Source organism: Paraburkholderia sp. EG304, from assembly GCF_046543485.1.
Lineage (GTDB): Bacteria > Pseudomonadota > Gammaproteobacteria > Burkholderiales > Burkholderiaceae > Paraburkholderia > Paraburkholderia youngii.
Map to the genome: position 1 here is coordinate 1 of NZ_JBKGUA010000014.1, position 57671 is coordinate 57671.

43 protein-coding genes and 2 pseudogenes are annotated in these 57671 nt (G+C 64.8%); 28 read left to right on the forward strand and 17 right to left on the reverse strand.

All coding sequences use genetic code 11. The annotated features are described in order from the left end of the window. The 7 genes from paaC to paaK all read left to right on the forward strand — a co-directional run. The coding region (gene paaC, locus ACLFKU_RS18155) for a 1,2-phenylacetyl-CoA epoxidase subunit PaaC (protein ID WP_410849976.1) at positions 1 to 532 on the forward strand (532 nt) is incomplete at its 5' end. A gap of 7 nt (positions 533 to 539) precedes the next feature. Further along, positions 540 to 1115 carry a 1,2-phenylacetyl-CoA epoxidase subunit PaaD gene (paaD, locus tag ACLFKU_RS18160; protein ID WP_410849977.1) on the forward strand — a complete coding sequence of 192 codons (576 nt, stop codon included), beginning with the start codon at positions 540 to 542 and terminating at the stop codon, positions 1113 to 1115. A 1-nt stretch (position 1116) separates the two neighbouring features. Beyond that, entirely contained in the window at positions 1117 to 2205 is a 1089-nt protein-coding gene (gene paaE, locus ACLFKU_RS18165) for a 1,2-phenylacetyl-CoA epoxidase subunit PaaE (RefSeq protein WP_013094343.1), read from the forward strand. A gap of 44 nt (positions 2206 to 2249) precedes the next feature. Continuing rightward, positions 2250 to 3944, forward strand: a complete 1695-nt coding sequence (paaN, locus tag ACLFKU_RS18170; protein WP_410849978.1) for a phenylacetic acid degradation protein PaaN — start codon at positions 2250 to 2252, stop codon at positions 3942 to 3944. A gap of 66 nt (positions 3945 to 4010) precedes the next feature. Beyond that, positions 4011 to 5213 (forward strand): 3-oxoadipyl-CoA thiolase, encoded by a 1203-nt coding sequence (pcaF, locus tag ACLFKU_RS18175; RefSeq protein WP_368587744.1) that lies wholly within the window; start codon positions 4011 to 4013, stop codon positions 5211 to 5213. A gap of 14 nt (positions 5214 to 5227) precedes the next feature. Then, a complete protein-coding gene (gene paaH / locus ACLFKU_RS18180) occupies positions 5228 to 6787 on the forward strand; it encodes a 3-hydroxyacyl-CoA dehydrogenase PaaH (RefSeq protein WP_410849979.1) in 1560 nt (519 codons plus the stop codon). A 37-nt stretch (positions 6788 to 6824) separates the two neighbouring features. Further along, positions 6825 to 8150: a phenylacetate--CoA ligase PaaK gene (gene paaK / locus ACLFKU_RS18185; protein ID WP_410849980.1), complete on the forward strand. Its 1326-nt coding sequence runs from the start codon at positions 6825 to 6827 to the stop codon at positions 8148 to 8150. A gap of 86 nt (positions 8151 to 8236) precedes the next feature. On the opposite strand, the gene ACLFKU_RS18190 is transcribed toward paaK, so the two are convergent. Then, entirely contained in the window at positions 8237 to 8914 is a 678-nt protein-coding gene (locus ACLFKU_RS18190; RefSeq protein ID WP_410849981.1) for a TetR/AcrR family transcriptional regulator, read from the reverse strand. 326 nt (positions 8915 to 9240) lie between these two features. On the opposite strand from ACLFKU_RS18190, the gene ACLFKU_RS18195 reads away from it, so the two are divergent. The 7 genes from ACLFKU_RS18195 (at position 9241) to ACLFKU_RS18225 (ending at position 16758) form a co-directional block, all read left to right on the forward strand. After that, positions 9241 to 10164 carry a VOC family protein gene (locus ACLFKU_RS18195; RefSeq protein ID WP_410849982.1) on the forward strand — a complete coding sequence of 308 codons (924 nt, stop codon included), beginning with the start codon at positions 9241 to 9243 and terminating at the stop codon, positions 10162 to 10164. A gap of 53 nt (positions 10165 to 10217) precedes the next feature. Continuing rightward, the gene (gene bphD / locus ACLFKU_RS18200) at positions 10218 to 11072 is read left to right on the forward strand and encodes a 2-hydroxy-6-oxo-6-phenylhexa-2,4-dienoate hydrolase (protein ID WP_176111910.1); all 855 of its coding nucleotides are present in this window, start codon (positions 10218 to 10220) and stop codon (positions 11070 to 11072) included. 106 nt (positions 11073 to 11178) lie between these two features. Continuing rightward, the gene (locus tag ACLFKU_RS18205; RefSeq protein WP_410849983.1) at positions 11179 to 12717 is read left to right on the forward strand and encodes a bifunctional 3-(3-hydroxy-phenyl)propionate/3-hydroxycinnamic acid hydroxylase; all 1539 of its coding nucleotides are present in this window, start codon (positions 11179 to 11181) and stop codon (positions 12715 to 12717) included. A 96-nt stretch (positions 12718 to 12813) separates the two neighbouring features. Then, positions 12814 to 13602, forward strand: coding sequence for a 2-keto-4-pentenoate hydratase (gene mhpD, locus ACLFKU_RS18210; RefSeq protein WP_410850095.1), 789 nt, complete (start codon positions 12814 to 12816; stop codon positions 13600 to 13602). A gap of 13 nt (positions 13603 to 13615) precedes the next feature. Next, positions 13616 to 14566, forward strand: a complete 951-nt coding sequence (locus ACLFKU_RS18215) for an acetaldehyde dehydrogenase (acetylating) (RefSeq protein WP_410849984.1) — start codon at positions 13616 to 13618, stop codon at positions 14564 to 14566. A 13-nt stretch (positions 14567 to 14579) separates the two neighbouring features. Continuing rightward, entirely contained in the window at positions 14580 to 15596 is a 1017-nt protein-coding gene (gene dmpG / locus ACLFKU_RS18220; RefSeq protein WP_410849985.1) for a 4-hydroxy-2-oxovalerate aldolase, read from the forward strand. Positions 15597 to 15666: 70 nt separating this feature from the next. Continuing rightward, positions 15667 to 16758: a porin gene (locus ACLFKU_RS18225; RefSeq protein WP_368583820.1), complete on the forward strand. Its 1092-nt coding sequence runs from the start codon at positions 15667 to 15669 to the stop codon at positions 16756 to 16758. Between the two features lie 139 nt (positions 16759 to 16897). Here ACLFKU_RS18225 and ACLFKU_RS18230 read toward each other — a convergent pair. The 5 genes and pseudogenes from ACLFKU_RS18230 to ACLFKU_RS18250 all read right to left on the reverse strand — a co-directional run bounded on the left by ACLFKU_RS18230 (position 16898) and on the right by ACLFKU_RS18250 (position 24241). After that, a pseudogene (locus ACLFKU_RS18230) lies at positions 16898 to 18216 on the reverse strand (MFS transporter). Positions 18217 to 18261: 45 nt separating this feature from the next. Further along, positions 18262 to 19479, reverse strand: a complete 1218-nt coding sequence (tcuB, locus tag ACLFKU_RS18235) for a tricarballylate utilization 4Fe-4S protein TcuB (protein WP_410849986.1) — start codon at positions 19477 to 19479, stop codon at positions 18262 to 18264. Beyond that, positions 19466 to 20875 (reverse strand): FAD-dependent tricarballylate dehydrogenase TcuA, encoded by a 1410-nt coding sequence (tcuA, locus tag ACLFKU_RS18240; RefSeq protein ID WP_410849987.1) that lies wholly within the window; start codon positions 20873 to 20875, stop codon positions 19466 to 19468. Before tcuA ends, tcuB begins: the two co-directional genes overlap by 14 nt. Before the next feature lie 63 nt (positions 20876 to 20938). Beyond that, a pseudogene (locus tag ACLFKU_RS18245) lies at positions 20939 to 21891 on the reverse strand (LysR family transcriptional regulator). A 298-nt stretch (positions 21892 to 22189) separates the two neighbouring features. After that, positions 22190 to 24241, reverse strand: coding sequence for an ATP-binding protein (locus ACLFKU_RS18250; RefSeq protein ID WP_410849988.1), 2052 nt, complete (start codon positions 24239 to 24241; stop codon positions 22190 to 22192). A 300-nt stretch (positions 24242 to 24541) separates the two neighbouring features. Here ACLFKU_RS18250 and ACLFKU_RS18255 point away from each other — a divergent pair, with 300 nt between their 5' ends. Continuing rightward, positions 24542 to 25660 carry a patatin-like phospholipase family protein gene (locus ACLFKU_RS18255; protein WP_410849989.1) on the forward strand — a complete coding sequence of 373 codons (1119 nt, stop codon included), beginning with the start codon at positions 24542 to 24544 and terminating at the stop codon, positions 25658 to 25660. 187 nt (positions 25661 to 25847) lie between these two features. Here ACLFKU_RS18255 and ACLFKU_RS18260 read toward each other — a convergent pair whose 3' ends face one another. From ACLFKU_RS18260 to hppD, 3 genes are all read right to left on the reverse strand, one after another. Then, the gene (locus ACLFKU_RS18260; protein WP_410849990.1) at positions 25848 to 27053 is read right to left on the reverse strand and encodes an amino acid aminotransferase; all 1206 of its coding nucleotides are present in this window, start codon (positions 27051 to 27053) and stop codon (positions 25848 to 25850) included. Between the two features lie 44 nt (positions 27054 to 27097). Continuing rightward, a complete protein-coding gene (locus ACLFKU_RS18265) occupies positions 27098 to 28480 on the reverse strand; it encodes an amino acid permease (protein ID WP_410842522.1) in 1383 nt (460 codons plus the stop codon). A 175-nt stretch (positions 28481 to 28655) separates the two neighbouring features. Then, positions 28656 to 29729, reverse strand: a complete 1074-nt coding sequence (gene hppD / locus ACLFKU_RS18270; protein WP_410849991.1) for a 4-hydroxyphenylpyruvate dioxygenase — start codon at positions 29727 to 29729, stop codon at positions 28656 to 28658. Between the two features lie 287 nt (positions 29730 to 30016). Between hppD and ACLFKU_RS18275 the strand changes: the two genes are divergently transcribed. Continuing rightward, complete coding sequence (locus tag ACLFKU_RS18275) at positions 30017 to 30490, forward strand: Lrp/AsnC family transcriptional regulator (protein ID WP_410849992.1); 474 nt, start codon at positions 30017 to 30019, stop codon at positions 30488 to 30490. Here ACLFKU_RS18275 and ACLFKU_RS18280 read toward each other — a convergent pair. The 6 genes from ACLFKU_RS18280 to ACLFKU_RS18305 all read right to left on the reverse strand — a co-directional run bounded on the left by ACLFKU_RS18280 (position 30487) and on the right by ACLFKU_RS18305 (position 36009). Beyond that, a complete protein-coding gene (locus ACLFKU_RS18280) occupies positions 30487 to 30651 on the reverse strand; it encodes a hypothetical protein (protein WP_410849993.1) in 165 nt (54 codons plus the stop codon). The two genes, ACLFKU_RS18275 and ACLFKU_RS18280, sit on opposite strands and share 4 nt — an antisense overlap. 73 nt (positions 30652 to 30724) lie before the next feature. Next, a complete protein-coding gene (locus ACLFKU_RS18285) occupies positions 30725 to 30922 on the reverse strand; it encodes a hypothetical protein (protein WP_368583949.1) in 198 nt (65 codons plus the stop codon). A 135-nt stretch (positions 30923 to 31057) separates the two neighbouring features. Continuing rightward, a complete protein-coding gene (locus ACLFKU_RS18290) occupies positions 31058 to 31810 on the reverse strand; it encodes a dTMP kinase (protein WP_410849994.1) in 753 nt (250 codons plus the stop codon). A gap of 9 nt (positions 31811 to 31819) precedes the next feature. Continuing rightward, positions 31820 to 33247 carry a tryptophanase gene (locus ACLFKU_RS18295; protein ID WP_368583830.1) on the reverse strand — a complete coding sequence of 476 codons (1428 nt, stop codon included), beginning with the start codon at positions 33245 to 33247 and terminating at the stop codon, positions 31820 to 31822. A 70-nt stretch (positions 33248 to 33317) separates the two neighbouring features. Beyond that, a complete protein-coding gene (locus ACLFKU_RS18300) occupies positions 33318 to 34850 on the reverse strand; it encodes a B12-binding domain-containing radical SAM protein (RefSeq protein ID WP_410849995.1) in 1533 nt (510 codons plus the stop codon). Positions 34851 to 34899: 49 nt separating this feature from the next. Further along, positions 34900 to 36009 (reverse strand): hypothetical protein, encoded by a 1110-nt coding sequence (locus ACLFKU_RS18305; protein ID WP_410849996.1) that lies wholly within the window; start codon positions 36007 to 36009, stop codon positions 34900 to 34902. Between the two features lie 524 nt (positions 36010 to 36533). On the opposite strand from ACLFKU_RS18305, the gene ACLFKU_RS18310 reads away from it, so the two are divergent. Genes ACLFKU_RS18310 through ACLFKU_RS18360 form a run of 11 tightly spaced genes read left to right on the forward strand, consistent with a single transcriptional unit; the run spans position 36534 to position 52799 of the window. Beyond that, positions 36534 to 37304: a Coq4 family protein gene (locus tag ACLFKU_RS18310; protein ID WP_410849997.1), complete on the forward strand. Its 771-nt coding sequence runs from the start codon at positions 36534 to 36536 to the stop codon at positions 37302 to 37304. Positions 37305 to 37321: 17 nt separating this feature from the next. Continuing rightward, a complete protein-coding gene (locus ACLFKU_RS18315; protein ID WP_410849998.1) occupies positions 37322 to 37651 on the forward strand; it encodes an acyl carrier protein in 330 nt (109 codons plus the stop codon). Next, a complete protein-coding gene (locus ACLFKU_RS18320) occupies positions 37648 to 38565 on the forward strand; it encodes a hypothetical protein (protein WP_410849999.1) in 918 nt (305 codons plus the stop codon). Before ACLFKU_RS18315 ends, ACLFKU_RS18320 begins: the two co-directional genes overlap by 4 nt. A 26-nt stretch (positions 38566 to 38591) precedes the next feature. After that, entirely contained in the window at positions 38592 to 39674 is a 1083-nt protein-coding gene (locus ACLFKU_RS18325; protein ID WP_410850000.1) for an SDR family oxidoreductase, read from the forward strand. 18 nt (positions 39675 to 39692) lie between these two features. Further along, positions 39693 to 41354 (forward strand): nucleotidyltransferase domain-containing protein, encoded by a 1662-nt coding sequence (locus ACLFKU_RS18330; RefSeq protein ID WP_410850001.1) that lies wholly within the window; start codon positions 39693 to 39695, stop codon positions 41352 to 41354. Positions 41355 to 41369: 15 nt separating this feature from the next. Beyond that, entirely contained in the window at positions 41370 to 44147 is a 2778-nt protein-coding gene (locus ACLFKU_RS18335; protein WP_410850002.1) for a phosphoenolpyruvate synthase, read from the forward strand. 53 nt (positions 44148 to 44200) lie between these two features. Next, positions 44201 to 45205, forward strand: coding sequence for a fatty acid desaturase (locus ACLFKU_RS18340; RefSeq protein WP_410850003.1), 1005 nt, complete (start codon positions 44201 to 44203; stop codon positions 45203 to 45205). A 16-nt stretch (positions 45206 to 45221) separates the two neighbouring features. Beyond that, positions 45222 to 46892, forward strand: coding sequence for a fatty acyl-AMP ligase (locus ACLFKU_RS18345; protein ID WP_410850004.1), 1671 nt, complete (start codon positions 45222 to 45224; stop codon positions 46890 to 46892). Between the two features lie 2 nt (positions 46893 to 46894). Continuing rightward, positions 46895 to 48001, forward strand: coding sequence for an efflux RND transporter periplasmic adaptor subunit (locus ACLFKU_RS18350; RefSeq protein ID WP_410850096.1), 1107 nt, complete (start codon positions 46895 to 46897; stop codon positions 47999 to 48001). Next, positions 47998 to 51243, forward strand: a complete 3246-nt coding sequence (locus tag ACLFKU_RS18355) for an efflux RND transporter permease subunit (RefSeq protein ID WP_410850005.1) — start codon at positions 47998 to 48000, stop codon at positions 51241 to 51243. The genes ACLFKU_RS18350 and ACLFKU_RS18355 overlap by 4 nt, the downstream gene beginning before the upstream one ends. Positions 51244 to 51245: 2 nt before the next feature. Beyond that, the gene (locus ACLFKU_RS18360; protein WP_410850006.1) at positions 51246 to 52799 is read left to right on the forward strand and encodes an efflux transporter outer membrane subunit; all 1554 of its coding nucleotides are present in this window, start codon (positions 51246 to 51248) and stop codon (positions 52797 to 52799) included. Here ACLFKU_RS18360 and ACLFKU_RS18365 read toward each other — a convergent pair. Continuing rightward, positions 52736 to 53623 (reverse strand): class I SAM-dependent methyltransferase, encoded by an 888-nt coding sequence (locus ACLFKU_RS18365; RefSeq protein ID WP_410850007.1) that lies wholly within the window; start codon positions 53621 to 53623, stop codon positions 52736 to 52738. The two genes, ACLFKU_RS18360 and ACLFKU_RS18365, sit on opposite strands and share 64 nt — an antisense overlap. A 231-nt stretch (positions 53624 to 53854) precedes the next feature. Here ACLFKU_RS18365 and ACLFKU_RS18370 point away from each other — a divergent pair, with 231 nt between their 5' ends. Beyond that, a complete protein-coding gene (locus ACLFKU_RS18370; RefSeq protein WP_410850008.1) occupies positions 53855 to 54211 on the forward strand; it encodes a hypothetical protein in 357 nt (118 codons plus the stop codon). Between the two features lie 20 nt (positions 54212 to 54231). Here the strand turns inward: ACLFKU_RS18370 and ACLFKU_RS18375 are convergent, their stop codons facing one another. Next, positions 54232 to 57525, reverse strand: a complete 3294-nt coding sequence (locus ACLFKU_RS18375) for an adenylate/guanylate cyclase domain-containing protein (RefSeq protein ID WP_410850009.1) — start codon at positions 57523 to 57525, stop codon at positions 54232 to 54234. Between the last annotated feature and the right edge of the window lie 146 nt (positions 57526 to 57671).

Consider the following 57671-nt stretch of genomic DNA (forward strand, 5'->3'; position numbering starts at 1 on the left):
CGAGCTGCCGCACTACGGCCCGCTCGCCGGCACCGCGCAGGCGCAGAAGGACTACGCGGTCACGATCGTGCGCAACTTCCTGTATTCGACGCTGATGAGGCATCTGTGGGGCGCGCTGACGGGCTCCGCCGACGAACAGCTCGCCGCGATCGCCGCGAAGTCGATCAAGGAAACGCAGTACCACGTGCATCACGCGGGCGAGTGGCTGATCCGCTTCGGCGACGGCACCGACGAATCGCACCGCCGCGCGCAGGCCGCGCTCGACTACCTGATGCCGTACACGTACGAGTTCTTCAGCGCGGACGCGGTGGAAGACGCGATCGCCGCGGCGGGCATCGGCCCGCGCACCTCGGCGCTGGAAGCCGCATGGCTCGACGACGTGCGCGCCACGCTCGACGCCGCCACGCTGACGCTGCCCGCGGCGCTGCGGCACGTGAGCACCGGCAAGCACGGCGAGCATTCGGAGCATATGGGCTTCGTGCTCGCCGAGATGCAGAGCCTTGCGCGCCAGCATCCGGGCGCGAGCTGGTGAGCCCGCGATGACGACCTCGACCGCCCCGCAGCCCGTGAACACCCCCGCCACGACCGCCGCCACCGATCCCGCGCTCACCCGCGCGTGGAGCGTGCTCGAAGCGGTACCGGACCCGGAGATCCCGGTGGTCTCGATCCGCGAGCTCGGCATCCTGCGCGACGTGCGACGCGCGGCGGACGGCGCGCTCGAAGTCGTGATCACGCCGACCTACTCGGGCTGCCCGGCGATGTCGCAGATTGCCGGGGACATCGGCCGTGCGCTCGAGGCCGCGCAACTGACGCCGTACCGCGTGGCCACCGTGCTCGCACCGGCGTGGACCACCGACTGGATCACCGCCGAAGCGCGCGAAAAACTGCGCGTCTACGGCATCGCGCCGCCCACCGGCAACTGCGGTTCAGCCGCGACGTCTGCGCCACAGGAAAAAGTGCTGCGCTTCGTGCCACGCGCGCTGCCCGCACCGGCCTGCCCGCGCTGCGGCTCGGCACACACCGAGCGACTCGCGCAGTTCGGCTCGACCGCCTGCAAGGCGCTGTATCGCTGCCTCGACTGCCGCGAACCCTTCGACTACTTCAAACCGTACTGATATGGCCACCCCGCAATTCCATCCGCTGCGTATCCGCGAAGTACGTCCCGAAACCGCCGATGCGGTGTCGGTCGCCTTCGAAGTCCCGCCCGAACTGCGCGACCAGTATCGCTTCACGCAGGGCCAGTTCGTCACGCTGAAGACGCATATCGACGGTGAGGAAACGCGCCGCTCGTATTCGATCTGCGTGGGTGTCACCGACTACGACCGCGACGGCGAGTTGCGCATCGGCATCAAGCGCGTGCGCGGCGGGCGTTTCTCGAACTTCGCGTTCGACACGCTGCAGCCCGGCCACACGATCGACGTGATGACCCCGGACGGGCGCTTCTTCACGCACCTGAACGCCGAACAGGGCCAGCAGTACCTCGCGTTCTCGGGCGGCTCGGGCATCACGCCGGTGCTCGCGATCATCAAGACGACGCTCGAAGTCGAGCCGCGCAGCACGTTCACGCTGGTGTACGGCAACCGCAGCGTCGACCAGATCATGTTCGCCGAGGAGCTCGAGGATCTGAAGAACCGCTTCATGAACCGCTTCGTGCTGTATCACGTGCTGTCGGACGACCTGCAGGACGTCGAGCTGTTCAACGGCGTGCTCGACCAGCAGAAGTGCGCAGCGTTCCTCGAACAGCTGCTGCCGGCCGACGCGATCGACGAGGCCTTCATCTGCGGCCCCGCGCCGATGATGGATGCGGCCGAGGCGGCGCTCAAGGCTGCCGGCGTGCCACCCGCGAAGGTGCACGTCGAGCGCTTCGGCACGCCGCTGCCGCAGGCGGGTGTGCCGCCCGTCGAGATCACCGCGGACACGCCCGCGGCCGACCTCGAGATCGTGCTCGACGGCAAGCGGCGCAAACTGCGCCTGCCGTACCAGGGCGTAAGCGTGCTCGACGTCGGGCTGCGCGCCGGTCTCGCGCTGCCGTATGCGTGCAAGGGCGGTGTGTGCTGCACGTGTCGCGCGAAGGTGCTCGAGGGCGAAGTGAAGATGGAAAAGAACTACACGCTCGAAGAACACGAGGTCCGCGACGGGTTCGTGCTGACGTGTCAGTGTCATCCGGTGAGCGACAAGGTCGTCGTCAGTTACGACGAACGATAAGCGCAAGCGCGTGACACCCCTGTTTTCGATCAGAGTTCCATCTCATGTCTCATTCACTTTTCAGTAAGCACCAGAAGATTCTCAACGAAGCGGTGGCCGCGATCCACACTCGCGGCTACTGGAGTCCGTTCAGCGAAATGCCGAGTCCCAGGGCATACGGCGAAACCGCGGCGGCCGACGGCGAAGCCGCCTTCAGACGTCATCTCGGTCAGCACTTCGAACTCGACCAGCCGAGCAACAACGGCACGGCCGGCAAGGAAAAATCGCCGTTTGGCTTGCAGTTGAACGTGCGGTATCCGAAGCCCGACGCCGACACCCTGTTCGCCGCTGTCGAAACGGCACAAGCCGAATGGCGAAAGGCAGAACCGAAGGCGTGGATCGGGGTCAGCCTCGAGATCCTCGCGCGACTCAACAAGGCAAGCTTCGAGATCGCGCACAGCGTGATGCATACCACCGGGCAGGCGTTCATGATGGCCTTCCAGGCGGGTGGGCCGCATGCGCAGGACCGCGCGCTGGAAGCGATCGCCTACGCGTGGAACGAACTGCGCCGTATTCCCGATGAAGCGTACTGGGAGAAGCCGCAAGGCAAGAACCCGCCGCTGATGATGGCAAAGCACTATACGGTCGTGCCGCGCGGCATCGGCCTCGTGATCGGCTGCTGCACCTTTCCGACGTGGAATAGCTACCCGGGGCTGTTCGCCAGTCTCGCCACCGGCAACGCCGTGGTCGTCAAGCCTCATCCCGCTGCGATCCTGCCGCTTGCGATCACGGTCCGGATAGCACGCGAAGTGCTCGCCGAAGCCGGCTTCGATCCGAACGTCGTCACGCTCTTCGCCACCGACCCCGACGATGGACTGACCGTTCAGGCGCTGGCTACCCGTCCGGAAGTTCGTCTGATCGACTTTACCGGCAGTTCGGCCAACGGCTATTGGCTCGAACATCATGCGCGGCAAGCCTCCGTCTATACGGAAAAGGCCGGGGTCAACCAGATCATCATCGATTCGGTGGACGACATCGGGCCCGCCGTTCGCAACATCGCGTTCTCGCTCGCGCTGTACTCGGGGCAGATGTGCACCGCGCCCCAGAACATCTACGTGCCGCGCGACGGCATCAAGACGGCGCACGGCGTCATGTCGTTCGACGCCGTTGCGGCAGCGCTCGTCGAGTCGGTCAACAAGCTGACAGCGGATGCCGCCAAGGCAGTCGAAGTGACCGGAGCGATCCAGAACGCCGGTGTGCTGACGCGCATCGAGCGCGCGCGCAAAGTCGGCACCTTGCTGCTCGACAGCCGCACCCTCGCCCACTCCGAGTGGCCGGATGCCGAAGTGCGCACGCCGCTGCTTGCGCGCCTGGACGCCCGCAAAGACGAAGCCACGTTCGCGGCGGAATGGTTCGGCCCGATAGCGTTCGTCGTCGCGACGGACTCGACCGCCCAGTCGGTCGAACTCGCGGGCCGGATTGCCAGGACCCGCGGCGCACTGACATTGTCGGTCTACAGCACCAGTGAAGAAGTGGTCGACGCCACCTACGAGGCGGCACTGCGCGGTGGCGTTGCGCTTTCCGTGAATCTGACGGGCGGCGTGTTCGTGAACCAGTCCGCGGCCTTCTCCGATTTTCATGGCACCGGCGGCAATCCGGCTGCCAACGCATCACTCACCGACGCGGCTTTCGTCGCCAACCGGTTCCGCGTGGTCCAGGTCCGGCGCCACGTGCCGCCGAGCGAACCCGCCCATGTCTGATCGCACCGCGCAACCCTGTTGCGGATGCAAAGCCTGAATCGTTCAATATCTCTACCGGAAAACACCATGACCGAAGCCTTTATCTGTGATGCCATTCGCACTCCGTTCGGACGTTATGCAGGCGTACTGAAGGACGTTCGCGCGGACGACCTCGGCGCCGTGCCGATTCACGCGCTGATGCAGCGCAATCCGTCGGTGGACTGGCAGCAGGTCGCCGACGTCCTCTACGGATGCGCGAACCAGGCCGGCGAGGACAATCGCAACGTCGCACGCATGTCCGCCTTGCTCGCGGGCTTGCCGATCGACGTCCCCGGCTCCACGATCAACCGCCTGTGCGGCTCGGGGATGGACGCGGTGGGCAGCGCCGCGCGCGCGATCCGCGCGGGCGATGGCGATCTTTACATTGCGGGCGGCGTCGAAAGCATGACGCGCGCACCTTTCGTGGTCGGCAAGTCGGCGACGGCGTTCTCGCGCTCGGCCGAAATCCATGACACGACGATCGGCTGGCGCTTCGTCAATTCGCTGATGCGCAGCCAGTACGGCGTCGACTCGATGCCCGAAACCGCGGAGAACGTGGCCGACGACTTCGGCGTGGACCGCGACTCGCAAGACCGCTTTGCGCTGCTCAGCCAGCAACGCGCTGCACGCGCTCAGGCCGACGGCACGCTGGCTCAGGAAATCACCGCAGTGCGCATTCCCCAAAAGAAGGGCGAGCCCCTCGTGGTCGATCGCGACGAACATCCGCGTGAGACGTCGCTCGAGGCGCTGGCAAAACTCAAAGGCGTGGTGCGCCCCAACGGAACGGTGACGGCGGGGAACGCTTCGGGTGTCAACGACGGCGCTTGCGCGCTGCTCATCGCAGGTGAAGAGGCAGCGAAGCGCAATCATCTGACGCCGCGCGCCCGCATCCTCGGTATGGCTACGGCGGGCGTCGAGCCGCGCATCATGGGCATCGGACCCGCACCGGCAACCGAGAAGCTGCTTGCGCGCCTCGGCATGACGCTCGACCAGTTCGACGTGATCGAACTGAACGAAGCGTTCGCGTCGCAGGGTATCGCGGTGCTGCGCCGGCTCGGCGTCGCGCAAGACGATCCCCGCGTCAATCCGAACGGCGGTGCGATCGCGTTGGGCCATCCGCTCGGCGCTTCGGGTGCCCGGCTGGTCACCACGGCGACCTACGAACTCGAACGCCGCAATGCACGCTTCGCGCTTTGCACGATGTGCATCGGCGTTGGCCAGGGCATCGCGATTGCAATCGAGCGCGTTTGAGCGGAGCCACTAGCATGTCGAACGCATTGAAGACTTCCACGATCGTCGGCATCGTCGGCGCGGGCGCGATGGGTGCGGGCATCGCCCAGGTGGCCGCGCTCGCCGGACACCGGGTCGCGCTGTTCGATCTCGATGCCGCTACGGTCGCCAAGGCCATTAAGGGCATCGCCGCGAATCTCGCGAGGCTCGTCGACAAGGGCCGCCTCGACGCGACAGCTGCCGCTCAAGCGAACGGAAGGCTGTTTGCGGTCGATCAGCTCGCCGCGATGCGCGATGCGGGGCTCGTCATCGAGGCCGTCGCCGAACGGCTGGAAGTGAAGCGCAAGATTTTTGCCGAGCTCGAAGAGCACGTGGACGACGCCTGCATTCTCGCGACCAACACTTCGTCGATTTCGGTCACGGCGATTGGTGCGACGCTGAAGATCGCTTCGCGCCTCGTGGGCATGCACTTCTTCAATCCCGCGCCCGTGATGGCGCTGGTCGAAGTGGTCAGTGGCCTCGCCACATCGGCGGACGTCGCGAGCTGCGTGTACGAGACGGCCGCCGCGTGGGGCAAGACACCTGTCTACGCGCGCTCGACGCCCGGCTTCATCGTGAACCGCGTGGCCCGTCCGTTTTACGCCGAAGGTCTGCGGCTTCTGAACGAGCAGGCAGCGAGTGCGGAGTCGATCGATGAGGTGATCCGCGAGGCAGGCGGCTTCCGGATGGGACCGTTCGAACTGATGGACTTGATCGGACACGACGTCAATTTCGCGGTCACCGAATCGGTGTTTCGCGCGTATTTCAACGATCCGCGCTTCACGCCATCGTTGATCCAGCAGGAACTGGTCAACGCGGGTTTTCTGGGCCGCAAATCGGGACGTGGCTTCTACGAATATGGTCCGAACGCGACCCGCCCGAGCCCGCGGCTCGCGCCGCCCACGGATTCTCCGCGGATCGTCAAACTGTTCCCGCAGTCCGGCGTGATCGCGCGGCTTCAACAAAGGCTGCTGGCTGCCGGGCTCGTTACAGCGACGATGCCCGAAACGGAACGCGTCGACGGTGTGGTCGCCCAGATCGACGACGCGCTGCTGCGACTGACCGACGGGCGCACCGCGACTCAATGCGCTCACGACACGAATCACGACAACGTGGTGCTCGTCGATCTCGCGCTCGACTACGCCGGCTGCAGCACGGTCGCGCTCACCCGTGCGCGGCAATGCAGCGATTCGGCCTATGCGGCTGTCGTCGGCGCGATGCAGGCGGCGGGCTACGCGGTCGTGCCGATGGCCGATGTGGCCGGCATGATCGTGATGCGGACCGTCGCGATGCTCGTGAATGAAGCGGCCGATGCAGTCAACCAGGGCGTGTGCACGGCCGCGGATCTCGACCTGGCGATGGAAAAAGGCGTCAACTATCCGTTGGGCCCGCTGCAGTGGGCGGATAACGCGGGCGTCGCTGTGTTCTCTACGGTGCTGAGCAATCTCTGCACCCATTACGGTGAAGACCGGTACCGCGTTTCACCGCTACTAGCCGCACTGTCGTGGTCGCGTGCGTCATGGCACGCCCGCCCTGCCATCGACAGCGCAGCCTGACTCGAATCAACCCAATTCCAGTATTCCGGAGACTCCCATGGTCCGACGCATCCCCCAATCCGACGAACTCGAATCGATCGAACGCGCCAGCCGCGACGAGCTGCAGGCTCTGCAACTGACGCGCCTCAAATGGTCCGTCCGCCATGCCTACGACAACGTGGCGCATTACCGCAAGGCGTTCGATGCCGCTGGCGTGCATCCGGACGATCTGAAGGAACTCTCCGATCTGGCAAAGTTTCCGACCATGACGAAGAAGGACCTGCGCGATAACTATCCGTTCGGTCTCTTCGCGGTGCCGCGCGACCAGGTGGTGCGTGTGCATGCATCGAGCGGGACCACGGGCAAGCCGACGGTCGTGGGCTACACGGCACGCGACATCGATACCTGGGCCGACATCGTCGCGCGTTCGATCCGCGCTGCCGGCGGCCGTCGCGGCGACACGCTGCACAACGCGTTCGGCTATGGCCTGTTCACGGGCGGGCTGGGCATTCACTACGGCGCGGAGCGCCTCGGCTGCATGGTGGTGCCGATGTCCGGCGGCCAGACGGAAAAGCAGGTTCAGCTGATCCGTGACTTCGAACCGTCGATCATTCTCGTCACGCCGTCCTACATGCTCAATCTCATCGACGAAATGACGCGGCAAGGGATGAATCCGGCCGAATCGTCGCTGAAGGTCGGTGTCTTCGGCGGCGAGCCCTGGACCCAGGCCATGCGCAGTGAAATCGAAACGCGGGCGGGCATCGACGCGGTCGACATCTACGGCCTTTCCGAAGTGATGGGCCCCGGCGTCGCGGCGGAGTGCATCGAAAGCAAAGACGGCCCGGTGATCTGGGAAGACCACTTCTACCCGGAGATCATCGATCCCGTGACCGGCGAGGTGCTGCCGGATGGAAGCGAAGGCGAACTCGTGTTTACTTCGCTGACGAAGGAAGCCATGCCGGTCATCCGCTATCGCACGCGCGATCTGACCTCGCTGTTGCCGCCGACTTCCCGCGCGATGCGCCGGCTCGCGAAGATCACCGGACGCTCGGACGACATGCTGATCATTCGAGGCGTCAACGTGTTCCCGAGCCAGATCGAAGAGCTGATTCTCGCGATGCCCAAGCTGAGCGCGCAATATCAATTGACGGTCAAACGCGATGGGCATCTGGATTCTCTGGCGGTATGCGTCGAAGCGCGGCCGGAAGTCGGCGAGTCGTTGAGCGACCACGATCGCACAGCGCTCGCGCGCGAACTGCAGCATCGCATCAAGACGATGGTCGGCGTGTCGACGACGGTCTCGGTCGCGCTTGCCGGACACATTCCAATGACCGGTACCGGCAAAGCGAAACGCGTCGTCGATCTGCGGGGCGCGAACCTGTAAGCATCGATGATGGGCGCTGCGCGCGGGGTCCGCGCAACGCCGCTCCACGCGTTCAACGTCCCGTACACCAACGCCCCGAGGCCGAGTCAGCCAGCGATGCCGCCTTTTTGCACCGCTTTGCTTTTCGGCCGTTTCTCCGCCAGCCTGCCAGAGGCCTTCGCCGGTTTAGCCTCGCGCTTGCGCCCCGCTGCCCGTGTCGCTTCCCGGAACGACGCGGCACGCGCTTCGCCTAGCGCAATCAGCGCATCGGTGAGTTGCGTCATGTGTGTTTCCATCGATCTGTTGTCGCCAGATTGAAAGGAGACGAAAGCGCCGTCGAAACCGAGCATGCCGAAATACGCCAGTTCATCGGCGACCGCTGACGCGGCGGCATCGCCTTCAGCGCTGAACGCGCTGCGGATCATTTCCCGCATATAGTCGCGGCCTTCGTTGCGTACCTCGACCACCGTCTGAATCGCCTCCGGCTCCGCGGCCTCGTTGCTCATCACCATGACGACCAACAGGCGCAGGAAGTTCTCGCGGTGCTGAAACACCTCCCCCGTCTTCTTCAGATACCAGCCCAGACGCTCGCGCGACGTGCCGCCTTCGGGCGGATTCTGGTGAGCTTCGCGCATCGCGGCGAAGAAGCCCCGCGCGCCTTGGGCCATCACCTCCGCCAACAGCCCGGCCTTGGAGCCGAAATGATGATAAATCGCGCTCTTCGGGATTCCGGTTGCTTCGACCAGCGCCGACATCGACGTGCCGGTGTAGCCATAGGCCGACATCACGCGGGCAGCCGCGTCGAGAATTTCCTGGCGCGATCGCTGGCCGCGTCGATTGCCAATTTGCTGTGTGTTTTCCATCCCAAAAGTATACCGCTTCGCCCCCTTTTCTCCCGTATTGGACCGATCGGTTCATTACTGGTTTGCCCTGGCTGTCTGCGATTGGACCGATCGGTACACTAATTCCAACTGTGGGAATGAGCCAGACCATCGTCCGGATTGGGCGTTGCTCCTCATCGCCCGATCGAGACACGGGCACGCACCGCAGAGTGCTTCGCAACATTTCCGGGCCAATGGCCCGTCATCAGAACTTGAACATAGGGAGAGCTATGCACAGCGTGTCGACACTGGGGTATATGGTCCTTGGCGTAAGCGACCTGGCAGCATGGGAGGGGTTCGCCGTCAACGTACTGGGTTTGCAGGTGGGTAGGCGCGTCGCCGGCGAATCGCTCGGCCTGCGTATGGATGATTACGAGCAGCGCTTCCTGTTGGTCAAGAGCGAGCTCGACGACTTCCTCGCCGCCGGCTGGGAATTCGAAACTGATGCGCAGCTCGATGCGTTCGTCGATCAGGCGCGTGCCCGCGGAGCCGGAATCGTCGAGGCGGATCGCGAAATCGCCGAACAGCGCCGCGTAGCCCGCCTGTTCGTATGCCACGATCCCGACGGCATCAGCCACGAGTTCTATAGCTGCGCGTACCGCGCTCACACACGCGACGCGTTCCGCTCCTCGGTACTGCGCGGAGCATTCAGCACCGGACGCCTGGGTGCTGGCCACTTCGTAACCGTACCGAAGCAGAGTGCGCGCGCCAAGGCGTTTTGCCAGGACGTGCTCGGACTGAAGCTCAGCGACTCCATCACCGGTGAAGCCGCGCCGGGCGTGAACCTCGACGTGACGTTCTTTCACGCTCGCAGCGGACGTCATCACTCGATGGCGGTCGCGGACGTTCCGTTCCCGGTCCCCAAACGTATCCACCACATCATGGTCGAGTGCACCGACGCGAACGACGTCGGCCTCGCCTACGACCGCTGCAAGCAGGCCGGCGTGCCGATCCTGATGGAACTGGGCCATCACCCCAACGACCAGATGTTCTCGTTCTACATGATCTCGCCGTCCGGTTTCGCGATCGAATTCGGCGCGGGCGGCATCGTGGTGGACGACGACACATGGGAAATCAAGCGCTACTCCGAACTCAGCGACTGGGGACACAAACTGAATCCGCCGCCCGGCGCGCCCGCCCCCAACGCGCATTGAATCCCGACTCATCACCTAGCTTGACTGCAAGACCAAATTCCTGGAGCCACAGTATGACCTTGACCGAAGCCAGCACCAGCAAGTTCGTGACGATCAACGAACCTGGTCTCGAGAACTTCACCATCCATTTCAACGACGCCGGCCACGGCCCGGCCGTCGCCATGCTGCACGGCGGCGGGCCCGGCGCGAGCGGCTGGAGCAACTACTACCGCAATGTCGACGCGCTGGTGAACGCGGGGTTTCGAGTGCTGCTCATCGACAGCCCCGGCTTCAACAAATCAGGCGAGATCGTCAGCGACGTGCCGCGCAACCTGCTGAACGCGCGCGCGACCAAAGGGGTGCTCGACGCGCTCGGCATCGCCAACGTGCATCTCGTCGGCAACTCGATGGGCGGTGCCTCGGCATTGAGCTTCGCGCTGGAGTATCCGGAACGCCTCGATCGCATGGTGTTGATGGGACCGGGCGCTCAGGGTCCGAGCATCCTCCAGCCTCAGCCGGGCGAAGGCATCAAACGCATGTTCAAGCTCTATGCGGAACCCACCTATGAGAACTTCGAGGCCATGCTCGAAGTGTTCGTGTACTGGCCTGGCGCAATCACCGAGGAGTTGCGCCGCGGACGCTGGAACAACATCGAGTCGAACCTGAATCACCTGAAGAACTTCATTGCGAGTTCGAAGCTTTGCCCCGTGACGACATGGGACCTGTCCGCACGCTTTCCGCAAATCGCTCACAAGACGCTGATCACGTGGGGCCGCGACGACCGCTTCGTGCCTCTCGATCACGGCCTACGCATGATCAATACCTTGCAGGATGCGCGACTCCATATCCTGCCGCAGTGCGGCCACTGGGCTCAGTGGGAACACGCCGACGAATTCAACCGCCTCGTCATCGACTTCCTGAATAACTAAAAAGCGGGCGACGGACGGCGGTCGCCGTCATCGCGGGCCCTTGTGCTGCGAACACGCGCATCCCGCTGCCACCGTGAACATCCAGAATATCTAGTGGAGACAAGATATGACCAATGAGTACGACGCCGAGGTTGCCATCGTCGGCTATGGACCGACCGGCGTGATCGCCGCGCTGACCCTCGCGAAACACGGCATTTCCACCATCGCGTTCGAGCAACACAAAGACATTTACCAGCGTGCGCGCGCCGTCACCGTCAACGACTGGACGATGCGCATCTTCCAGAACCTCGGCGTCGACGAACCGGTGCTGAAGCAGATCGATCCACAACGCGCGCTGCGCTGGATGCGCTATGACGGCACCGAGATCTTGCGTATCGAGCACCCGCCTTCGACGCTCGGCATCAAGCCGCGCTTTTTCAACATCTATCAGCCGACGATGGAGTCGACGCTGCGCGAATGCGCGGCGAAGCACGCCGAGTACATCGACGTCCACTACGGCTTCGAAGTCGTATCGCTGGAGCAGGATGAAACCGGCGTCACGGTAACCGCAAAGGACCTCTCGACGGGCGAAACGAAACAGACCCGCGTGCGCTACGTGATCGGCTGCGACGGCGGCAGCAGCGCCATGCGCGGCAAGCTCGGCGTCAAGCTGCTCGGCGATACGCTCGACGTGCAGTGGATCGTGATCGACTGCCGCGTCAAGCGCTGGTGGCCGGACCGCAACCTGCTGACGTTCTGGTCCGACAAGGAACGGCCGGTGGTGGACATCGCGCTGTCTGGCGGCAACCATCGCTGGGAACTGCCGCTGAAGCCTACCGAGTCGGAAGCGGACTTCGCGACGAACGAAGAAGTCTGGCCGCTGCTGAAAGCACTCGGCGTCACCGAGGACGACGTCGAAATCCACCAGTATGCGTTCTATCGCCACCATACGCGGATGGCCGACAAGTGGCGTGTCGGGCGCGTGTTCCTCGCGGGCGACGCGGCGCATCTGATGCCGCCATGGGCTGGCGCGGGCATGCAAACCGGCATGCGCGACGCGTTCGATCTGGGCTGGAAGCTCGCTGGTGTGCTCAAGGGCATGCTGCCCGAGCAATTCCTCGACACCTACGAAACGGAACGCCGGCCCAATGCGGCGTTCTATACCGGCCTTGCCGTGCAACTCGGCCGCATCATCAAGCAGGAACTCTCCGAAGAAGAGCAGGCCGCGCTCAACGCACCGCCTCCGCCCGACGCGCCGGAGCAGCCGCTCATCGCGCCGCCGGTGCTGGAAGCCGGCTGGCTGCGCGGTCCGCTCGCCAACGACAGCATCGTGGGCCGCATGGTGCCGCAACCCGTCGTCGGCGATAACCGCGGGGTGATGGCACGGCTGGACGACCTGCTCGGCGACGGCTTCGTGCTGCTCGGCGACGACGTCGATCCCGCCACGCTGCTCTCGCCCGCTGAAAAAGCGGCGTGGGACCAGCTCGGCGCCCGCTACATCGCTTTGCGCCAGCAGGATCAGCACACCAAGGGCTGCGACGAATTCGTCGACCTCGACGGCGTACTGCGCCCATGGTTGCGCAAGTACGGTGCGCGCGCAGTCGCGCTGCGACCCGATCGTTTCGTCGCCTGCGCCGACGTCAGCGGTCTTGCGGTTCCTGCCTGACACGCCGCACTAAGTGACATCGGTCGACGAACGGGTAGGCGACGAATGCCGCCTACCCGTATCCCGACACGCCTCAACCCAGGGAGAAACATGAACATGCATGATGCCAACGTCGTCAATGCGCTGGCCTCGCGTCTGCGCAACGCTGAAGCGTCGCGCCAGACCATCTCGCCCGTACGCGGAGATATCCCCGTCGACGACATCGCTACCGCTTACGCAGTGCAGCAGGCGAACGTCGATCTGCGCGTCGCGAACGGCGAGCGCATCGTCGGCCGCAAGATCGGTCTGACGTCGCTCGCCGTGCAGAAGCAGCTTGGCGTCGATCAGCCGGACTTCGGCGCGCTGTTCGCCGGCATGGCCTACGGCGACAGTGAACCGATGCCGCTGTCGAAGCTGATCCAGCCGAAGGTCGAAGCCGAAATCGCGCTGGTGCTCGAACACGACCTCACGCACGACAAGCACACGTTCGTGGACATCCTGCGCGCCAGTGCGTACGCATTGGCCGCGATCGAGGTCGTGGACAGCCGCATCGAGAACTGGGACATCCGCTTCGTCGATACGGTGGCGGACAACGCGTCGAGCGCGCTGTTCGTGCTCGGCAGCCGGCCGGTGCCGCTGTCGCGGATCGACCTCACCGCGTGCGCGATGACGCTGTCGCGCGACGGCGAAGTGCTCTCGCGCGGCAGCGGCGCGGCGTGTCTCGGCAATCCGCTGAACGCCGCCGTGTGGCTCGCGGATCGCATGGTCCAGTTGGGCACGCCGCTGCGCGCCGGCGACGTCGTGCTGACCGGCGCGCTCGGCCCGATGGCCGCCGTCAAGGAGCCGGGCACTTACCGCGCGCAGATCGAAGGCCTCGGCAGCGTGCGTGCGACGTTTACCGCTTGAATCAGGACGCAATATGACTTCCGAAAAGCTGAAAGTCGCGATCATCGGCTCCGGCAACATCGGCACGGATCTGATGATCAAGATCATGCGCAACGGCCGGCATCTGGAGATGGCGGCGATGGTCGGCATCGATCCGAACTCCGACGGTCTCGCGCGCGCCGCGCGGCTTGGCGTCGCGACCACGCATGAAGGTGTCGAAGGTCTGACGCGTCTGCCGGTGTTCGAAGACATCGATTTCGTGTTCGACGCGACTTCGGCCGGCGCGCACGTGAAGAACGATGCGTTCCTGCGTGCTCGCAAGCCTGGCATTCGCCTGATCGACCTGACGCCGGCCGCAATCGGGCCGTACTGCGTGCCGGTCGTCAATCTCGACGCGCATATCGACGCGCCCAACGTGAACATGGTGACGTGCGGTGGTCAGGCGACCATTCCGATGGTCGCGGCCGTGTCGCGCGTCGCCAAGGTCCACTACGCGGAGATCGTCGCGTCGATCAGCAGCAAGTCGGCCGGTCCCGGCACGCGCGCGAATATCGACGAATTCACCGAGACGACCTCGAAGGCGATCGAAGTAGTCGGCGGCGCGGCGAAAGGCAAGGCGATCATCGTGCTCAATCCGGCCGAACCGCCGGTGATGATGCGCGACACCGTCTATACGCTGTCGGAGATGGCCGACCTCGACAAGCTCGAGCAGTCGATCGAGGAGATGGTCGCGAAGGTTCACGCGTACGTGCCCGGCTATCGCCTGAAGCAGAAGGTGCAGTTCGATGTAATCCCGGCGAACGCGCCGCTCAATATTCCGGGCCTCGGCATGTTCAGCGGTTTGAAGACCTCGGTGTTTCTCGAAGTGGAAGGCGCCGCGCACTACCTCCCTGCCTATGCCGGCAATCTCGACATCATGACTTCAGCCGCGCTCGCGACCGCCGAGCGCATGGCGCAGGCGCTCGTGCAGGCATCAGAGGCTTAAGGAGACTTCCCGCATGGACAAAAAACTCTATATCTCCGACGTGACGCTGCGCGACGGCAGCCACGCGATTCGTCACCAGTACTCGATCCAGAACGTGCAGGACATCGCGCGCGCATTGGACAAGGCGAAAGTCGATTCGATTGAAGTGGCGCACGGCGATGGCCTGCAAGGGTCGAGCTTCAACTACGGCTTCGGCGCGCATAGCGACCTTGAATGGATCGAAGCGGTGGCCGACGTGATCTCGCACGCGAAGATCGCGACGCTGCTGCTGCCCGGCATCGGCACGATCCACGACCTGAAGGCTGCGTACCGCGCGGGCGCACGCGTGGTGCGCGTGGCGACCCACTGCACCGAAGCGGACATTTCGAAGCAGCACATCGAATACGCACGCGAACTCGGCATGGACACCGTCGGCTTCCTGATGATGAGCCACATGACCACGCCGGAGAACCTGGCAGTCGAAGCGAAGAAGATGGAAAGCTACGGCGCGACCTGCATTTACGTGGTCGATTCGGGCGGCGCGCTGACGATGAACGACGTGCGCGACCGCTTCCGCGCGGTGAAGGCCGTGCTGAAACCCGAAACGCAAACGGGCATGCACGCGCACCACAACCTGTCGCTGGGCGTGGCGAACTCGATCGTCGCGGTGGAAGAAGGTTGCGACCGGATCGACGCCTCGCTCGCGGGAATGGGCGCGGGCGCGGGCAACGCGCCGCTCGAAGTGTTCATCGCGGCGGCGGAGCGCATGGGCTGGAATCACGGCACCGATCTCTACACGCTGATGGACGCCGCCGACGACATCGTGCGTCCGCTGCAGGACCGCCCGGTGCGTGTCGACCGCGAAACGCTCGCGCTCGGTTATGCCGGCGTGTATTCGAGCTTCCTGCGTCATTCGGAAGTGGCCGCGAACAAGTACGGCCTGAAGACCGTCGACATTCTGGTCGAACTGGGCAAGCGCCGCATGGTCGGCGGTCAGGAAGACATGATCGTCGACGTCGCACTCGACTTGAAACAGGCACGCCAGGCTTGATGCGCGCGAATGAGCCGCCTCATTGAAGCTGTCAAAAAAGATCGATCAAATACACTATCTGGAGACTGGAATGAAAAAACATTCCATTGCAATTCTTTTGGGATTTCTGCCTGCCGGATACGCGTTCGCGCAGAGCAACGTCACGCTGTACGGCCTGATAGACGGCGGCGTGTCCTATGTGACGAACCAGGGCGGGCATTCGGTCACGAAGTTTGACGACGGCATCTATACGCCGAACCTGTTCGGCTTGCAGGGCGCCGAAGATATCGGCGCCGGAAACAAGGTCATTTTCAAGCTGGAGAACCAGTTTCAGCTCGGTACGGGCGCGACGGTGCAGCCGGGCATCTTCGGGCGAAACGCTTACGTCGGTCTGGATAGTTCTACCTTCGGCAAGCTGACTTTCGGCAATGTCTTAGATTTCATGACGACGTCGCTGTCCGAGGCAGGCAATGCTCCCGCCGTGTTCACTGGCGGCTTGTACAACTTCGCGGCAGGCCCGTTCCAGAAACTGAATATTCCGCAAAACCCGACCGGCTGGTTCGACTGGAGCCGCACGAGCGGCATCCCGGCGGCCAATTCGATCAAGTATCAATCACCGGTGTTTGCGGGCTTGTCCGCTGGGGCGTTGTATTCGCTCGGCGGAGTGGCTGGTTCGTTCGGGTCGAATTCGACCATGAGCTTCGGGCTGAATTACGGTGCCGGTCCGTTCGGAGTCGGGGCCGCCTACACCAAAGCGAAATATCCCGGCTCCAGCACCGGCTCGCCGCAAATTCCGATCACGAACTGGGGTGTCGGCGCGCACTATGTAATCGGACCCGTCTACACGGTCGCGGACTTCACGACCGTGCGCAACTCGTTCAACGGCGCCGCGGCCTATGCCGCGCAAGTCGGCGCCAGTTGGCAGATTACTCCCGCATGGTCCTTCGGCGGGAACTATATGTACCTGAAGGGTAACGAGGAACTCGACAACAACCACGCGCATCAGCTCGGCGCAACGCTGAACTATTCGCTCTCCAAGCGGAGCATGGTCTATGCGGAGGGCGTTTATCAGAAGGCGAGCGCAGGTTCGCACGCTGCCATCAACGGCATCATGGGTCCCAACGGATCGTCCAGCACGGCGTCGCAGGCCATTGCACGAGTTGGCCTTCGCACCGCGTTCTGATTCTCGACTGACCTTGTAGTTTCATGCGCATCGGGGCCCGCCGAGGAAACTCGGCGGGCCTCATATCATCTGCACGAGAGCGCGCCGCCAGGCATGGCGGCACCCTCTCCATCCAGCTCGGCGCGTCAACGGCAACACGCTAAAAGCGTTGCGCCGTCGAAGCCGCCCGCCCCGCGCGCCGCCGATAGAGTCCAAGCGTCGCGCCAAGCCCGCACAGCGCGGCGAAACTGAGCCAGTAGCCGGGCGCGGCCTTGTCGTGCGTGGTTTCGATCAGGAAGGTCGACACGGCCGGCGTGAAGCCGCCGAACAGCGCCGTCGCGAGACTGAACGCCAGCGAAAAACCCGCGACGCGCACCTCCGCCGGCATCACCTCGGTAAGCGCGGCGACCATCGCGCCGTTATACATGCCGAAGAAGAACGAGAACCACAGCAGCACGCTCAGCATGCGGCCGAAACTCGGCGCCGCGGCGAGCCACGACAATGCCGGATACGCGGTGAAAATCGCCAGCACGGCAATGGCGAGCAGAATCGGCTTGCGGCCGATCCGATCGGACAGCGCGCCGCCGATCGGAAGCCAGATGAAGTTCGACACGCCCACCAGCAACGTCACCATCAGGCTATCCGACGTCGACAGTTTGAGAACGGACTTACCGAAGGTCGGCGTGTAGACGGTGATCAGATAGAACGTGGTCGTCGTCATCGCGGTGAGCAGCATGCCGGCGATCACCGTGCGCCAGTTGCTGAGCAGCATCGCGAAGATCTCGCGCGTCTGCGGATGATGGCGGCGCGCCTCGAACGCGGCGGTTTCCTGCAGCGAACGGCGCAGGAGGAACAGGAACGGTACGATCGCGCAGCCGATGAAAAACGGAATGCGCCAGCCCCACGCGCCGATCTGCTGCGCGCTCATCCAGTGATTCAATCCGTAGCCGAGCGCTGCCGCCATCACGATCGCGACCTGCTGGCTGGCCGACTGCCAGCTCGTGTAGAAGCCCCGTGCGCCGGGCGTGGCCATTTCCGCGAGATACACCGACACGCCGCCCAGTTCCGCGCCCGCCGAGAAGCCCTGCAACAGCCGCCCGAGCAGAACGAGCGCGGGCGCGAGCAGGCCGATGGTCGCGTAACCGGGCACGCACGCGATCAGGATCGTGCCGCTCGCCATGATCGACAGCGTGACGATCAGGCCGGTGCGCCGCCCTACCTTGTCGATATAGGCGCCGAGAAAGATCGCGCCCAACGGACGCATCAGAAAGCCCGCGCCGAACACGGCGAAGGTCAGCATCAGCGACGCGAACTCGCTCGACGCCGGGAAGAATATCTTCGAGATCGACGTCGCGTAGAAGCCGAACAGAAGAAGTCGAACTGTTCGAGAAAGTTGCCGCTCGTCACGCGCAGTACGGCCGCGGCTTTGGACGAGCGCGCCCCGACCGGCGTGCCGGCTAGTGGTTCGGTAGCGTTCATGAATATGTCCCCTGTTGTTATGCCAATATGCGGCGCGTGTCGTGCCTAGTCCGAGCCGAGACCCAACGTATTAGGCTGGCGCTTTTCGATAGACGATTTGAGCAGCGCCGCCGAACGGAAAATGCCGTGCGCGAACTTGCCGTACGGAAGCGTTGCGAACAACGCGATCACGATGCCCAGATGCACCGCCAGCAGCCACGGCATCGCCGCCGTTTCGCGCAGCGCCAGCAGCCCGAGGCCCGACGCGCTCGTGAGCAACAGCAGCGCGATGAAGGCACGGTCCATCGGACGCTGGCGCGCATCGCCCTGCTCCGGATGGCGCTTCAGGTTGAGCCACAGCAGCCCCAAGGGCCCGACGATCAGGCCGATCCCGCCCGCCGTACCCAGCAATACCGGCAAGCTGAAGAACGGATACGGGGCTTCCTCGCCGAGCAGGTAGTGATAGAGCGTCGCCACCACCGTTGCCGCGAAACACAGCATGAAGCCGTAGAACGTGAAGTGGTGAAAGCGCCGCCGCGCGAGCGTGAAGGCATCGTTCGATTCGTTGCAGCCGTCGCCATGTCCGCCGTCGAGATACCTGAGCGTCAACGCGTTTTTCGCCGCTTCCGTCACGGCCGGCGTGCTCGCGTTCGCGGTTCCCGGCGACACGTCGCGCCAGAAGCGCGTCACGCCGATGCCGAGCGCCACGATGGCAAACAGGAAGACCGCGCCGAACATCGCCGCCAGCAGGTTGTGCGGGAAGATCGCGTAGAAGTTCGCGGGCGCGACGTTGCCGCTCAAACCGCCATGCATGGCCGTGCCGAGCAGCAGAAAGAGAGCTAGCCCCGCCGCCAGCGCGACCGACAGCGTCACGCCATTGCGCTTGTACAACCCGCCTAGCGCCTTGGGCCATGCGTATTCGGTGTAGGTTTCGAGGCGCACTTGCGCCATCGCCTTCGGCACGTTGACCGCGAATTCGTGCGGCGGCGCGTACTGGCACGCGTGGTAGCAGGCGCCGCAGTTGTGGCACAGATTGGCCAGATAGTTGACGTCGGCCTTGCCGAATTCGAGGCGGCGCGTCATCGCCGGGAACACCGCGCAGAAGCCTTCGCAATAGCGGCACGCGTTGCAGATCTGCATCTGGCGCGCCACTTCGCCTTCGCTTGCGGTCAGCGGCACGATTGGAATCACGCGCGAGCCGCCGCGCGTGCGTTGCATGTCTTGCTTCGATTCGAACGCCGCGGCGCGCGTGCGTTCGGGCGCGAGCGTGTCAGTTTGCTGCACAGGAAACCTCCGTTGTCTGCAGTGCGGCGCGCGCGGCCTGAGTGCCGGCAATGCGCCCGAACGCCGTGCCGATCGACATGCCGACGCCCGCTGTATAGCCCTTGCCGAGCACGTTGCCCGCCATCATCTCGCCCGCGACGAACAGGTTCTCGCTCGCCTCGCCGCCGAAGTGCACCTGGGCGCGGTCGTTGGTCTTCAGGCCGAGATACGTGAACGTGATGCCGGGACGCAATGCGTAGCCGTAGAACGGCGGCGTGTCGATAGGGCGCGCCCAGTGCGTCTTGGGCGGCGTGACGCCTTCGGTATGGCAGTCGTCGAGCGACGTGTGATCGAAGCTGCCGACGCGGCAGGACTCGTTGTAACGCGACAGCGTCTCCATGAAGCGCGCTTCCGGCAGCTTCAACTGCCGTGCGAGTTCGGGCAGCGTGTCGGCCTTTACGCCCGGAAACACCGGCGGCATGAAGCGGCCGATCGCCTTCGAATCGATGATCGAGTAGCCGATCTGCCCCGGCTGATGCGCAACGAGGCGCCCCCAGATCGCATAGCGTTTCGGCCAGAAGTCCTCGCCTTCGTCGTAGAAGCGCTCGGCCTCGCGATTGACGACCACGCCGAGCGACACGCAGTCGATGCGCGTGCAGATGCCGCCGTCATAGAGCGGCGCGCGCGCATCGATGGCCACGCAGTGCGACTGCGACGGATCGCCGATCATGTCCGCGCCGGCATCCATCATGTGGCGGATCAGCACGCCCTTGTTGAAGCGCGTGCCGCGGATCAGGAAGTTGTCGGCGGGCCATTCGCCGCGCTCGTTTTGTCCCCAGGCCTCGCGCAGCCATTCGCGGTTCGATTCGAAGCCGCCTGCCGCCAGCACGCAGGCGCGCGCCTCGAAGCGCTGGTTACCGCTTCGGGCCGCGACGAAACGGCCGCCGTCGAGTTCCACCGAATCGACGGGCGTGTCGTAGCGAATCTCGACACCCAGCGCTTCGGCGCTGCGGTAATAGGCGTTCACGAGCGCCTTGCCGCCACCCATGAAAAACGCGTTGGTGCGCGCCACATGCAGCGCGCCCGACAGCGGCGGCTGAAAGCGTACGCCGTGCTTTTGCATCCAGGGCCGGCACGACGACGACGCGCGAATCGTCAGCCGCGCGAGATGCTCATTCGTGACACCGCCGGTGACTTTCAGCAGGTCTTGCCAGAATTCTTCTTCCGGATAGGCATCGACGAGCACGTCCTGCGGCGCGTCGTGCATGCAGCGCAAATTGCGGGTGTGTTGGGAATTGCCGCCGCGCCATTCGCGCGGCGCGGATTCGAGCAGCAGAACCGACGCGCCGGCTTCGCGCGCCATCAATGCCGCGCAAAGCGCCGCATTGCCTCCTCCGATTACGAGTACGTCGACCATCTTGTGGGCCTCCTTTCGGACGCACTCTAATGGTCGCGCTCGTCCTCCGCCATCAGCGGGCCGTCAACGGGCCTTCAGTTTTTGTGAAGGCCTCCGACTGACGCAGGCGCGCGCCGGGCCAGCGGCCTTCGCGCACCAGTTCGCGCGCGACGTCGGCGAGCACCACGCGCGCGGCGAGCCCCGCGGGCGAAAGCTCGTCGTCGGAGATGCTCGCGATCATATTGGGCCGCACGGCGAAGCTTTCAGACACGGGCATGCTAGCCAAAACCGCGTTCTCCGGCCGCGCGAGCGCGGCGCCGGGCTGGATGGTCGCGGCGATGCCCGTGCGCACGACGTCCATCAGCAGCGCGAGGCCGTCCACTTCGGCCGCGATGTTCGGTTCATATTTGGCCCGCTTGAACGCGGCGGACAGCAGCGAGCGCAGGCCGTGCGCGCCGCTCGGAAGGACGAGCGGAAGCTTGCCGAGTCGCCCGAGACGCACGCTCGCGCCCGCCGGCATGTCTTTGAGCTCGTGCCGGCCGATCACGAACAGCCGCTCGTCGAGCAGCGACACGACGCTCCAGCGCTGCGCGGGCTCCGGGCGAAACAGCACGGCAAGATCGATCTGGCGCGCGCTCAGCATCGACGCCAGATACCCGGACAGGCTTTCGACGATGCGCAGCCGCACCTCGGGATAGCGCGCGCATGGCCTGCATGAAGGGGACGCCGAGCACGCTGGCGGTGCTCGGCGCCATGCCGACGCTGACGTGGCCCGAGAGCCGAGCAGCGCGCGCGGCGAGCGCCGCGTCGTCGATATGACGCAGCGCGAGTTGCGCCTGACGCCAGAACGCGAGACCGGCATCGGTCGGCACGACGCCGCTGGAAGTGCGCTGCAGCAGGCGCGTCGACAGTTCGCCTTCGAGGCGGCTGATCTGCTGACTCAGCGCGGAAGTGACGACGCCGAGTTCGAGCGCGGCCTTTCCCATGCTGCCGTGTTCGACGACGCTGAGGAAATAGCGTAATTGTCTGAGTTCCATTTCACGATCGGCGTGGACGAGAATCGCGGCTATTGTCGCAGATTGAAAATGGGTACAGACGGCGCGTCACGGCTCGCATTCACGTGCATACCGCGTCATTGGCCGCTCATGATTCGTCGCCCTTCGGGCTTGACTCATGAAACAGCGTACCCGACCAGCCAGCGTTCCCATCACATCGGGTCATCCCGTAGAACGATCCCAGCGTCATGTGGGCGCAACGCGCCAGTCCGATCGTGATCGAGCGAAACGTCCGGATCGCGGCCGGGCAACGATCATCGCCGGGGTGACGGCCGGTGAGTTATCCGCTCGATTGGCGACTGAGGCCCGGATTTTCTCCGGTGATCCGCCTGATGATCGCGAGCAACTCCTCGATATCGACGGGTTTGACGAGATGCGCATCACACCCCGCCTCCGCCGAGTGAGCCACGTCCTCTGGCTGACCATATCCCGACACGGCGACGATTTCGAGGTGCTTGCCCGCCGCCTGATGATCCCTCAGCCGACGCGCGACCTCATAGCCGCTGATTCCCGGCAGCCCAAGATCGAGGAACACGATCTGCGGCTCGAACGCAGCCGCGATGTGAAGCGCGTCTTCGCCGCTGTGTGCGGTGCGCACATCGTGCGTGTCGAGAATCATCGCGAGCGAAAGCGCGGCGTCGCTGTTGTCGTCGACGATCAGAACCCGCAATCGGTCGGACGCCGGCAGACCGGCTTCGGTACCGTCCTTAGCGTCCTGGTTACGGCCCTGGCAAACGGGTAGACGTATTTCGAATTCACTGCCTCTGTTCTTGCCTTCGCTCCTCGCGGCAATGGTCCCGCCGTGCATCTCGGTCAGCGTCTTGCACACCGACAGCCCGATCCCTAGACCGCCCCGCGACGGCTCGCCGTGGCACGAACCCTGGACGAACAGATCGAACACGTGAGGCAGTGCATCGTCCGAAATACCCGTGCCCGTGTCCGACACAGTCACGGACACTTCCTGACCGACGAGCGTCGCGCATACGACGATCCGGCCACCATCGTCGGTGTATTTGATCGCGTTATCGAGCAGATTCGAAAATGTCTGAGTGATGCGCGCCGGGTCGCCGTGCACGTACACCGGATGTTCCAGCGGCAGACGCACGATGTCGTGATGCCGCTGCAACGCAGCCGGCATCGTGATTTCCAGAGCGTGGTCGAGTGCCAGCCTGATATCGAAGACCTCGCGCTTCAAAACGATCTTGCCGGTGGTGATTCTCGAAACATCGAGCAGGTCGTCGATCAGATGCGACAGGTGACCGGTCTGGCGTTCGATCACATTGCGCAGCCACTCGCGTTTGGCGGGATCGGCTCCCGCGCTGTGACCCAGCAGATGCGCGGCGTTGCGCACGGGCGCCAGCGGATTGCGCAGCTCGTGCGCGAGCGTGGCCAGAAAGATGTCCTTGCGGCGATCCGCGTCGCGCAGTTTCGCCTCCGCGTCGGCGCGCTCCGTCACGTCGCACAAGCTGCCAATGAACGTGTAATCGTCCTGATGAACGGGCGGTCGCAGATACCCGAACATTTCGACGGTCCTGAGCGCACGGTCGATTACACGGTGCAGCCGGAACGCGACATGCACCGGCTCGCCGGAGATTCGCCGGGACTGGAAATGACTTCGCAGCAGTTCGACATCGTCCGGATGAACGACCGACGTCATGAACTCGGTTTCCGTCAACGGCCCCCTGTCCTCGGGTTGCCCGGTGATTTCATACATCCGGCGGTTTTCCCACACGCCTTGTCGCGACGCGCCACACCACTCGAAGATGCCGATGCCCGCCGCGCTCGTCGCGACTCGCAGCCGCTCCTCCGTGAGCTTCAGCGCGGTCAGCGCGGTGTGCAGGCTGTCCTGTGCCGCCGCCACCTCGGCCGCCTGACGTTGCATGTGCGCCTCGATCGCGTTTTCGATCATCGCGCGAAAGGTGCGCTCGACAACGTCGTGCGCGCGCATGTGAACGTCGACGGAAGCGGCAACGGGACCGAAATACGCGCGGATCTCGTGCTTCAGAGAGCGCTGCATCAGATCCATGTTGCGAAACAGATCCGTGACCCGCCAGTCGTCCGGCCAGAACCTGCCAGGCTGCGCGATGCCTACATGATCGGATAGGGACGGGTCGCTGTCGGCGACCAGCAAGGACGCGCATACCTCTGCCAGCATGTAGGCGAAACAGTCGGTCAGTCCCTGTCCGCTGTCCGCATCGGCGGGGTGCGCGCCCTGCTCCGAGGTCTCGGCGATCCAGCGCTGCATCAGCTGCTCACGGGTACGTCCCAGCTGGCGCGCCAGCCCGTTTAGCGTGATCGCGCCGCGGGAATCCGGATCGAGATCCCGTTTCATCGAGACGCCCCCGGACGAGCGCGGTGAGCCCGCGATGCCGACCTGGCACGCTGGCTTATGTCAATCAACTTCTCTCTCATGGCCCGTTTTATATCGGATATGTCGCTTGCGACTATTAATAGTATCGATCGGCCGAGGTTGGACTCCGGCCCGCCGCAAATCGTCTCACACTGTACCTGCTGCGGGGCGGCGGTTTAACCGAGACAAACCCGCAGCCGCGTCTGGCGAGGCTAGACCAAACGCGTGACACTTCCGGGTAAGATTGCCGGAACGCGATCAAGACGCGAAGGAGCCATGGCGATGGAGGAACCTCGGAACGCGACGCGACACAAAGGCCCCAAGGTCGCGTTTGCCCTGCAAGGCGGCGGTTCGCACGGCGCGTTCACGTGGGGTGTGCTCGACCGTCTGTTGGAGGCTTCGTCGCAGGCAATGCCACTCGATATCGCGGCAATCAGCGGCGCGAGCGCGGGCGGCATCAATGCGACGCTGTGCGCGGCGGGTCTCGCAACCAGCGGGGCACCGAAAGCACGCGACATGCTGCGCGCCTTTTGGGAAGCGATATCGCGCGCCGGCGCGCTGGCGGGCAACGCGCTCCTCGGCTTTTCCGAACCCGGCCCATTCGGCGGCTGGAATATCGACTGGAATCCCGCCGCCATCATGCTGGAGGCCGTCGGACTCGTCGCTTCGCCTTATGGCAATCCGTTTTACCGCGATCCGCTCGGGCCGGTGATCCGTGCCGCGCTCCCCGAACACGATCTCGCCGCGCTCAATACGACGCGCGACGGCCCGCAACTATTCATTTGCGCAACCGACGTACGAACCAACCAACGCGCAATGTTCACCCGCCCCGCTATTTCCATTGACGTATTGCGCGCTTCCGCATGCCTGCCGAACGAGTTTCGCACCGTCAGCGTGGGCGGCATACCGTACTGGGACGGCGGCTATCTGGGCAACCCGCCATTGGCGCCGTTGCTCGAGCATGCCCAGGACCTGATTCTCGTGCTCGCGAATCCGTTCGTGCGCCACGATATGCCGCCCAAAGATGCGCGCGGCATTCACGACCGGCTCAATGAAATTGGGTTCAACGCGTCCGTGGTGCTGGAGATCAACGCGATCGAAGCGGTCAACCGTGTGCTCGATTCGGTCGGCGAGGAAGCGGCGCGCAAGAGCCGCTACAAGCCCGTCAGGTTCCACCTGATCCGCGACGACGATTTTCTGGCGAAGTTCGGTTTCGTGTCGAAGAGCAGCACGTCGTGGTCGTTGCTCAACACGCTGTTCGAGCGTGGCCGTGAAGTCGCCGACGTATGGCTCAAGAGCGACTATGCGAAGCTCGGGCAAGCGTCTTCGGTCGACGTCAAGGCTTCGTTGATCGATCCGACGCTCAAGCACAGCGGCAACGCGAGCGCGCGACAAAACTGAAATGGACGGACGGCGCCTCTGACGACATCGCTCGGACTCGTCGAAGCCGGACGCGGCATCTCGATCATGCCGCGTCGCGCGGCGCCCCGCGACGCTCAATCGAGACTCGCGATCCGTCCGCTCGATCCGGCGTGGATGCAGTCGGACTGGTCGCGTAGCAGGCTGGCGCGCTCAGCCTGCGTCGGTGTCAATCGCCTGCCCGCGAGATGACTCTCGCGATGGCCTGCGCCGCCGTCGCAACGTTGTTGTCATTGAGCGCGGCGACGCACATGCGCCCGGACCGGATCAGGTAGACGCCGTGGCGTTCGCGCAGCGTGTCGACCTGCTCCGCCGACAGCCCCGTGTACGTGAACATGCCGCGCTGCTCGAGGTAGCGCGCGAGCAGCGTGTCCGGCACCTTGCCGCGCAGGCGTTCATGGATCTCCGCGCGCATGCGCATGATGCGCCGGCACATCGAGGCAAGCTCCTGTTGCCACGATTGCCGCAGCGCCGGTGTGGTCAGCACCCGCGCTACGATCTTCGCGCCGTGCGTCGGCGGATTGCTGTAGTTCGCGCGCACTGCGCTCGTCAATTGACCCAATACGCGCGCGGCAATCTCCGCCGACTCGCAAATCACCGACAGTCCACCGCACCGCTCGCCATACAGCGAGAAGTTCTTCGAGAACGAATTGGCCACCAACGCCGGCACGTTCTGGCGCACCAGTTCACGAATCGCGAATGCGTCGGCGTCGATACCTGCGCCGAAGCCTTGGTACGCCATGTCGATAAAGGGCAGCAGGTTGCGCTTTCTGATGACCTCGATCAGCTGCACCCATTGCGCGTCGTTCAGATCGACACCCGTCGGGTTATGACAGCACGCGTGCAACAGGACGACGCTGCGCGCGGGTAGCGCGTCGATGGCCGATAACATCTCTTCGAACTTCAGCCCGCCGCTCGATTCGTCATAGTACGGGTACGCGTTGACTTCGAATCCCGCGCGCTCGAAGATGAAACGGTGGTTTTCCCACGTCGGATCGCTGACCCATACGCGCGAGCCCGCAAAGTAGCGCTTGATGAAATCCGCACCGACCTTCAGCGCGCCCGAACCGCCCAAAGTCTGCACGGTCGCGATGCGCCCCTCGGTACGCGCCGCCGAGTCGTCGCCGAATACCAGCGATTGCACGGCATCGCGGTAGTGGGCGAAGCCCGCCATCGGCAGGTACGGCTTGGGACCGAGCTCGGCGAGCAGTTGTCCTTCGGCCTCGCGTACCGCTTGCATTACCGGCAAGCGGCCTTGATCGTCGTAGTAAATGCCGATGCTCAGATTGACCTTATGCTCGCGCGAATCCTTCGCGAAGTTCTCGTTCAACGTGAGGATCGGGTCGCCCGCATAGGCATCGATGTGTTCAAACATGCTAGTTCCCTGGATCAGGCCAAAAGATTGCAAAAGCGCGATGCCTAGCGCGTCGCCACGCCGACGGCGACCGAGGCGGCGGCGCGCCTATTGCGCACGCGATAGCCGACGCCCAGCGCAACGAGCCAAACGGGGATCAGGTAGACCGACATGCGCAGATCCGGTATCAGCCACATCACGACCAGAATGCCGGCAAGGAAGATCAGGCAAAGATAGTTGGTAAGCGGATAACCGAGGCTGCGGAACAGGGTCCTCTCACCGGCGCGAGCTTTCGCAGCGCGGAAACGCAAATGAATGATGCTGATCATTGCCCAGTTGATGATCAGCGCCGAGACGACGAGCCCCATCAACACCTCGAATGCCTTGCCCGGCATCAGGTAGTTGATCACCACGCAGGCGGCAGTCGCCACGGCGGAAATTCCCAGCGCGACGAGCGGAATCCCGCGCGAGTTGACCTTCAGCAGAGCGCGCGGCGCATTGCCCTGGCCTGCGAGGCCGTAAAGCATGCGGCTGTTGCAATAGACACCGCTGTTGTACACCGACAGCGCGGCGGTGAGCACCACCGCATTGAGCACGTTGGCGACGAAGTTGCTGTTCATCGCGTGAAAGATCAGTACGAACGGACTGCCACCGGCGACGACTTTTTCCCACGGATACAGCGACAGCAGCACCCCGAGTGCGCCGACGTAGAAAATCAGGATCCGGTAGATCACCTGGTTGGTCGCGCGCGGGATCGTGTGCGAAGGATCTTCGGCCTCGGCCGCCGTAATGCCCACGAGTTCCAGTCCACCGAACGAGAACATGATGACGGCCATCGCCATCACGAGACCCGACACGCCGTTCGGGAAGAAGCCGCCGTGGCGCCACAGATTCGCCACGCCCGCGTCAGGACCCGCATGGCCCGAAATCAGCAGATAGCCGCCAAAGCCGATCATGCCAACGATTGCCGCGACCTTGACGATCGAGAACCAGAATTCGAGTTCGCCGTACGACTTCACGCTGGTGAGGTTGATCGCGTTGATTACGCCGAAGCACACCAGCGCGGACACCCACGTTGGCAGACCCGGCCACCAGTACTGCATGTAGATGCCAACGGCCGACAGTTCCGCCATGGACACCAGCACGTACAGCACCCAGTAATTCCACCCGGAAACAAAACCGGAGAATTGCCCGCAGTATTTGCCTGCGAAGTAACTGAACGAACCTGCAACGGGCTCGTCGACGACCATTTCGCCGAGTTGCCGCATGATAAAGAAGGCGACGATGCCGGCAATTGCGTACCCGAGCAATACGGACGGCCCTGCCGTCTTGATGGTCTGCGCGATGCCGAGAAAAAGACCCGTGCCGATTGCGCCTCCAAGCGCGATCAACTGAATGTGACGATTCTTCAGGCCGCGCTTTAGCGTGCCTTGCTCCTGATGTGCCACGATGTTGTCTCCTGTGTCCTGCGGTTGGTTCTGGACGCCACGCCTCGTTTTTCGCCTGCTCTGGTCAGAGCAGGCGAAATATGCCGAGGCCTCACAGCCGACGCTTGTGACGCCGGTGTCGTGTCTTGCTGGGATTAGGTATTGTTGAAGCGGCGATGAACGGGTTGTATGCGCGTCAAACTTTCAGCGTGCCCCGCTCGATCTGATCGCGTTCGAGCGACTCGAACAGCGCCTTGAAATTGCCTTCCCCGAAACCTTCATCGCCCTTGCGCTGGATGAATTCGAAAAACACGGGGCCAAGCAGCGGTTTGGAAAAGATCTGCAGCAGCAGGCGCGGCGATCCGTCCGCCGTCGTTCCATCGAGAAGAATGCCGCGCGACTGCAATTGGCCAACGGGTTGACCATGGCCCGGCAAACGCGTTTCGAGCGCATCGTAGTAGTAGCTGTTCGGCCCGGTCATCAGCGGCACGCCTGCCATCTGCAGGTTGTCGATCACCGTGATCAGATCGTCGGTCAGGAAGGCGATGTGTTGAATGCCCTCGCCGTTGAAGGCCATCAGGAATTCTTCGATCTGGCCGCTGCCCTTGCCGGATTCCTCGTTCAATGGAATGCGGATCTTGCCGTCCGGCGCCGTCATCGCCTTCGACGTGAGCCCCGTGTATTCGCCTTCGATGTCGAAGTAGCGTAGCTCCCGGAAGTTGAACAGCGTCTCGTAGAAGTTGGCCCAATACGTCATGCGCCCGCGATAGACGTTGTGCGTCAGGTGATCGACGAGGCGCAAGCCATGACCGGCCGGCCGGCGCTCGACACCTTCGATGAACTCGAAATCGATGTCGTAGATCGACTTGCCGTCTTCGAAGCGGTCGATCAGATAAAGCGGTGCGCCGCCAATGCCTTTGATTGCCGGCAATCGCAACTCCATCGGACCGGTAGCGATTTCGATCGGCTGAGCGCGCAGCGACAGCGCACGGGCGTAGGCCTTGTGCGAATCCTTCACGCGAAACGCCATGCCGCACGCACTCGGGCCATGCTCGGCGGCAAAGTAAGCGGCCTGACTATTGCGCTCTCGATTGACGATAAAGTTGATTTCGCCCTGGCGGTAAAGCAGCACGTCCTTCGAACGGTGGCGAGCCACCAGTGTGAAGCCCATCTGCTCGAACAGCGGTTCGAGGACGTTGGGCACGGGCGAAGCAAATTCAACGAATTCGAAGCCCATCAGTTGCATTGGATTGTCAAACAGGTCGGCCATGATCTCTCGGGTTCAGCGAATGGTGAATGATTGATAGCGAGCGACTAGCACTGAGTGTGATGCGGAGGCATGTTATAGAAATGAAAGAACATTTCTCTGTTCGTCTAGCAGGCAGCGTCTTCTCGCCACCTGCGCATCTGAGCATTTCTTAACGTACATGCTCGCGTCGCAGCGACATCTGGAATCAGTTTAATTTTTTATCGATGCAATAGGATTTCGTAGCGGACGCAGACAAACCCTGATTTGTGCATTAACATTTCATTTCACTGCGGAACAAGGAAATAACAGTGCATACAATCGACATAGACCGAATCGACGTGCGTTTGCTGGAGATTCTTCAGTCGCGAGGGCGCATCTCCAATCTCGAGCTGGCGGAGGCGATCAAGCTGTCGCCCGCGCAAACGCTGAGGCGTCATCGCCGGCTCGAGGAAATGGGCGTGATCAAGTGCTACGAGACGCGGCTCGATGCGCAGCTGCTGGGCTTCGGCGTAGTGGCTTTCATCCAGGTGACGATGGAGCGAGGCCATGTGCGCGACCTGTCGAAGTTCAAGCGGATGATCTCGGAACTCGCCCAGGTTCAGGAATGCTTCGTCGTGACGGGTGATATCGATTACATGCTCAAGGTCGTCGCGCACGACCTCAAGGCGCTGTCGGAGTTTCTGCTCGATACGCTGATGCGCATTCCGGGTGTGAGCGGAGTCAAGTCGAGCGTTTGCCTCGATGAAATCAAATGTACGGGCGCGGTCCCGTTGGCGGCCTAGTGAATCGACTCGGAAACCGTACTGACGATCAGCGAAAACAAGCGGTCCATTTCCCCTTCGATCTCGCTGCCGCTGAACGGATCGAGATTGGCGCCGAACACCTCGTCCAGTTCCATCCAGTCGTCCGCAGTCAGATATCGCAACGCGGCCGGCAAAATCACTTCCTCTTCCAGCCGCCTGTGCTGGCTGTAAAACGCCGCGTATTGAACCTCCGCGGCAATGCAGAGCGCAGAACTAGTGCACTCTGCCGACCGACCTCAACATCGAGCGTCCCTGAGCAGTCAGATGCCCTCGCGCGTACCCAGACGCGAGCTTTTCCAGAAATACGAGTTGATGTTCACACAGCGCGTCGAGATCGCCGGGATCGAAATTTTCCGGACGCGGGTTTGTTTCGAGAAGCATGAGCGTTGCGATCTCATGTGGGCTGAGCATCATCGTCTCCTTGGCTCTGACGTTCCATGCAACATGGTCCTGTCTTGAAGGATAGATGCTCACCAAAACGTGTCGACGTGCATTTTGTCGCACACCTCGGCGCCAGAATGCGGCGTCTCCGCGCAGGTCGAAGCCTCAGCATGCCGCCAGGGTTCGTGCAGGATATGCCGCCGCGATAGAACCCAACCGCCCCGCAACCCGTTCTATAGCCGCGATATGACTGAGTGCCGCACGGTACGTCTCGTCGATACTGCGCTCTCCATCCAGAGCGACCACGCCGTTGGCCTCGAACACGGCGCGATAAGCCGCCACCTGGCGCGTCAGAAAGCTCATCGGCGGCGGCTGGTCTTTCTCGTCGTTCCTTGACCGCACGCGGCGGTGTGAAGTCGCGCCGCAAACGTTCAGACCAAAGGCGACGTCGGGACGCAGCACATGGCCAGCGATGCTGCGGAGCACCGGCGCGGTCTCAGCGGGATCGGCGCGCGTGCCGATCTCGGCCTGTGAGGTGAACACATAGCGGTCGCAAAAGACCACGTCGCCTCGCTCCAGTGCCGGTATGACCGTGTCGGTCAGATGCTGGAGGAGGTCTCCCATGATGGACAGCAGAATGCCCAGCATGTCGACGCGGCGTACGCTTGCGTCGGGCCCCAGGCTGGTTTTGGAGGTATGCCAGTGGCTGTCGACCATATCCCGGAACACCGCGTCTTTGCGGATGCGACTGGTCGGTGTAAACGTCGTCACGCAGTTGAGCCCGGCACGCGTGCACGCGCTTTCGAGCTTTTCCATCAGTGAAGACTTCCCAGCTCCATCCACACCGCACAACGTGACTAGCACGCCCGGATAAGCATGGGTTTTGAGCTCGAGCGTTTCGAACACAGCATTCGACATGAAATCACCTCAGACCATAACTTCGCGACACTCCGCGAGCATCTCGTCACGGGCATCGACCGGTGCGAGGACCGCGGTGAAGTGCTTGAGCATCGGCGGCGCCGAGACGATGCGCATTCCGCGGATCGCATCGCGTCGTTGATAGACGCGGACCAACGCGGCCGCAACCGCCGCGAGATGGCTATCGGTGTAGACACGGCGGGGAATGGCGAGCCGCAGCAATTCCAGCCTCGGAGCGCTGAGCGCGCCCGTCGATGGATCTTCTTTCAGGAACGCCAACGAGCCCAGACCGACGGCGCGCACGCCGCCCTCCAGATAAAGCTCGGCAGCCAGCGCCTCGGCTGGAAACTCCGAGCGCGGCACGTGCGGCAGGAAGGCGGCCGCATCGACATACACCGCGTGTCCGCCGGTGGGCCTCAGGATCGGAACCCCGCCGGCAAGCAGTGTGTCGCCTAGCCGTTCGACCTGACCCACGCGGTGTTGCAGGTATCTGTCGTCGACCATCTCGCGCAGACCGATCGCGAGCGCTTCGAGATCGCGGCCTGCCATCCCTCCGTAGGTGACGAAGCCTTCGTGCAGCACGAGCAGCGGCACGACCTGGTCGTAGAGCGCGCGCGACCGTGTCGCGAGCAAGCCGCCGATATTGACCAGCGCATCCTTTTTGCAACTGAACGTGCAGCCCTCGGCATAGGAAAACTGCTCCTTCAGAATTTCCGCCACCGACCGGTTCGCATAGCCGCTCTCACGCTGCTGGATGAAGTAAGCATTCTCCGCGCAGCGCGCCGCGTCGAAGTACACGGAAATCGCAAACTCATCGGCCAACGCTTTCACCGCGCGCAGGTTCGCCATCGATACCGGCTGGCCGCCGCCCGCGTTGTTCGTCAGCGAGACCATGATCAACGGCACGTTGCCGCGCCCTTCGCTCTCGATCACGTTGCGCAGCTTCTGCACATCCACGTCGCCCTTGAATGGATGCTCGACAGCGGGTTGGTAGCCGATTTCGGCGACGCACGATATCGCGGTCCCGCCGGCAATCGATACGTGCGCCTCGGTCGAATCGAACGGAGCGTTGAACGGCACCACCTGGCCCGGGCGCACGAGGGTCCGGAACAGGAAGTGCTCGGCCGGGCGCCCCTGGTGGGTCGGCAACACGTATTCGAAGCCGAGCATGTCCCGCACGGACTGCGTCAGCTTCGTAAAGCTGCGGGAGCCGGCATACGACTCGTCGCCGGTCATGATGCCTGCCCACTGGTTCGCGCTCATCGCGGTAGTGCCGCTGTCCGTCATCAGATCGATATAGACGTCGTCGGCTTCGAGGCGAAACACGTTGTACCCGGCAGCGGCAAGCCGCGCCTGCCGTTGCTCGCGGTCGATCAGCCTGATCGGCTCGACCATCTTGATCCTGTACGGCTCAGGCTGGCTGTTTTCTGGAAGCATGCACTCCTCCTGCGTTGAAAAAATGCGCGGGCCAGCGGATGACTGGCCGCTTCGGGCATCACATACCGCGTCAGGCGCTTTGCTCGATCGGCAAAATCTCGATCGGCGTCCACTCCGGATCGCCGCCGTCCGCGGACGTGCGGTGACAAGCGCGCGCGTTATGGGCCGCCTCGAAGCGTTTCTCGATCCGGTTCAGGATCGACCAATACGCGCCGCGCTCGCCTTGCGCGATCGCTTCGACCAGCGCGTCGTTCGCGTTGTAGTTGAACAGGCTCGCATTGGTCCCGAAGAAACGCCGGTCATTGCCGATCAGATCGGCAATGAATTGCTGCGGGTCCGGGCCCAATGCGGTCGGCAGATAAAACACCGGATGCAGAAGATCGTCGTTGCCTTCGATATGGCCGTGCAGATTCGGATTGCCGGCATGGAGGCCTTCGCGGCGGATCATCTGTTCGAGCTCGGTGCCCGGGAAGATTCTCAGCCCGACGGTGACCGAAACGCGCTCCGGATCGACCCGCTTGATGAACTCGATCGTCTCGCGCGCGGTCTCCTGCGTCTCGCCGGGCGCGCCGAACAGCAGTTCGATGATGTGCTCGAGGCCGTGGCGCTTCGCGGTATTGACAGCATGTTCGATGTCGGATGCGCTAAAGGTGCGGCGCAGTATCTTCAGCATCGTTGCGCTAGCGGTGTCGACGCCGAAGTTCATGCCCACGCAACCGGCTGCTTTCATCGCGGCCGCGAGTTCATCGGGAAACGGCCGCGGCATACCGTACGCATACCACTGGATTTTGCCGGCGAGCCCGTGCCGGATGATGGCCGCGCACAGCGCCATCGGATGCGCGACGCTCAGATTGAATTCCGAGTCGTTGATGTGAAAGACGTTGACCCCGCGCTCCTCGAGCGATGCCATCTCGGCGACGACGTCATCGGGCTCGCGCATGCGCACCGAGCGGCCTTTGATCAGCGGCTCGACACAATAGATGCAGGAGCGATTGCAGCCGCGTTTCGTTTCGATGCCGATCTGGCCGCCTTTGGCGAAATAGTGCGGGTTGTTCACCAGTTCGCGTTTGTGAGGCCCCATGCTGGCCAGTGGTCCGCATGTGTTGGGCGCGAGCGGCGTAGCGTGCACACCGGCCGTATCGCGGTAGACCACGCCGGGTATGTGCGTGAAACTCCTACCTTCTTCGAGGCAGGTCAGCAACTCGGGAAAGCTGAATTCGCCTTCCCGGACGATGCCGAAGTCCGCGTCGAGGTAAGCAAGCAATTTCTCCGGCATCACCGAGTAGCCCGCGCCGCCCATCACGATCGGGACCGCGCGCGCACGCCGAAGCATCGCGACGATGTCCCTGATGCGGTCGAGAAAGCTGTAGCCGCTGGAGAAATAGACGTCGTCGGTATTTCGCAGCGTCACCCCCCAGTAATCCGGCGCGGTGGTGCGGCAGTGCTCGGCAATGGCCGCCTCGCAATCGTCGGAGAAGCACAGGTCGAGCAAATTGAGCTCGAACCCTGCTCGCTCCATCGGCGCCGACAGATAGTCGAAGGCAATCGGCGCAATCGCCGGCTTGATCTGGTTCGTGTTGACGAAGGTGACGCGCTTGGCCATGTTCGATCAGTCTCAGTGGAAAGTTTTGCGAGGGTTCACGGGCATGCGGCTAGACGGCGACGTCGATCGACATCTTCTGGCCCGCGCGGGCCACCGTCATCTCGCTCATGAATTCACTGAACCGATGCAGCATCACCGTCGCGAGGTGCTTCGCCTTTTCCTCGCAGTCGGAGAACGCGTAGAAGCCCGGACCCGCGCTGCTCATCCCCGCGTACACCGCGCCCTCGCGTTGCATCGTCTCGTCGAACTCACGCATCACGTCGGTCCGGAAGATGCCTTCGAGCACCTTCATGTTGCTCATGCTGTTGAGTTCCCAGCCGTGCTTCAGAAACGCGAACAGGTCATTGCGATGCAGTGCCGGCCTCAGTTTCTGTTCGATGAAGTTGCGCCACGCGACGCCATAGCGCTTCTGCCACTCGACGAAATGCGTCGGCACGAAGCCCGCCTCGGTGGTGCCGGACATGTCCGCGCCTTCGCCATGCGCACGCAGCGCTTCGGTCGACAGCGTGTCGTAGTTGCCAACGGCGGTGGTCACCCACAGGTTTTCCGAATTCAGGTTGCCGAGGAAACGACCGTTGCCGTGCTTCTCGTCGACCCAGACCAGCCCGCCGAAGAACAGGCACGCTTCGCCGACGCCGGTCTCGAGGCCGAAATACACGTGCTCATCATCCTTCGCGGTCTCGACGTAGTTGCGGGTAATCATTTCCCACATGTCGTGCGGCGAAAACGGTGAGCCGAACAACGCGTTCAAGCCGGCGAGCGTCGCGGTGTTGAACGACACGTTCGAGCCGAATCCGCTGTGCTGATGCTGAATGCTGCGCAGCCGATCCACACGGATGTCGTCGCGTGCGTAGCCGACCGTTCGCTTGAACAACTCGAGCATGTGCCGCCCGCTCGGCACGTCGCAGCCGCCTTCGCCGTTGTTCGTCTTCGTGACGGTGATCCGGTGTCCGACCGTGCTCGTCGATACGCCGAGTCCGCCGCCCCCGAAGCCGGGCATCATTTGCATGAAGTCGAATACGGCGAAGTGAAGGCGCCCTGGCACCGAGACTTCGGCACGATCGTAGCTCGGCACCGCGTCGCGCTCCCAGTGCGGCAACACAGTCAGATTCGCCCCCGGCAGGAACTGCCCCGCTTTCGCCTTCCAGGCCTGATTCATTGCTCTACCTCCGTCCTCGTGAGTTCTACGAATTTCACAGCGCACCGTCCGTGTTCGCGCTGCTAGTGCACTGTTCGTGCCAGGCGTTCTTTTGCTGCGCGAACTGAGTCCCCGTCAGATGCAATGACGCAAGCAGGCAGCCAGATTTCAAAAGGCGGGGCGATACATCCGCACGTATAGATGTTTGGACGTTGACACGTGAACCGGGCCGGTATCAGACGTCCCGCAGTCGAGCGGCAACCAACAGACGCCCTTCACATGTTGGCCCGGCACCGACATTCGGCAGGCTGCGGGGGGCTCCGCCTGAAAGTGCGTCGGCAAATCGCAGACACCGCTTCAATCCGCGCGATAGCCGCGCCGCCTTTTCAGATCTGGGCACTTCGTTCCGTTCTTGCATGGGATGAGGACGACTTGCGTGGTGCCAACGGATGACTGGCATGAACCCTGCAAAAAGCGTCCGCAAGAAGTGGCGCCAGTCGATTGCCACTCGTGACCCGCCTCTTGATCTTTGCCGGGAGCCGCAGATGACAGCAAGCTTAAAGGACGACGCGCTGGCGCGACGCCATATCGATTGGCCGCGCGCGTTGCGAGCGATCAAGGCGTTGAGGGAGAACGTAGACGACATTCAGCACGCGTACGAAGTGATGATCGCGCTCGACGGCGGTCAGATGGAGACGATGTACCAGCGATTCCTGAGCGAGCCGGGCGCCGGCGCGCTGATTTCCGAGCAGCCGTCACTGCTCGGCACGCTCGCAGATACCGACACGCTGCTGCGCTTGCCGCCTGGCTCGTTCGGCCGCGCCTACATGGCGATGATGGAGCGCAGCGGCTACAGCGCCGATGGTCTGCTGCAAGCGAGCCGGCTGGCCGCCGGCCTCGAAGAAATCCTCCCGGGCCCGGACCGTCAGTGGTTCATCGAGCGCAGCGGCTGCATTCACGATCTGCTGCATGTGTTGACGGGCTACGGCCAGGACTGGGCCGGCGAGACCTCACTTCTCGCCTTCGACTGCGGCCTCGAACCGATGCGTGCGCGCATCGTCGGTCTGCTCGGCACCGCGCTGACCGCGCCGTGGTGGCCGAACTTCTGGGTCCATCGTTTTCTGCGCTGCGCGTGGCTGCGTGGCAAGCGCGCGCGCATTCCCCTCTCATACCGCTGGGAAGAAGCATTGGAGCGGCCGCTCGCACTCGTCCGCCTGCAACTGGCGATCGAGCCGGTCGCGCTCGCGCATCCCCAAGGCATCCTGGCCGGTGGCCAGACTCTGCCGTGGCGCTACGCCGCGCCGAGCAACGCGTGAACGGAAAGGAACCCAGCATGGCCAGCACACCGAAAAATGCGCCGATGCGCAACACCGTATTCGGCATCGTACGCACACAGTTACTGCGCGTCTGCCGCGAGCATCAGCGCGACTTCGACGCCGAGATTCACCTCGAGAGTTCGCTGATCGCCGATCTCGGTCTCGACTCGCTATCGCTAGTCGAAGCGGTGGTCGCAGTCGAGCAGGCGTTCGGCATCGAACGTCTGCCGCTAGAAGCGTTGAACGAAGAACACGCGGAAACGTACTTCACGGTCGGCTCGCTCGTGGACCTGTGCATCCGGCACGCCCCCGTCCGCCTGGACGCCAGCGAGGGGATGCGTACATGAGCTCGCGCCTTTCGCTGGCCACCTCGCATGCAAGACGTGGCCGGCTTGCGGCCGCGGCAGTTGCTGTCGGCAACACGCTCGGCCGCTTGCCGCTGGCCCCCCAGGCGCTGCCGATCGCCGGCGCTTTCGTCTGCTCGCTGCTGCTCTACGGACGGATCGCCGGCGTCGCCGTTGAACCGGGCTGGCGTGTGCTCACCGGCCTCGCGTCCTTTTTCCTGCTGTTCGTCCAGCTTCGCTTCATCGACGATCTCGACGATCTCGAACGCGACTATCCCGCCGGGCACGCGCTATTGGCGCGCCGCGAGGCACGACGCACACGTCTCGTCTCCAGCCTCGCGATAAGCGCGCTGCTGCTCGTTGCGCTGAACACCGGCATGGCGCACGCGAGAACGGCCGCAACTGCCGCCACCGCTCTCGCCTTCGCCGCGCCGTTCATGTTCAAGCGGCTGCTCCCGAGCCGCCCTTTGCTGTGCTTTCCCGCTTTCGAGGGGGCGCCCTTCGTGATCTTCATGTACGGCTATTTCTTGTGGCGCGACATGGCTGGGCGCGAATTGAGCTTCTACGTCGTGATGTGCGTAACGGGCTTGATGTGGAGCGGCTACGAATTCTGGAAGTTCTCGCGCAAGGTCGGCACCACTGCGCTGCAGCCCTATCACCTGTCGGCGCGCGGAATCCGCGTCGCGCTGAATCTCCTGCTGATTCTCGCGCTCAGCATCAACGTGGCGCTGTCGCGCCTCGCAGGCCTGTCGCAAACCTGTTCGATCTATGCCGCAACGCTGCCGCTCGCATGGCTCGTCTGGCTCAACGCGAGTTGGCCGGGCCCTGCGAGCAGGCCGGCTCGGCCACGCTGGGCGGGCACGCGCTTCATCGTCGCCGTCGAGCTCGGACTGCTGGCCGAGATTCTCCTCAAATGACACCCAACCCTGGATGGTCACCCACGATGGATAAGCACGTTCTCGTCACCGGTGCGCGAGGTCTGTTGGGCGCCGAAGTGATCGCCCGGCTCACGGCGATGGGCTACCCGGTCGTCGCATTCTTGCGCTCCGAAGGACCGGTCGTCCGCAACGACGGCACGCCGCTCGCCGCAACCACGTACGACGGCCACACGCCTGCAGCCGGAACCTTCGCATGTGTGCGGGGCGACGTCGCCGAACCCCAGCTTGGGCTCGATCCGCACACCTACGAGGCACTGCGCGCGACGACGGGCGCGATCGTCCACTGTGCCGCGCTGACCAGCTTCGGTCGCAAGCCCGAGGTCTACGAGGCGATCAACTTTCGCGGCACCGAACGCATCGTCGAGTTCGCGCAGCCTCGCGACGACGCGCCGATTCCGCTGCTCTACGTGAGCACCGCCTATGTCTGCGGCGAGCGCCCCGGCGTGTTCAGCGAGGACGATCTCGACCTCGGCCAGCGTCTGGGCAATCCGTATGAGCAGAGCAAGTACCGCGCGGAGCAGTCGGTGCGGGCGGCGATGCGCAACGGTCTGCCGGCCGCCGTGCTGCGCCCGTCGATCATCGTCGGCGACTCGGCGACCGGCGTGATCCGCAAGTTCGACACGCTCTACACCGTCGTGCGCCTGACGGCCGCCGGGCTCGTGCGCACGATGCCCGGCGACTACGGCGCGACGCTGAACATCGTGCCGATCGACTGGGTCGCCGACTGCGTCGTCGAGGCGCTGGTGAAGTTCCCGCTGGTGCGCGGACGCACGCTGCATCTGACTTCGGGCGCGCCGACCACGCTGCGCGAAATCAACGACGTCTGCGCGGAGTTTCCGTCGTTTCACGTGCCTCGCTATGTGCCGCGGCATGTGTTCGACGCCGCCGCGATGAAACCGCTCGAGCGGCGCTACTACGACGAGGTCGTGAAGCTGTACGAGTCGTACCTGACGCGTCAGGTGCGTTTCGCCCGCGACGCGACCGCCGCGATCCTGCCGGCCCTGCCTCGCGCGACCGGCAAAACGCTGCTGCGCAGGATCTTCCGTTACGGGATCGCGGCGGGCTACTTCGTGCCGCGCACGACTTGACGCTCAGGAAGCCTAACCATGTTGATGACCGATCCGATGCTCGCCGAGCTCTGGCAAAAAGCGCGCAACGCGTTGAGCGCCCAGTTCGAACAGCGGGCACCGAGCGCCGTCTTTCTCGAAGGCTCGATCGCCGAAGGCTTTGGCAACGAGCGCTCCGATGTCGACTTCGTCGCGATCGTCGATAGCGGGCTGGAGCCGGCCACGATGCCGTACATCCTGTTCATCGACGGCCGCCGCATCGAAGTCAGGTTGCTGAGTCCGGCGCGCCTGCGCCGCGAGCTCGCGCAGGTTCGCGCAGCACTCGGCAAAGGCCGTCGCGCGGTCGCGCGGCTGTCGTGGAATCTGCTCGAACGGTGCCAGCGCTTCATCGGCGCGCTGCCGATCGACAACCCCGAGTTGATCGAAACGCTGCAAGCGGAGCTTGGCCGCGACGCGCTCTGCGAGGCGGTGGCGCTGTGGTTCGAGGATTTCGCGCGCCAGACCGGCCGTTATGCGGTCGCGATGTTCGCGCTCGGCGAGCCCGACTACGCCCGCGCGTGGATCAGGACCGCCGCGTTTCATGCGGCGAAGAGTCATGTGGCGCGCGTCGGCGAGTGCTACATGAGCCCGAAATGGCTGTCGCTGCAGCTCGAACGCGCGGCTGTCGACGCCGGCCTCGCCGGCCGTCTGTGGAACCTGCTGCACGCGCCGCGCGAGCATGGCGCCGACAGCGCGTTCCTCGCGGCCGGGGTTGCGCTCCTCCGAGAGTTCGGCGTCAACGGTGTGAGCCTCGCGGCGGAGAACGTGCTGATCGGCCCGGGCAAGGACGCGACGACCTGGCAGATCGGCGAACGGGTCCATGTGCTGCGAGGCAGCGACGTCTTCGCCCTCGACGACGAAGCCGCCCAGGCGTGGCGTGCGATCACATTCGACACCCCATGCACGGCGATCGCGAGCCGTGGCGACGCGCAGGCGGCGAGCCGGCAGCGCGCGCTGATCGCCGAGTTCAGCCGGCTGGGTCTCGTCAGCCTGCGCTGGAAGGGCAGCGGAGAAATCCACGCGCGTCAGCAGGCGACCTCGACGCCGGTGTCCCGTGCGCCGCTGATCTCGATCGACGGCGCGCGCCTCGCGGCCGGCCGCGCGAGCGGTGCCCAGTTGCTGCCAATGCCCGCCGGGCGCTTCGCCGAAGCGGGCCTCGAGATGGTCTGGGCCAACATCGGCCTCGAGAATGCGCGCGAGGACGCCCAGGGCGCACTGCAGCGCGGCCAATGGAAGGTGCTCGAGTACGCGCTGCAACGGATGATGCAGACCGCCTGCATGGTCACGCTCGGCGCGCACGGCGTGACGCCGCAGTCGACGATGGAAGAAGCGACGCTCGACGCGATCCGGCTGCTGCCTCTCGATACCGCGCTGATCGACGGCATCCGCGAACTCGAACAGTGCTCGATCGGATCGGCAACCGATGCCGAGCGTTACGTCGCGCTGGCCGATGTGCTCGCGCAGCGTCTGCGCAACCTCGGCGGCGACCCGCAATTTCCGGCGAGCTTCGATACGGCGTCGGGCTGGCGCGGCACGATCCACGCCGCCTACGACTGGATCAACCTCGGCGCGCATCTGCACGCGCGTTTTCCGCAGACCGCTCACGGCGGGCGCGGTACCGCCGAGGAAGCAAGAGATCTGCTCGCTTCGTCGAGCACCTGAGCAACGGGGACCTCAATGAATTTCGACACCATTGCACGCGCACGCGGCGAATTCGAAGCGGGCGGAAGCTACGCACCGCACGAGACCTTCGACGCAAGCAGCAGCGCCGACTCAACAGCATCGCCACGCGTGATCCTCACCGCGGCAAGTCCCGCCGAAACCATCGAGCGGCTCGCCGGCAACAAGGGACGATCGCTCCATCGGCTGGCGAATCTCGGTGTAGCGGTGCCGCGCTGGGCGATCCTCGGCACCGACTGCTTTGCGGAGTTCCGCCGCGACGGCGGCCTCGATCAAACCATCGCAGCGCTGCTCAGCGACTTCACGCCCGCGAACGCCGCCGCGATCGCGAGCAAGATCCGCGAGGCCGTGCTGACGTGCGACATCAGCGCCGCGTTGCGCGCCGACATCGCACGCGCGCACGGCACGATCGGAGACGGACCGCTCGCGGTGCGTTCGTCCGGTGTCGAAGAAGACAGCGCGAGCTTCTCGTTCGCAGGCCAGTTCGACACCTTCCTCGATGTACGCGGGCTCGACTCGACGCTCGAACACGTGCGCCGGTGCTGGGCCTCCGCGTATTCCGAGCGCTCTCTGCGCTACCGGCATCAACACGGACTCGACATGGCCGGCGCCGGCATGGCCGTGATCCTGCAGCGCCTCGTTGAGGCGGACACGAGCGGCGTCGTGTTCACGATCAACCCGGCCAACGGCAACCGCGACGAGCTGGTGCTGAGCGCCGTCTACGGGCTCGGCGAAGGACTCGTGTCGGGCGCCGTCGACGCCGACACGATCACCGTGGACCGCCAGACCGGACAGCACAAGCAGGTGGTGATCGGTGAAAAACGCGAGCGTCATGACGGCCGCCACATCCGCGAGGTGCCGGCCGCGCTGCGCGATGCAGCAGCTCTCTCGAACGACGAGATCGAGCGCGTCGTGGCGGCGGCCCGCACGCTCGAAAACAGGTTCGGCGAGCCGCTCGATATCGAATGGTGTATCGCGGAACATCAGTTGTGGATTCTGCAGGCGCGCCCGGTGACCACGCCGGTCGCACCGGCCCCATCGCGGACCGGCGAATTCCAGCTGTGGGACAACTCCAACATCGTCGAGAACTATCCCGGCGTGACCACGCAGCTAACCTTCACCTTCGCGCAGCACGTCTATGCGCAGGTGTTCCGCGAGTTCTGCCGGCTGCTCGCGATTCCGCACAAGCAGCGGCGCGAGATGGACGGCTTCCTCGGCTCGACGCTCGCGTTCCTGAACGGGCGCGTGTACTACAACCTGCTGCACTGGTACAAGCTTTCCGGGCTCGCGCCGTTCCAGGACCTCGGCCGCAAGATGATGGAAGTCCAGATGGGCGTCGACGAGCCGCTCGATCTGGCGGGTTTTGCCGAGCTGATCAAACCGTACAAGGCTGGCTCGCGCGCTGGGCTCGCCTGCATCCGCGCCGTGAGCGGCACGAAGTTCGCGTGGCACTTTGCGCGGCTGGAGCGCAACGTCGGGCGCTTCCGCGCGTTCTTCTATCCGGTCTACGACGAGTTCAACGCGCCCGACTATCGTTCGCTTCCCGCCGACGCCGTCTATGCGCACTACTGCCGCTTCGAGCAGGCGCTACTGGCACGCTGGGGCATGATGATCGTGCTCGAATCGGCGATCGGTCTCAGTTACGGTGTGCTCCGGCGCCTGATCAAGCGGTGGATTCCCGATGCGCCCGACTGGCTCGAAGTGGCGGTGATCGGCGGCATGGACGACATCGAGTCGATCGAGCCGGTTCGCAGGTTGGCCGCGCTGGCCGAAGCCGTGCGGTCAAAGCCTCGGGTCGAAGCGCTGATCCGCAATACCCCGTCAAGCGAAGCGTATGCGGCGCTGCGTGAATGCGGCGCGCCTGAGGTCGTCGCCGACATCGAGCGCTACCTCGCCGACTTCGCGTACCGCAGCAACAACGAGCTGAAGCTCGAAGAACCCGATCTGCGCGAAGACCCTGGCGTGCTGTTCGATATGTTGAAGGCGTCGCTCGCGCATGGCGCCGCGACGATAGATCGCAGCGCCACCGAAGCGCGCATCGACGCGTTGGTGCGTGAGCGGCTTAATCCGCTGCAGCGCTGGATTTTTGCCCGCGCACGCGGCCGCGTGCGCGCCGCGATTCGGGCGCGTGAGACCGTGCGCTTTTGCCGTTCGCGCGCGTTCGGCGTCGCACGCCGGATGTTCCGCGCAATCGGCGAGGGTCTCGCCGCCGACGGCGTGCTGGCCACAGGCCGCGACATCTTCCATCTGCGCCTCGACGAAATTCGCGGCTGCTTCGAAGGCACCGTGTCCCACCGCGAACTGCGCCCGCTCATCGAGCAGCGCAAACGCGACGACGCGAGCTATCGCGCGATGGACGACCTGCCGCCACGCTTCGTCACGCATGGGCCGGTTGCGGCGTGGCTCAGCAAGCCGGCGAACCTCGCGGCGTTGCACGCGGCGCCTGCCCATGCGGCCGGCGCCACCCTGCGCGGCACACCCTGCTCGCCGGGCTTCGCCGAAGGATGCGCGAAGGTCGTGCGCGAAGCGAACGAATTCGACGGCGGCATCCTCGTCACCTATCGGACCGACCCCGGCTGGGTCCCGGTATTCGCGTCGGCGAGCGGGCTGCTGATCGAGCGCGGCAGTCCGCTGACCCATGCCGCGATCGTCGCACGCGAAATCGGCATCCCGACCGTCGTACAGATTCCCGGCCTCACCACGCGCGTGCAGTCAGGCATGCAGCTCAAGGTCGATGGCCATAGCGGCGTGATCGAACTGCCCGAGCCGACCTGAAACGAATCCCCACCCCCTGACTGACCATGCAACCGCCTCTGAAGGAAACTGCCATGTACCGCCTGCTCAACGATCGTCGCGACCTGCCGCATCTGTGGCTCTACATCGAGTGCGCGCTGATATTCATCCCCGCCGCGGCCGTGCTGTATTGGCTCGGCCACTTCCCCTGGTGGGCGGGCGTGGCCTATGTGCTCGTCTGGAACATGTTCGGCGACCGCTTCACGATGAGCTACCACTGCACGCTGCATCGGCGGCTCTTCAGGAAGAAGTACCGTGCGCTCGAAATCCTGCTCGACTGGGTGCTGTGCCCGTTCTTCGGCCAGACGCCGGGCACGTTCTATGTCCATCACATGGGCATGCATCACATCGACGACAACCTGCCACGCGACCTGAGCTCGACGATGCGCTTTCAGCGCGATAGCGTCATCGGCTTTCTGCATTACTACCTGCGCTTCGCCGCGCTGGTGCCGGTCGAGCTCAGCGTCTATCTGTGGCGCTCGCGCAATACGAAGCTGATCCGGCAACTGCTCGTCGGTGAGATCGCGTTCTACGCAGCGATCGGCGCGGCCGCGTACTGGAACCTGCGGGCAACGCTCGTCGTGTTCGTGTTTCCGTTCGTGTTCGTGCGGCTGATGATGATGATCGGCAACTGGGTCCAGCACGCGTTCATCGACCCCGATCATCCGGACAACCCGTACAGGAACAGCACCAATACGATCGACTCGCGTTTCAATGCGCGCGTCTTCAACGCCGGTTATCACATCTACCACCACGTCCGCAAAGGCACGCACTTCAGCGAGCTCACGAAGGAGTTCGCCGCGAACCTGGAGAAGTACGGTCAGGAGGACGCGGTCGTGTTCGATCGCATCGACATCGCGCAGATCTGGCTGCTGCTCGTCACGCGCCAGCACCGCAAGCTCGCCAGGCATTTCGTGCGCTTGCCGCGCGCGCCGGCGCGCAGCGACGACGAGGTGATCGCGCTCTTGCGTCGCCGTCTGCAGCCGATCCGCGACTGGTCGCCCGCTGCTTCGCTCGATCACGGAATCTCGACCAAGTAAGCGGGGAGCCGTCACCATGAACCTGACGCTAGTCGATGCCGTTTCAGCGCTGCCGCGCGGCGACGCACGAGGCCTTCGCTTTGTCTCTTCGCACGGCGACGAGCACTACTATCCGTACGACGCGCTCGAGCGCGAGGCACGCAAGCGTGCGCAAAAGCTCGTGGCACTGGGCCTGAACAAGGGCGACCGTATCGCACTCGTGATCCTCGACCCGGAAGCGTTCATCCTGAGCTTTCTCGGCGCGTCGTTCGCCGGTCTGGTGCCGGTCCCGATCTTTCCGCGCGGAAGCCTGAACTTCAGAACCCGCGAACGTTACGCCGAAACCGTCAGTCACATCGTGCGCTCGGCAGGCGCGCGGATGCTGCTCACGTCGAACTCGACACGCGAGACCATCGAGGACGTGCTGGCCGCCGACACCGGCCTCGAACGCATCGTCACCGTCGAAGCGCTGCTCGAGAGCGAGCCGCCCGCGTGCGATTTGCCCACGCTGCATCCCGATGATCTGTGCTTTCTGCAATACACGTCGGGCAGCACGTCGCTGCCGAAAGGCGTGATGGTCACGCATCGCAATCTGATCGCGAATGCGACGGCGTTCCTCGGACCGCGCGGCATCGATCTGCACGAGCAGGACGTCTATGTGAGCTGGCTGCCGCTGCACCACGACATGGGACTCATCAGCGTACTCGGCGCGCTGATCTGCGACTTGCCGAGCGTGCTGCTCTCAACCGAAGCATTCGTGCGCCGGCCCGGCCTGTGGATGGAGGCGATCACGAAGTACCGCGGCACGATCAGCTTCGCGCCGAACTTCGCGTATGCGCTCGCCGCGCGCCGCACCCGCGACCAGGACCTCGAAGGCCTGGACCTGAGTCGGCTGCGCGTGGCCGGCTGCGGCGCCGAGCCGATCAATGCGCAAGCGCTACGCCAGTTCTCCGCGCGCTTCGAGCCGGCCGGTTTTCGCGCTGAAGCGCTGCTGCCGTGCTACGGGATGGCCGAAGCCACGCTCGCGATCACGTTTCACGACCACGGCCAGCCGATCGTCACCGACGTCGTCTATGCGGCCCCGCTGGGGCTCGGTCGAGCGATACCGGCCGCGCGTGATACCGGCTTGCGCACGATCGAACTGGTCGGCTGCGGCCATTGCTTTCCCGGACACGAGCTTCGGATCGTCGACGAATCCGGGCGTGCGTTGCCCGAACGCTGCGTCGGCGAGATCGTCACGCGCGGGCCCAGCATCACCGTGGGCTATTACGGGCTGGCCGACGCGAGCGCCGACGCGTACCGCGACGGCTGGCTGCAGACCGGCGATCTCGGCTACGTCGCCGGCGATCAGCTCTATATCTGCGGCCGCAGCAAGGACCTGATCGTGATTCACGGCTCGAACCTCTATCCGCAGGACATCGAATGGGCGGTGGCCGAGTTGCCGAGCGTGCAAAGCCGCGGCGTCATCGCGTTCAGCGTGATGCGCGACGGCGACGAGACGCTGGTCGTCTGCGCCGAGGGCAAGCCCGCCGAGGCCACGGCGCTGCGCCGGGCGATCGCGCAGAAGGTCGCCGAATGCGCGGGCCTGCAGGTCGGCCACGTCGCGATCGTGCAGGCGGGCAGCTTGCCGCGGACTTCGAGCGGCAAGGTGCAGCGCCGCCGGACCAAGGCCCAGTTCGAAGCCGGCGAGCTGGAGGAACACTCGTGAGCATGCGCTGGCGCGAGATCATGCTGACGGTGTCGGGCACACTCGCCCTCGCCGCCTGTCACGCGAAAGAAGCCGAGGTGACGCTGCCGCGCCCGGTCATCGCGGTGGTCGTGCATCGGGACAGCAAGCCCGTGCTCGCGACGCTGCCGGGCGAAGTCAACGCACGCTATGCGACGCCGCTGTCGTTTCGCATCGCCGGCAAGCTGGTCGAGCGGAAGGTGCGGCTCGGCGATACGGTCACGGCCGGTCAGGTGCTCGCGCGGCTCGATGCCGACGACGCGCAGCGCAGCCTCGCGAGCGCGCAGGCCCAATTAATGGCGGCGCAGCATCGGCTCACCTTCGCCGAGCAGCAACTCGATCGCGACCGGGCGCAGGCGCAGGAACAACTGATCTCGACGGCGCAGCTCGAACAGACCCAGGATGCGTATGTGGCCGCCGCCGCGCAGCGCGATCAGGCGGTACAGCAGTTCGCGCTGCTGAAGAATCAGACGCAATACACGGTCCTCACCGCGGATCATGCCGGCGTCGTCACCGCCGAAGACGCCGATACCGGGCAGAACGTCGCGGCGGGACAGCCGGTCTACCACCTCGCGTGGTCCGGCGAGGTCGATATCCTCTGCGACGTGCCCGAGAGCCTGCTGAACGCGCTCGCGGTCGGCAGCGCGGCCAGCGTGTCGCTGCCGGCCGTCACGGACCGACGCTTCACCGCGCACGTCCGGGAGCTGTCGCCGGCAGCAGACCCCGGCAGCCGCACCTATCGCGCGAAGCTGACGCTCGATGCGCCAGGCCCCGAGGTCCGCCTCGGCATGACGGCCACCATCACCTTCGCCGACGCGTCCGGCGAAGCGCAAGCGGACGACCCGATCACGCTGCCCGCCAGCGCGCTCTTTCACGACGGCAACGCGCCGGCCGTCTGGGTCGTGCGCCCCGGCGACGAGGCGCTGGAACTGCGCCGGGTCCAGGTGGGCCGCTATGACGACCGCACGATCTCGGTCGCGCGAGGCCTCACCGACGGCGAGCGCGTCGTGCTGCAAGGCGTGCATACCGTCAGCGCCGGCGAAACCGTGCGCGCGGTCGCGCCGTTGCATCCCGAGGACTTCGCATCATGAGAGCGCTGTTCGGCCAGGGCCCCGACGGAGCGGGCGGACCGGGTGATCCGGGCGGACCGCGACGCCCAGCACCGGACGATTCCGGCCGCTTCAATCTGTCCGCGTGGGCGATCCGCAACCAGGCGCTCGTCTTCTTCGCCGTCGTGCTCGCGACACTGTTCGGCGTGCTCGCCTATTCCCGGCTCGGCCAATCCGAGGACCCGCCGTTCACGTTCCGCGCGATGGTGATCCGCACCTTCTGGCCCGGCGCGACCGCGCGCCAGGTCGAGGAGCAGGTGACCGACCGGATCGGCCGCAAGCTGCAGGAGACGCCGCATCTCGACTATCTGCGCAGCTACTCGCGTCCCGGCGAATCGCTGATCGTCTTCACGATGAAAGACTCCGCGCCGGTGCGCGAGGTGCGAGACACGTGGTACGAGGTGCGCAAGAAAATCGGCGACATCGCGGATACGCTGCCGCCCGGCGTGCGAGGACCGTACTTCGACGACGAATTCGGCGACGTCTACACGAACATCTATACGCTCGCCGGCGACGGCTTCTCGCCGGCCCAGTTGCACGACTATGCGGACGAATTGCGCGGCGTGCTGCTGCGTGTGCCGGGTGTCGCGAAAGTCGATTATTTCGGCGACCCCGACGAGCACATCACGATCGAGATTCCCAACGCGCAATTGACGCGCCTCAGCATCACGCCGCAACAGCTCGCGCGTGCGATCAACGCGCAAAACGCGGTTACGCCGAGCGGCACGCTCACAACCGCGTTCGACCGCGTGTTCGTGCGTCCGAGCGGCCAGTTCACCGACCTGAAGGCGATGAGCGACACGCTGATCGACATCAATCACCGCCTCGTTCGTCTCGGCGACATTGCGACGATCAAGCGCGGTTACGACGATCCGCCGGTCTCGCAGGTTCGCACCAACGGCCGCCCGGTGCTCGCCATCGGCATCACGATGCAGACTGGCGGCGATGTGATTCAGCTCGGCAAGCTGCTCGACGCGAAGACGGCCGAATTGCGCGCGCGTCTGCCCGCGGGGCTCGAACTCGTCCAGGTGTCGAGCATGCCGCACGCGGTCTCGCATTCGGTCAACGGCTTTCTGCGCGCCGCCGCCGAAGCGATCGTGATCGTGCTGGCCGTGAGCCTGATCTCACTGGGCTGGCGCGCCGGCGTGGTGGTGGCGATCTCGATCCCGGTCGTGCTCGCGGTCACTGCGCTATGCATGAACGGGTTCGACATCGGCCTGCACAAGATCTCGCTCGGCACGCTGGTCCTCGCACTGGGGCTGCTCGTCGACGATGCGATCATCGCGGTCGAGATGATGGCCGTGAAGCTCGAACAGGGTTGGGGCCGCGCGAGGGCCGCGGCGTTCGCCTACAGCAGCACCGCGTTTCCGATGCTGACGGGAACCCTGGTCACGGTGGCGGGATTCCTGCCGATCGCGCTGGCGAAATCGGCCACCGGCGAATACACGCGCTCGATCTTTCAGGTGTCCGCGATTGCGCTGGTTGCTTCGTGGTTCGCGGCGGTCGTGCTGATTCCGTTGCTCGGCTATCACCTGCTGCCCGAACGCAAGGACAGCGCGCGCGAGACGCCGCCCCGGCGCGCGCTTCGCAAGCTGCGCCGGCGCGACGACGCGCAGACGCGCCGCGCCCCGCTGGCGGCGCCGCGCGCGACCCGCTTTCATGACCGCTTGCGCGACTGCATCGCGTGGTGCGTGAAGCGCCGCCTCGTCGTGATTGGCGTCACGGCTGCGCTGTTCGTCGTCGCGCTGGCCGGCTTCGCGCTCGTGCCGCAACAGTTCTTCCCGAGCTCCGAGCGGCCCGAACTGCTCGTCGACCTGCGGCTGCCCGAAGGCGCGTCGTTCGAAGCGACGCTGCGCGAAGCCGCGCGCCTCGAAAAGACGCTAGCGGACCGACCCGAGATCGATCATCTGGTCGACTTCGTCGGCACGGGCGCGCCGCGCTTCTATCTGCCGCTCGACGTCCAGATGCCTCAGCCGAACTTCGCGCAGCTCGTGATCACCGCCAGGTCCGTCGACGAGCGCGCGAAGCTCGAACGCTGGCTCGCGAGCACGCTGCAAAACAGCTTTCCCGCCGTGCGTGCGCGCGTTTCGCCGCTTCAGACGGGCCCCTCGGTCGGCTATCCGGTGCAGTTTCGCGTCAGCGGAAACGACCTCGCCACCGTGCGGGAAATCGCGGAAAAAGTCGCGGCGACCATGAAGGCCGATGCCCGCACGACGGGCGTGCATTTCGACTGGGACGAACCCGGCGAACGCTCGGTGCGCTTCGAGATCGACCAGCAGAAGGCGCGCGAGCTCGGTGTCACGTCGGAAGACGTGGCGAGCTTCCTCGCGATGACGCTGTCGGGCTATACGTTCACGCAATACCGGGTGCGCGACCGCTTGATCAGCGTCGAGCTGCGCGCGCCGCAGCGTGAGCGGGTCGATCCCGCCGACATCGTGAACCTCGCGATGCCGACGCCGAACGGCCCGGTTCCGCTCGGCACGCTCGCGCATCTGCACAACGAGCTCGAATACGGGGTGATCTGGGACCGCGACCGTCAACCGACGATCACGGTCCAGGCCGACGTGCGCGGCAACGCGCTGGACCTCGACGTGACCCAGGCGATCGATCGGACGCTTGCGCCGCTACGCGCGTCGTTGCCGATCGGCTACCGGATCGAGACCGGCGGCGCGGGCGAGATCAGCGGCAAGGCGCAGGCGTCGGTGATCGCGCAGTTGCCGCTGATGCTCGTCGTGGTGCTCACGCTGCTGATGATTCAACTGCGCAGCTTCGCGCGCGTGCTGATGGTCGTGCTCACCGCGCCGCTCGGGCTGATTGGCGTGGTCGCCGCACTGCTGCTGTTCGGCAAGCCGTTCGGCTTCGTCGCGATGCTCGGCGTCATTGCAATGTCCGGAATCATCATGCGCAATTCGGTGATTCTCGTCGATCAGATCGAACGCAATATCGCCGCGGGCCAGGGGCGCTTCGACGCGATCGTGGGCGCCACGGTCCGGCGCTTCCGCCCGATCATGCTGACCGCCGCAGCCGCCGTGCTCGCGCTGATCCCGCTGCTGCAATCGGCCTTCTTCGGGCCGATGGCGACCGCACTGATGGGCGGCATCACGGGCGCGACCGTGCTGACGCTGTTCTTCGTTCCCGCGCTATACGCGACCGCGTTCAAGGTGCGGCACTTCGAACGCGGTGTGCGAACCGCGTCTCCGACGATCGAATACACGTGGAGCTGATCGTGCGCACAGACTGCAACTCCGTCGACGGGCCGGCGAGCGCGCCGCATTTCACTGGCGCGCCGCGCCGAGCGCGGGCCGTAGCGAGCCATGGCTGGCGCGCGGCGTTCGGCGCGGCCGCTGCGATCGCGCTTGGCGCATGCTCGTTCGGTCCGAGCGGCGAGCCGCCGGCGATGCCCTCGCCCGCCCATTACGGCGTCGAGCCGCAGCCCGAGCAAACGGTCGAGGCGCTCGGTGTCGCGCAGCGCTTCACCCCCGGCGCGCAGCCGGTACCGCAATGGTGGCGCCTGTTCGGCTCGACGGCGTTGAATGATCTCGTCGAAGAAGGCCTGCGCAACAGCCCGACGCTCGCCGCCGCCGACAAGCACCTGGCCGCCGCGCACGAACAACTGCGCGCGCAGATCGGCGCCACGCTGCTGCCGTCGGTCGACCTGGTCGCGCAGGCCTCGCGCGGACGCGATCTCGGCATTCCGGTTCCTGGCGCGCCGAATACGCTGCTTTACAACGAGTTCATCGGCGTAGTCCAGGCGCAATACACGTTCGACCTGTTCGGCGCGGTGCGCAAGGCCAACGCGGCGCGCTCCGCGCGGGTCGACATCGACGCGTATCAACGCGAAGCCGCGCGCCGCGCGCTGGCCACCAACATCGTCACGGCGACGATCGAGGCGGCGATGCTGCGGGCCGAAATCGATGCGACCGAGCGCCTGATCGTGCTGGCGGGCGATCAGGCTCACGATACCGAACGGCATTACCAACTCGGATCGCTGACGCGCGGCGACGTGTCCACTGCGCGGCAAAGCATCGCCGCGCTCCAGGTCAGCGTGGCCGATCTGCGGCAACGGTTGACCGTGACCCGACACGCGCTTGCGGTGCTGCTCGGCCGCACGCCCGACGCGGCGCCGCCCGAGCCCGATCTGGCGAGCCTGCATTTGCCGCGGGACGTGCCCGTCGTGCTGCCATCGGACCTGTTGCGCACGCGGCCCGATATCGCGGCCGCCGAGGCGGCGCTGAAAGCCGCCGCGGCCGATGTCGGCGTCGCCACCGCCCAGCTCTTTCCGAGCCTGACGCTGAACGCCTCGATGGGACAAGGCGGGTTCAACTGGCCGCTCGCGCTGTCGGGCGCGGGCGCGATCTGGAGCATCGCCGCGACGATGTCGCAAGCGCTGTTTCATGGCGGCGCGCTCGTCGCGCAGCGGCGCGCGGCCATCGACACCTACGAGGCCGCCGTGTTCGAGTACAAGCAGACCGTGCTGGCCGCGTTCGAAAACGTCGCGGACACGCTTGCGTCGCTCGAACACGACGCGCAGGCGCTCGAAGCGGCGAGCGGCGCTGCCCGCGACGCACGCGAGACGTTCGACGATGCCACCTCACGCCACCGGCTCGGCGCGCTGCCCGCTGCATCCGCTCGCGGCGGCGAGCAGCAGTACGAAGCAGCGAGGCTGGAAGAAATCCGCCTGGTCGGCCGGCGGCTGGCCGATACGGCGACGCTGTTTCAGGCGATGGGCGAGTTGCCGCCGGGCAACACCCAGACACCCGAGCATCTGGCCGGCAAGTGATCCGCGCGCCGCTCCCGACGGCGCGCGCTTGCGTTCAAGCCTGCGGGTTGCCGCGGAACGCCGACAAGATAAGTCAGACCGAGCGGCGAGCCCTGCACCGGCAGCGTGCCGATGTCCCACTCGAAGCTCTGCTGATCGGGGATACTCGCGACCATCTCACGCAATTCGTCGGGGTTGTAGATGCGCAGCATCGACACGATGCCGTCGAACAGACACAGCAGCGGGATTGCCGGCAGCACATAGGTGAGCGCTAGCCGCGACCAGCGAAACGGTCGGATCAGCGGAGTCAGCGCGAGCATCATCAGCGGCATCACCAGGATGAACACGATACCGAGCAGCCGGTGATCCGCACCCTCGACGACGACGATCGCGCGGCGTTTCGTCACAGCGTCGGCGAGGATCGCGCGCGCATCGTCCGGCCGAAAATGGTGGAACGAGTTGAACATCGTGCGCACGCCGTCGAATCTCGATGGCACGTTCATCGCGTCCACCGGTTCGCTCACATAGGTGACACAGTTGGTCGCCCCGGCCGAGATCCGCTCGTATGCCGCGCGATTGGGATAGAAGTCCGTCAACTGCACCATCACGCGGCCGGACAGCGCGAGCAACGGTGCAAGCGTCTGCCACGGCCCGCCGCCGCCCGAGCACAGATCGACGATCCGGTCGCTGCCGACCCGGCGCATCGCCGCGCGCAGCTTGCCCGCGATCACGTTGAAGCCCTTGTGGGAATTGGCCAGAAAATGCAGCCAATCCGTCCCGCCGTCACGCAGGGCGCGTGGGCACCACGGCTGGTCTTCGATTTCGAGCAGATGCAGGCGTCGCATGATCACGCGGGCAACCGGGGTAACTGAAAACCACGCCGCTCGGTCAGTCCTGGCGAGCGGCAACTTACTACCGAAGTTAAACGAGCAAACGCGCGGCCTTCTTCAACGGCATGAGTCGACTATACGCTGAGCCGCCCCGCGCGGGCGACGCTCGCGGTTCACATCCCGCATAATGACAACGGATTAGGACTTACCCGCATCAGCCGCCGGACGGCGGCCGGGAGATGAACGATGCAAAACGACAGACCGCCGCCGCGGCGGGTGACATATGAGAAAGGGATCCGGATCGGTGGCTCGGGCTGGTTCGGCCGGTTGCTGACCGTCGCCCTGAGCGCGATCCTGTTCGTGGTGGCCGCGATGCTATCGATCGTGCTGTTCGCCGTGCTGTTCGCGGTCGGCACGGTCGTGGTCGGCTATCTGTGGTGGAAGATGCGCAAGTTGCGCCGGCAGGCGGCCGCGTATGGCGACGACGGCCGCACCGTCGACATGGAGGTCGTTCACAGGGACACGCCCGACGACGATGGCCGCACCATCGACATGGAGGTGGTCCACAAGGACCCGCCCCGCGACGATTCCGCGCCACGCTGACGATCGGCTCCGCGCGTGTCTCAAGCCGCAAGGGCCGCTTCGACCGCGCTCACGTAGTTGCGAAAGCCGGCCTGCTGTAGCGCCTCAAGCAGTCGCAGCAGTTCATGCCGTGCGGCGTCGGTGAGCGGCGCCTGAAGCGCGAGCGCCAGCGCACGGCCACGCGCCGCGAATAGCTCGGACCACGGCAACGGTTCGCGCTGCGTGTAGGCCTCGAGTGCGTCCACGTAGTGCAGCGTGCCGGCAGGATCGCCCGCCTCCAGCATCGCTTCGATGGCGTCGCGGTAAAACCACAGGTGATTGTGGCCGACCGCGCCAAGGCGCAACAGCGCCTCGCCTTCAGCCAGTAGCCGCGTCCGCTCGTCTTTGTCGTCAACCGCGCGGCTCAGTGCGCTCAAGGTCTTTGGCCCGGAAAACTGACTGCCCACTTCGCGTGAGATGGCCAGTGCTTCGCGCAGCGCCATCACCGCTTCACTGCGGCATCCCTGGTCCAGTAACAGGCGCCCCTGCATCTCCAGGTTCTGCGCTTCGAAGCGGCGCGCACCCAGTTGCCGGATCACGCGCAGCTCCTGCGCCAGATGCTTGCTGGCCGCCTGCACGTCGCCCAATTCCTGGCACGCGAATACCCCCAGCGTCTCCCCCAGCAGTTGCGCGCGGGGCTGCCCGATCAGCTCGGCGGTGTGGGCGGCGGCGATGGCGTCCTCGCGTGCCGGACCGGCGTCGTTCAGATAGATGCGGCTGAAGCCCTGCATCGACAGATTGGCGACCTCGATGCGGCCGAAGCCGTGTTCACGGCTCATCGCCACGCATTCGCTGAAATGATGGAACGCGGTGCGCATACGTCCCTGCGCATACGCCGCGTCCGCCAGGCCGCCGAGCGCGCGAGCCTCTGCCTCGGGCAGATCGAGGCGGCGCGCATAGGCGAGACCGCGCTCGTGTTCGGCGCAGCAGGCGTCGATCTTGCCGAGCGGAAACAGAATGTTGCCGCGCAAATAATGGAGGCTTGCCAGCTCGGCCAGCCGGTTGTCCCGCTCCGCGATCCGTTGCGCTTGCGCGAGCAGGCCGAGTGCTTCGTCGAGACCCTCGCTGACCCGCAGACCTTCCGCGAGCCCGAGCTGGCAGTCGCATCGGGCGGTGTCGTCGGTGGCGGCGGCGAGTGCGGCGCGGTAGGTCGCGATCGATCCCGCTATGTCGCCGAGGTCGCGCTGAAGTTCGCCCTTGCAGCAGCTCAGTGCATGGCGGTCCGCGTCCGACTGCGCGATCTCGATGCCCCGCTCGGCCAGCCGCAGCGCGGCTTCGAAACGATGAGCGGCGCGCTCGGCCACCGCCGCGCCCAGGTAGGCGTGCGGTGCATGCGGGTCTTCGGCGCGGTCGAGATGCTGGGCGTGCAACGTGGCATCGCTCTGTGCGAACCATTCGGCCGCGCGCAGATGAAGTTCGCGGCGGCGCGCGCGCAATAAGGTCGAATAGGCGCTTTCCTGGATCAACGCGTGCGCGAACAGGAAGTCCTCGCCTTCCGGCAGCACCAGTGCATTGACGAGCAGGCCGGCGCAGACATAGCCGGGATCGTCGACCAGTTCCCGCAGCAGCGCCAGGCCGAAACGCTGGCCGATCACCGCGGCCGCCTGGAACGCCAGGCGGTCGCGGGGCGCGAGCCGGTCCATCCGCGCGAGTACCAGACTGCGGATCGACGCTGGCACGTTGCTGCCGCTGCCTTCTTCAGCGTTGCGCAGCAGTTGTTCGAGAAACAGCGGATTGCCGCCCGCGCGCTCGATGCAGGCGAGCGCGACGCGCTGCGTCGCATCGATGAAATTGCCCGCGAGGCTCAGCGCCTCGTCCTTGCGCAGCGGTCCGAGATCGATCGTGGCGAACGGAGTGTCGCGGCAACGTGCGCGCCAGCCTGCATCGATCGGATCGCCTTCCACGCGCGAAGTCGTCACCAGCAGGCCCGTGCCGTTGGCAATGCCGGACGCGAACGCCGACAGGTAGCCGACGACTTCGGCGTCGGCCCAATGCAGGTCTTCGACGACGATGAGCGTCGCCGCGTGCGCGCAAGCGTCCTCGGTCAGCATCGTGGCGAGCGCCTGCTTGCCGCGCTTGCGCGCGCCGTGGTCCATGGCCTCGTAGATCGTTTGCCATTCGGCGCTCGGCGGAAGGTCGAGGAAGTCGTGCAGAAACACGATCTGCTCGGCCTTGACGATGCCTTGCGCCGCGACCTGCGCGGCAGCGGCCTGCCGCGCTTCGCTCGATGCACCGGCCGGCAAACCGAGCAGGCTGCCGACGATGGTTCGCACCGGGTCCTGGCCCTTGCCGACGCCGAAATCGAGCACGAGGCTTCGATGCAGCGTGAAACCCTGGGCCTGCGCATGGCGGCGCATCTCGTCGACGAGCCGCGTCTTGCCGATCCCGGCTTCGCCTCGCACATGCACGACGTGCCCCGCGCGCTTTGCCATGCACGCATGCAGGATGCCGTGGAACTGTTCGAGCTCGGCTTCGCGTCCGACGAAATGGCTGTGGCTCGTCCTGACCGGCTCGCTGCCGAGCGCGACGAGGCGCCATGGCCGCACCGGCGTGTCGATGCCCTTAAAGCGGCGCTCGCCGATCGCTTCGCAACTGGCGACGTCGCCGAGCGTGCGCGCTGCGTCGTCGGATAGCCAGGTTTCGCCCGCTGGCGCGGCAGCCACCAGCCGGGCGGCGAGGTTGACCGGATCGCCATGCACGGTGTAGTCCTGGGCGTCGGCGCGGCCCAGCGCGCCTGCGATGACCTCGCCGCTCGCAATGCCGATGTGCGCCTGCAACGCCCGCCCGGTCTGCGTGGCGAGCCGCGCCACGCCGTCGTGAATGTCGAGTGCGGCACGCGCGGCGCGCAGCGTGTCCGTCTCGTGCGAGCGAGGCGCGCCGAACAACGCCATCACCGCGTCGCCGATGTGCTTGTCGATCGTGCCGCCATAGGCGAGCACGATCCCGTCGACCAGCGCCGTGTAGCGTCCGATCAGCGCGCGCAAGTCTTCGGGATCGAGCGAGCGCGACAGCATCGTGTATCCGCACAGATCGGCGAACAGAATCGTGACCTGCCTGCGCTCGTCCGCGGGCACGTCGTTGTCGGCGGCAGACTGAGGCGATAGCGGCGCCGCTATCGTTGGCGATGCCGTCGCCGCGGCCAGAATCCGCTTGCGGTGGCCGAGCGACTGTACGCCAAGCTCTTTCAGGTCCGCGTCGGTCAGCTGCCCGAGCAGCGACATGTCGATGTCGTTTGCCGCGAACGCGTGGACGTACTGCTCGAGCCCGAGGCCCCGCAGCCATTTCTCGATATCCATGTTCGTCGCCCTGCCTCCGATGCGTGGCCCCGCGGGCAAAAGCTCTGATGAATAGCGCGCGTGCCGGCCGCCGGCGTGAACGGCCCTGAGGTGCATTGCACTCCCGTGGAGTGCGCCAGCTACGAGGCCGATGAATAATCAGTGTA

Bases quoted from the DNA above. Each gene is read 5' to 3' on its own strand.
- pcaF (WP_368587744.1), top strand. From the start codon at position 4,011: ATGACCGAAGCCTTTATCTGTGATGCCATTCGCACTCCGTTCGGACGT.
- ACLFKU_RS18290 (WP_410849994.1), bottom strand. From the start codon at position 31,810: ATGTCGAATGCTGTGTTCGAAACGCTCGAGCTCAAAACCCATGCTTAT.
- paaK (WP_410849980.1), top strand. From the start codon at position 6,825: ATGGTCCGACGCATCCCCCAATCCGACGAACTCGAATCGATCGAACGC.
- ACLFKU_RS18195 (WP_410849982.1), top strand. From the start codon at position 9,241: ATGCACAGCGTGTCGACACTGGGGTATATGGTCCTTGGCGTAAGCGAC.
- ACLFKU_RS18325 (WP_410850000.1), top strand. From the start codon at position 38,592: ATGGATAAGCACGTTCTCGTCACCGGTGCGCGAGGTCTGTTGGGCGCC.
- ACLFKU_RS18305 (WP_410849996.1), bottom strand. From the start codon at position 36,009: ATGAATCAGGCCTGGAAGGCGAAAGCGGGGCAGTTCCTGCCGGGGGCG.
- ACLFKU_RS18250 (WP_410849988.1), bottom strand. From the start codon at position 24,241: ATGAAACGGGATCTCGATCCGGATTCCCGCGGCGCGATCACGCTAAAC.
- ACLFKU_RS18300 (WP_410849995.1), bottom strand. From the start codon at position 34,850: ATGGCCAAGCGCGTCACCTTCGTCAACACGAACCAGATCAAGCCGGCG.
- ACLFKU_RS18295 (WP_368583830.1), bottom strand. From the start codon at position 33,247: ATGCTTCCAGAAAACAGCCAGCCTGAGCCGTACAGGATCAAGATGGTC.
- bphD (WP_176111910.1), top strand. From the start codon at position 10,218: ATGACCTTGACCGAAGCCAGCACCAGCAAGTTCGTGACGATCAACGAA.
- tcuA (WP_410849987.1), bottom strand. From the start codon at position 20,875: ATGGTCGACGTACTCGTAATCGGAGGAGGCAATGCGGCGCTTTGCGCG.
- ACLFKU_RS18260 (WP_410849990.1), bottom strand. From the start codon at position 27,053: ATGTTTGAACACATCGATGCCTATGCGGGCGACCCGATCCTCACGTTG.
- ACLFKU_RS18285 (WP_368583949.1), bottom strand. From the start codon at position 30,922: ATGCTCAGCCCACATGAGATCGCAACGCTCATGCTTCTCGAAACAAAC.
- ACLFKU_RS18340 (WP_410850003.1), top strand. From the start codon at position 44,201: ATGTACCGCCTGCTCAACGATCGTCGCGACCTGCCGCATCTGTGGCTC.
- dmpG (WP_410849985.1), top strand. From the start codon at position 14,580: ATGGACAAAAAACTCTATATCTCCGACGTGACGCTGCGCGACGGCAGC.
- ACLFKU_RS18370 (WP_410850008.1), top strand. From the start codon at position 53,855: ATGCAAAACGACAGACCGCCGCCGCGGCGGGTGACATATGAGAAAGGG.
- paaE (WP_013094343.1), top strand. From the start codon at position 1,117: ATGGCCACCCCGCAATTCCATCCGCTGCGTATCCGCGAAGTACGTCCC.
- hppD (WP_410849991.1), bottom strand. From the start codon at position 29,729: ATGGCCGACCTGTTTGACAATCCAATGCAACTGATGGGCTTCGAATTC.
- mhpD (WP_410850095.1), top strand. From the start codon at position 12,814: ATGCATGATGCCAACGTCGTCAATGCGCTGGCCTCGCGTCTGCGCAAC.
- ACLFKU_RS18320 (WP_410849999.1), top strand. From the start codon at position 37,648: ATGAGCTCGCGCCTTTCGCTGGCCACCTCGCATGCAAGACGTGGCCGG.
- ACLFKU_RS18205 (WP_410849983.1), top strand. From the start codon at position 11,179: ATGACCAATGAGTACGACGCCGAGGTTGCCATCGTCGGCTATGGACCG.
- ACLFKU_RS18345 (WP_410850004.1), top strand. From the start codon at position 45,222: ATGAACCTGACGCTAGTCGATGCCGTTTCAGCGCTGCCGCGCGGCGAC.
- ACLFKU_RS18315 (WP_410849998.1), top strand. From the start codon at position 37,322: ATGGCCAGCACACCGAAAAATGCGCCGATGCGCAACACCGTATTCGGC.
- ACLFKU_RS18310 (WP_410849997.1), top strand. From the start codon at position 36,534: ATGACAGCAAGCTTAAAGGACGACGCGCTGGCGCGACGCCATATCGAT.
- ACLFKU_RS18215 (WP_410849984.1), top strand. From the start codon at position 13,616: ATGACTTCCGAAAAGCTGAAAGTCGCGATCATCGGCTCCGGCAACATC.
- ACLFKU_RS18365 (WP_410850007.1), bottom strand. From the start codon at position 53,623: ATGCGACGCCTGCATCTGCTCGAAATCGAAGACCAGCCGTGGTGCCCA.
- paaH (WP_410849979.1), top strand. From the start codon at position 5,228: ATGTCGAACGCATTGAAGACTTCCACGATCGTCGGCATCGTCGGCGCG.
- paaN (WP_410849978.1), top strand. From the start codon at position 2,250: ATGTCTCATTCACTTTTCAGTAAGCACCAGAAGATTCTCAACGAAGCG.
- ACLFKU_RS18255 (WP_410849989.1), top strand. From the start codon at position 24,542: ATGGAGGAACCTCGGAACGCGACGCGACACAAAGGCCCCAAGGTCGCG.
- paaD (WP_410849977.1), top strand. From the start codon at position 540: ATGACGACCTCGACCGCCCCGCAGCCCGTGAACACCCCCGCCACGACC.
- ACLFKU_RS18330 (WP_410850001.1), top strand. From the start codon at position 39,693: ATGTTGATGACCGATCCGATGCTCGCCGAGCTCTGGCAAAAAGCGCGC.
- ACLFKU_RS18190 (WP_410849981.1), bottom strand. From the start codon at position 8,914: ATGTCGGCCTATGGCTACACCGGCACGTCGATGTCGGCGCTGGTCGAA.
- ACLFKU_RS18375 (WP_410850009.1), bottom strand. From the start codon at position 57,525: ATGGATATCGAGAAATGGCTGCGGGGCCTCGGGCTCGAGCAGTACGTC.
- ACLFKU_RS18355 (WP_410850005.1), top strand. From the start codon at position 47,998: ATGAGAGCGCTGTTCGGCCAGGGCCCCGACGGAGCGGGCGGACCGGGT.
- ACLFKU_RS18335 (WP_410850002.1), top strand. From the start codon at position 41,370: ATGAATTTCGACACCATTGCACGCGCACGCGGCGAATTCGAAGCGGGC.
- ACLFKU_RS18225 (WP_368583820.1), top strand. From the start codon at position 15,667: ATGAAAAAACATTCCATTGCAATTCTTTTGGGATTTCTGCCTGCCGGA.
- ACLFKU_RS18350 (WP_410850096.1), top strand. From the start codon at position 46,895: ATGCGCTGGCGCGAGATCATGCTGACGGTGTCGGGCACACTCGCCCTC.